The organism is Streptomyces sp. NPDC086077, from assembly GCF_040686175.1.
Classification (GTDB): Bacteria; Actinomycetota; Actinomycetes; order Streptomycetales; family Streptomycetaceae; genus Streptomyces.
The window spans coordinates 1-52,413 of sequence record NZ_JBFBJT010000014.1; the positions used below are offsets into that span (position 1 = coordinate 1).

Below are 52,413 nucleotides of genomic sequence, written 5' to 3' on the forward strand. Positions count from 1 at the left end.
TATATCTACACGGCTTATAAAACCTTCTTACCAACCACGTGTCTTTTCCGAGCGGCGGGGGCCCGCGCGCCCCCCGCCCCCCCCGCCGCCGAGGGCCGCACCCATCGCGGCGCCCTCGGCGACGAAACGCCCGCGGAGATCCCTCAACCGGCCGTCGGCGTCGCGCTGTAGGCCGCTCATCGCGGCCTCGGTGCGTGCGACGCCCTGCTCGGCCCCGGACGCGTCGAGGTCGATATAGCCCACCAGTTCGCCGATGGTGAGGGCCATGGGTCACCCCCTCATCGGCGCCCCGCGGGCGCGCGCTATGTAGTTGTCGTGGTGCTGCTCACCTGCCGGTGAGTCGTGCGATCTCGTCGGGGTCCGTCACGACGCGCGGCGTCGACTGCCACGCGCGGGCGAACCGGGACTCGGCGGGCAGGCCGCCCAGGCACACCAGGAACTCGCGCACGCTCATGCGCGCGAGGTCGGCGGGCGCGAGCTTGTACTCGCGCCGTAGGTCGGCCTCGACGGCGCCCCAGTGGCGGACTACCGCCGACCAGAGTTGGACCGCTTCCCCTTGTTCTTCGGGCGGTTCTTCGGCCTCGCCGTCGTGGCCGGCCGCCTCGCTTTTCCCGCCTTGATGGCCTCGCGGCGGTCGTACTCGGCGGCGGCCTGCTCCATGGACATGGCGCCGGGCTCGGCGACGTTGGCGGTCGCCCACATCAGGACGATGCCGAGCTGTCGGTCGTCCATGCCGTTGTCCGCCCAGTGGTCGACGGCGTCGGGGCCGAACAGGGCGGCGAGCAGGCGGCTTACGTCCTCGGGGCTGGCGCTGTTCATGACGCGGTGGAGCTGGAGCACGTACAGCGCGGGCAGGGACGGGGGCAGGGTGTAGGTACGGCCGAACAGGCGCAGCGGGACGCCACGGCGCGGCTTGGCCTGCTCGGCGAAGAACTGGTCAAAGTCGGCGACCTCGGCGAGCGGGTCGTCGAGGTCCTGGTCGTCGTCGAGGTCCTGGTCGTGCTGCTCGATCACGGGTTACGCCTCCGGGGTCGTCGTGACGGCTTCGGTCGTCGGGGCGCCGCAGCGGGTGAAGGAACACGCCCACGACGTCTTGGCGTTGTGCTCGCCGCCCTGCTCGCCCGGGGTGACGGTGCAGTCCCACACCGTCCACTGGGTCTGTGTCTTGTGCCGGTAGCGCATCCGGCCGCGCGACTCGCTGCCGAGTTGCCACGCCCACGTGTTGTCGACGTAGTCCTGTCCGGGGTCGCGGACGCCGGCGGTCTGTGCGTACTGGCCGGACACTTCGAGGGTGGCGCCCCTCTGCATCACGTCCTGTTCGTACAGACCTTCCGAGTCGTTGGTCGTGGTGTCGGCCGTCTCCTCGTTTTCCGAGGGGTTGTACGTCCAACTGTTGATGTTGGACAGACGGAGCCATGCCGGGGTGGTGGGGGTCGTGTCCTCGACCTCGAAAATCCACCCGCGGGCGTCAATGGGCCGGCCCATGCCGGGGCCTCCTATTCGCTGCGGTGGGTGCTGGGGGACGACACGTCGAGGTCGAAATTCACGACGTGCTCGTGACGGCCGGATGAGTCGGCGCCCATCGGGCCGGGGGTGCCGCGGGCGGCGGCGAGGATGAGCCACGTACCGTCGGGCAACTCGACGGCGGCGAGGCCGTGCAAGGCGCGGTAGATCGCCCACGCGCGGTCGCGCGAGGTACGCGGGTCCGGGCCCCCGCGTACGCGCACCTGTAGCCGTACGGTGTCGTAGGCGTTGCGCGCGTCGGGGGCGCCGGCGTCGTACAGCGACAGGCATACGGCGCCGTCGGGCGTCGACGGCATGCGCTCGACGAACAGGTCGCCGCCCTTGCCCGTGGGGTCGTAGGCGACCAGGCCGAGGCCGTCGAGGTGCCGGGCTATGCCGTCGGTCGGGTCGAGGTCAGCCACGGAGCGACCTCCGCACCTGCGCCGCGATGATCTCGGCGACGGTCGCGGCCTCTTCCGTCAGGGGCTTTTCGAGGTACTTCGCCGAGCGTCCGGCGTCGTGCTGGTAGCCCAGTTCCTCGTGTTGCCGGACGGCGTACGGGGTGTCGTAGGACACGGCGGCAGTCAGGGACGACTCGTCGACCGTTGCGACGCCGGACCGTTCGAGGGTGGCCTCTTCAATGGGGACGATCCGCCGGGACTCGGTGAGCACGTGCTCGGCGGCGAGCCGTAGGCCGCGGACGGCCCCCGACCGTGTGCCGCGGAGTGCTGCGCCCCCGTTCCAACGGAGTCGGGTCCGCTGCGTCACTCGCACATCACCTCCGTACAGTCCGGGGTCGGCAGTCCCGGCGCGGTGTGCTGGGCGACGCTGAGGGCCTTGGTGATCCGGCCCGACGGGAGGGTGATACGGGACTCGGCCGGGCAGTCGAGGCCGGGCTCGGTGATGATCTGCGCGGTCGAGGTGACCTCGACGCCCTCGCGGTTGCGGGTGAGCTTGGTCGCCTCGGCGACCAGGGCCCGCACCTCGACGGGCGGGCGGTAGGTCGCGCCGTACGCACTGTCGCCGTCGTACGGCTCGACGGTGACGCGGTGGCGCAGTAGCCACCCGGGGACTCTCACCAGATCACCCCCGGGAACAGGCCGGCCAACATCAGGGCGCGGTGCGCGCGGGGGGCGAGGTCGAGGCCGCCGGGTGCCTGCGGAGCGTCGCGGCGGTCGCCGAGCGACACGGGGCCGATAGAGACGCTGCCCCATCGGCCGGACGCCCCGGTGCCGTCATCTCCGTTGGCGAGCTGGTACTCGACCTGTGCGCACGTCGCGTCGGCGAGGGCCTGCACGACGTGCGGTTCGGTCGGCATACCGGCGTCGTTCGTGGCGTAGTACGCGCACAACAGGGCGGCGTCGACGTCGCCGGACGCACGGGCGAGCAGGCGCTCGGCGTCGGCCGGGGCCGGTTGTCCGGTCCACGCGGCCAACTGCTCGGGGGTCGCGTAGACACGCACGGGCCTACTCCTTCGGCGGCTCGGTCTTCGCCGCGGGCTTCCGCTTGGGCGCGGTGCCCTCGACGCGGTAGCCGTGCCGCGTCGCGTAGGCGATCACGGCCGGGTCGTCCGTCTCGGCCTTGCCGTCGACGAACTGGAGGCCGGCCACGCCGCGACCGTTGAACTTCTCCACAGGGGTGTGAATCGTTGCCATGAGGTGTCACCGGACCTTGACGTTGCGGAAGACGGACGCGGACTTGGTGGCCTTCAGGGCGACGGCCACGGGGCCGAGTTCGACCTCGCCCGTCTTGACGGCGCCCGAAGAGTTGAAATCCGGGAGCCACTGGCGCACGACGGTGCCGCCCATGCACGCGACGCCGTGGAAACCGTCGAGGCCGACCCGGTACGCGTAGAGGTCGGTAAGGCCGGTCACGCCGGTCTGCGCTCCGACGTCACGGGTCTCGACCGGGATGATCGGCGAGTTCGACCCCGCCTTGTCGCCCGGGTCGGCGAACACAATGTCGCCGTACTGCTCGCGGACGATCGGGCGGCCACCCGGGCCGAGCAGGCCGTCGACCGGGTTACGGGTGTACATGCCGGCGCGGCGCGCGGCGGCGCGGACGCGGGCGAGCGCGGCCTTGTTGCCGAGGATGATCGTCGGCGTGCCGTCGAGCAGGCTCAGCCACTCGTCGAGCACGTCGAGGGCCTTGTGTTCGGCGCGCGGCGTGCCGTCGAAGTCGGACCAGTCGGTGACCTCGGTAGCGCGGAACTCGGTCGCGGTGCCGGTCAGGGCCTTGTCGAGGCCGTCGAACCCGTTCGCGTCGACGGCGGTGTCGCCGTTGACGACCATGTCCTGAAACGTGGTGCGGGTTGCCTTGATCTTCTGCGACATGTTGAGCGACACGGCCCCGGACGCGGCCGGGCCGAGGTTGGCGACGACGCGGTCGACGCGGAAGCTACCGCCCATGACGGCGAGGTCGACCGTGTAGCGCTCGGTCGTGACCTCGGCGGCGGTGTACTCGGAGTTGATCGCACGGGTCGACGCGGTCGGCTGGGTGATCAGGCGGCGGTACCCATAGGTGAGGGTGTCGCCGCCGTCGGCGGGGTTCACGACGTCGGCGAAGGTGAGGCTGTCGAGGATCGCGGATTCCTTGCGGAACTCGTCGATCACGGCGACGTCGAGGTCGTCCTGAGTGTTGTTCTTCGCCTCGGCGAGAGTGACGGGCATGGGGTGCTCCTAGGTTCAGGCGCCCAGACGGGCGGCGATGGCGTCGTGCAGCGATCCGGGCTTGCGCTCGGGCGCGGTGGCGGTGCCGAAGTCGGCGCCCCCGCGGGCGGGGCCGACGGGGGCGGCGAGGTGGGGCTGTGCCTGTACGGCGGCCTTGATCGCCTCCGTGACGGCGTTCTGGTCGGCGAGGTCGACCGCGGCGAGCGCGGTCATGGCGGACTGGCTGTCGAGCAGGGCCGCAGCGTTGGCGCCGGCGGTCGGCGCGATGCGCAGTACGGCGGCCTGCACGGCGGCGGTCTTGGCCTGCTGCTGCGCCTGGGTGAGCTGCTGCTGTGCCCACTTGGGGAGCTTGGACAGGTCGCCCTCGGCGGCCTGCTCGCTCGCGGCCGGGGCCTGCTGCTGCGGCTGCTGGGGGGCCTGCTGCTGGGCGTCCTTGATGAGCTTCTGGGCCCACTCGGGGAGCGCGGCGACGTCGCCCTCGGCGGCGGCCTGCTGGCCGGCCGGGGTCGTGTTCGGCGGGGCCTGGTTGCCGGTGCCGGCGGCGCCCTGGTCGCCGCCCTGCTCGCCGTCCTGGGCGCCCGTGCCGCCGTCTCCGGAACCGTTGCCGTTACCGGCCCCGGTACCGCCGTCGCCGCCCTGTCCGCCGTCCGCGTAGACGATCGGCGACCAGGGCGACAGGGCGTAGGGGTGGGCCCACCCGGCGGCGTAGTCGGCGCTGCGGCGGCGGGCGAGGTGACGCGTGTTCATGCGGTGCACTCCTGTGCGGTCGGGCCCGCCGGGCGGGCGCGTGCGGGCATGCAAAAGGGGGGCCCGCCGTGGTGGCGGACCCCCCTTCGGGGTCGTGTGCTGGGGTGGTGGTGCTACTCGACGGCCTGGTCGTCGACGTCGGCCGGGGCGGGGCGGGTCTCGGTGTGTCCCTTGATCCACGCGGTCCGCAGTAGGGACGACGCGGGGTACGGGCACGCGGTCACGGGTTCGTCGTTGCGGCCGGCGCGGCGGCCCGCGACGACGGCCCGGATGATGTCGCCTCGCGCTCCCATGCCCTCACCTCTTGTTCTGCTCGGTCTGCTCGTTCTTGCGGGCGTTGGCGGCCCATCGCTGGGCCTTGCCGGTCACCTGCTGCACGAACTCGGCTTGCGTCAGTCGGGGGTTGTCCCGCCACCAGTCTTTCAACTCGTCGGACGCGTACGCGTACGCGATACGGGCGGGCCCCCGGAATAGCTGCATGGGGTCCATGCCCTTGGCGATGCCGCGCTTGTTGAACAGGTAGCCGAGTTCGTGCTCGGCCTTCAACGACTGCCGCTCGACATACTCGTCGTACATCTCGCGGGCCTCGCGGCGGGTGATGGTGTGCCGCTCGTCCTCGGGCGCCTCGCCGTCGCCGTACTTCGCTGCGGCAATGGCGAGCACTTCGGCCCACCACTCCTCGTCGCGCTCGTCGTCGGCGGCCTCGGCGGTGTTGTCGTCGGCGAGGGCGCCCCACGTGACGGGGTCGGGCGCGTTGCCCATGGCGTCGGCGAGGGCGTCGCGGTCGGCGAGCAGGTCGGCCACGGGGTCGCCTGTGTCGGCCGGCGCGGGGAGCGGCGGCGCGTTGGCGAGGTCGTCGCGGCGGTCGAACTCGTCGGCGATCCGCAGTAGCTCGCCCTCGTTGGCGTACTGCATCACCCACGCGAGGGCGTCGTCGTCGAGGGCGGACAGGTCGTCGAGCAGGCGGCCGGCGGGGAACATCGCGGCGAGCATGTCGCGGCGGTGCGCCTCGGCGGCGAGCTGGTCGACGTCGTCGGTCCCGTGCTCGATGGCGTACCGGACGCGGGCGGCGAGGTCGTCGTCGGACAGGCCGACCAGATCCGGGCGCACGCCCGGGAGTCGGGCGGCGCGGTCGCGGCGGTCCATCTCGGCGGCGATCCGCAGCGCGTCGGCGTCGTCGACGTGGCCGACCAGGCGGCCGAGTTCGGCGTCGCTGAACGGCGTCAGGTCGGCGGCGAGGGTGCCGCCCGGGGCGGCGCGGTCGAGCAGGGCGGCGAGGTCGCGGCGGTCGGCCTCGGCCTCGATCCTGCGGCGGGCGCGGTCGTCGAGCAGGTTCGAGCGCATGGCGGCGGCGAGGTCGTCGTCGCTCATGGCGCGCACGCTGGCGTCGTCGCCCGACCACACGCGGGCGGCCTCGACCTGCTCGGGCGTGGCCTCGCGGCGCGGCTCGGGGAGGTTCCCGGCGCCTACCTGCTCGCGGGTGCGGTTACGGCGTAGGTCGGGGTGCGCGGCGAGGTGGTCGCGCATCGCGGTTTGCCACTGGCGCACCTTGGCGCGGGCGGCGCGCTTCCCCTCGGGGGTGACGCTCGCGGCCTCCCGACGCTTCCACTTGCGTATGGTCCGCTCGATCTCGCGCTGACGCTGTCCGGCCTCGTACCCCTCGGGGTCGCTCGTGGCCTGCTCGACGCGGGTCAAGCCGGGCGAGTACATGCTCACGCTGTGCCGGCAATTCGGGTGCTGGAATCCGGCGGCCCTCGCTTCGTCGAGCGATCCGGCGACACGGACGGGCACCATGCGGCCGTCCTCGGTGGCGTGCTCGGCCTCGACCGTGCGCGCGCCCGCGGGCCCGCTGATCGTCAACACGCGCCCTTCCCACGGCCGGCACAGGGGGCACTCGCGCGGGGCGTCGCTGACGACGACCAGCTCGACCCCGGCGTCGGCGAGGGTGCGCATGTGCGCCTCGGTCGCGGCCCGCGCGGTCGCCGTCCTCACGGCCATCTCGGCGTAAGAGCTGAGCTGCCAACGGCGGCCGGCGCGGTCGACGAACGCCCGTATGCCACGGTCGGCAAACGCCCGCATGGCGTCCTGTGTGGCCTGTCGGCGGGTGCCGATACCGAGCAGGGGCGTAGCGGCGACGGCGGCGACGACGGCGCGGAATCCGTCGACGACGGCCCGCAGGATCGACCGATGGGTCGCGGTGACGACGTCGACGGCCTCTTGCGCGAGGCGGTCGACGGCCTGGGCGTTCGGGGTGCGCTCGTCGACCAGGGCGCGCGCGTCGTCGGACAGGGCGCCCAGTTCGGCGACCGCGGCGCGGTGACCGACGTTGTACGCCTCGGCGACCGCGTCGAACACTTCGAGTTGCGTCGCCTTGCCCAGTTCGTCGACGACGCCCTGTGCGGCCCGCCGCAACGTCTGTACGGCGGCGAGCTTGGCCTCGACCCACCCGGGCGCGTCGAGGCCGGCGGCGAGCTGGCGCGCGATGATGCCCAACAGGCGCTCCTCGGCGCCCGCGTACAGATCGCGCGTCCGCTCGGCCAACGGCTCGACCATGCCCGGGTGAATCGGCACGCCGGATCACCCCCGATCGTCACGCGGCGAACGGGTACGTATCCCCCGGGTCCGGCGCCGCGGTGCCGGTCTCCCGGAGGATCGCGGCGGCCTCGGCGGCGACGGCCTGGTCGTCCCAATCCGGGTGAAGGATCTTCACCCGCGTTGCCGTGCTGACGGCCTGGGCGCGGTTCAGGAGTTCGAGGGTCTGCGCGGTGTCCATCGGCGACTCGGCGACGCCGTCGGGGAACTCGACGCGGGGGCGCTCCGCAACGATGCCGCTCCGGAAGTGCACGGCGTCGAGGGCGAGCAGGGCGAACAGGGCGTCGCTCATACCCTGCTTCCAGTGGCCGGCCTTCTTGCGCCGGGTGATCGCCGATTTGTCGTCGTCGCTGTCGACCTCGGTCGCCGTCCGGGCGGCGCCTCCGCCCTGGTCGAGGCCGAACGCGCGGGCGGCGTATCCGGCGGACTGGGCGGCCTGCCTCATCAGGGCCTCGGCGGTGCGCTGGTGCTCGTCGACCCTGATCGCGAACTGAGACAGGGTTATCCCGCCGTTCTCGGTCGGCGGCATGTTGAGCTGTGCGTATACCTCGGCGTCCTCGTCGAACGACGCGCCCTTGCCGGGCCCGTTGCTGCGTAGGTACCCGTCGGGGACGATCAGACGCGCGCGGGCGAGGCGAATGTCGCGCATCCATGACGTCCACACCTCGTCGAGGCCGTCGAGCTGGTCATAGATCGGCGCGGCGTAGTCGCTGCGCCCGATCGGCGACCCCCGGTGCAACCTGTTGGGGGTCATGTTCGGGATGTACGCGGCGGTGAGCTGGGCGATACCGGTCGGCGTCGACTCGCCGTCGCGCTCGATGCTGCCGACCAGGCCGACCGTGTCGGGGTGCTCGGTGAGCGGCACGCGGCGCCCGATGTTGTCGCCGCTGCCCTGGTACAGGGCGTGCACGATGCGGCCGGGCTCGTGCCGCTCGACGTGTCGCCACACCTGCTGTGTGGTGCTGCCGGGGAGTTCCCGCCAGAAGTTGACGGCGGCGAGCATCCCCCAACGGAACTCGGGCACGGCGTTGTCGGGCTGTACGGCGGTGAGTAGCGGCCGGTCGACCAATGCGCGGTCCCACGTCGTCCGGAGGTAGATCCCGGACAGGGCGGCGCACTGCTCGGCGGCAGACAAGAGCATCTGCTGAACGTGTCCGTCGGCGAGCAACTGGTCGAGGCGGGCCTGTGTCCGGGCGTCCTCGACGACGACGGCCGGCATGTCCGCGAACAGCATGTCGGCGGACGTCTGCGCGATGTCGCCGGCGAACGGGACGTGCAAGCGGGTGTCGCGGCCGGGGCGGTGCGCGGTGCTGCGCCTACTCCACAGGCGGCGGCGCGGTGTCTTCGGCTCGCGTCCGTAGATCCGGGCGAGCCTCTGCCGGTCACCGGAGTACCACGCGTCGTCGACGGCTATGCGGTCGTAGTACGCGGCCCACTCCGGGGGTGGCCACGCTGCGCCGTTCTCGGGCAGTGCCATACGGGCTCACCTCCTGGTCGTGGTGGTGGTCGGGCGGGCGGTGAGCAGGTGGCGCCATTCGTGCGAGGTCGAGTGGACGGCGTACCGGATCGCGTCGCATGAGTGGTCGTCGACCTTCAAGGGGGCGTCCTCGCCCCTCTCGGTGGCCTTGGGGTCCCACGAATAGCCGGGCAACTCGGAGAGCAGGCCGTCGCACGACCGGTGCACGAACAGGCGGTCGGCGGCGAGCAGGCTCGCCACGGACCGGATGCCGTCGGCGACGGTGTTGTCGGCGCGGGCGACGCCCGGGTGTCCGTCCTGCCAAAGCTGGGTTGAGAACGACTTCGCCGACGGGTCAACGAACGTCCACTCGGGGGCGACGTCGAGGTCGTCGAGCCACGCCCGGACGGCGGCGCTGTACTGGGCGTCGGTCATGGCGCGGTGGGTGGCGCGGGCGTCGTAACGCCACTCGGCGCACGCGTACAGCCTGTCGTCGACGCCGAGGCCGAGCAGGACGGCCGAGAAAGCGTTCGTCGTGCCGTAGTCCACCCCAAGCCAATGCATGCGCATCGGGGGCAACTCGTCGACGACGTGCCGGTCCTCGTCCCACTCGCTGTAAATGGCGCCCTCGGCGACCACCCACGCGCCCTCGATCATGCGTTTACGCCACAGGCCGGTGTACTCGGCGGCGAGCGACGCGACGTACTCGGCGGACAGGGACGGGTTATCGGCGAGGCGGAAGTGCCACGCCCGCATGTCCAGCTCGCCGAGGCGGTCGAGGTACTGGACTTTGAGCCAGTGCCTTGGACTGTCGGGGTTGGTCGTGGCGTACAGGCGCGCGCCCGGGGTGCTCAACCGGGCGAGTAGCTGGGTCCAAAACGCCTCGGGCAACAGGGTTGCTTCGTCGACGTAGGCGAGCTGCGCGGTAAGGCCACGTAGGCGGCCCTCGGCGCGCGCGTCGGCGGCGCCGATCAGGTGGACCGTACGGCCGAGGATCGTCGCCGTGGTGGCGCCCCTGGTGTGCACGACGTGCCGGGCCAACGGGCCGAACAGGGCGGCGTCTTGCAGGGGTTCGAGGACGTTTCTTTCGATCGTTTGCAGGCTGCGCCCGACCACGATGATCAGGCCGGACGGCCCGGCGGTGGCGACGGCGATCACGAACGCGAGCAGGCTCGCAATGGTCTTGCCGGACCGGACCGACCCGTGCCAAAGGTTGATACGGGCGGTCGCCTGTCCGATCGACAGGAGTTGCTTACGGGACAGGGGCAGACGGTCGAGGTCGAGCAACGCGGCTCACCCCCCGGCGTCGCCCCCGTCGTCGTGGGCCTGGTCGTCGTTGGCGGCCTGCGTCAGGGCCTCGCCGAGTGCGCCGAGCATGGAGCGCACCTGTCCGGCGTCCTCGCCGCCCTCGGCCGGGGCGAGGCGTAGCGAGGTGCCGACGGCGGTCTGTACCGACGCGATGATCGCTCGTTGGTCGCCGAACCGGGGTTGCGGTAGGGGGGTCTCGTGCCACTCGCCCTCGCGGCCGGCGAACTCGCCGTGCACGGTGGGCGCCCAGAGCTGCGCCCGTAGCCGTTCGGCGTCGCCCTGTAGGTCGAGGGCGAGGGCGGCGCGGCGCGCGGCGAGGTCGGCGGTACGGACACGGGTTGCGGCCTCGACCTGCTCGGCACGGTCGAACGACAGGGGCGGGTCGAACGCGGCGGCGATCTTCGACACGGTCGAGGGCGACCGGTTGATCTGCCGGGCGATCTGGTTGCGGGACTTGCCCGCGGCGTGCAGCTCGCGCACCTTGCGGCGGTCGGCGTCCGTGATGGGGCGTGCCATCGGCGGTCACCTCCTGGCGCTGCTCCTCGGCGCGTGCCGGGCATGAGAAACGCCCCGCGGCGGGGTCGCCTGCGGGGCGTTGGTCGGTGGGGTGTTTCCGGGCACGCCGGAGACGGCCCCCACATTAGGTCACGATCGGATAACGGCGCAAGCGGGCCCGCGTCGCGCGCGCACGGGCGGGCCCGCGTCCGGTCGACGGCGTCCGACGGCCGGGGTGCCGCGTGCTACGGGCGGTGGACGGGCACGCCCTCGACGGGCCCACGGCGGCGCAGGGTGAAGCGGCGGCGCGGCGCGGGTGCCGACGGGGGCGCGGCGGGCGCGGCCGGGCGTGCGACAGGGGGCGTCGGCGGCTGCTGACGGGCGTCATACGCGCTGGTAGGGGCCGGTGCGGGCGTCGGACGGGGCGGCCTCATGGCGGGGTCCTGCTGGAGCTGGTAGGCGAGCAGAACGGGCGCGGTGCCGACGGGCACGACGCCCTCGGCCCACGCGGTCCGGTGAATGTCGGCGGCCTGTCGGACGGCCTGTCGGATGGCGTCGGACATGTTGACGCCCGTACGCATGACGACGGCGAGGTCGGCGGCGAGCTGGTCGTCGACGCGGATCGACGGCCGGGTGCCGGCCTTCGGCGGGGTGGGCTGCTGGGTACGCTTCTCGGTAGCCATCGTGTGGGGTCGCTCCTGTTCGGTGGTAGGGCCCGCCCAACGGTTTGTGAGGAACCGGGCGGGCCCGCTGCGTGTGCGGGTCTACTGGGGGTCGCGCTCGGCCGTGTGGACGGCGTCGGCGTCGGCGCCGGCCTGGTCGCCCTCCCACAGGAAGACGCGGGCGCGCTGGTCGGGGGCGCCGGTCTCGGCGAGCAGGCGCTCGGCGAGCTGGGGCAGATCGGCCGGGGTCGACTCGTCGTCGCCGACCTCGCGCGAGGTCCAGCCGTACCGGCCGTCGTCGGCGTCGAGCGTGTCGATACGCCACGTGTACCGGGTGAGCGGACCTGCGGCGCGGCGCTCCTTCTCCCGCCGGATGAACTGAGCGACGCGGCTCGCGGTGTATCCGGTCTTCCGGGCGATCTCGTCGGGGCTCATGCCCTGCTCGCGGTGCTTGTAGGCGATCCGCGGCATGGCGTCGGCGAGGGCGGCGGCCACGCCTCGGATGATCCGGACGTCGTACAGGTCGAACTCGTCGGCGAGGTCGTCGAGCAGGCGGTCGAGGTCGCCCGCTTTGGCGCGGTGCCGCCTGCTGGCGTTGCGGTGGGCGCGGGCGACGCTGACCAGATTGGAGCGGCTGAGTGCGTCGTCCCATCCGTCGTCGTCCGGGTCGCCCCCGGCCGCGGCGACCTCGGCGCGACGCTCCTCCTCGAACTCCTCGAACAACGCGAACATCTGGGCTGTCATGCGGCCCATCGCGGTATCGGTCGGCACGCCCCGCCGGTTCAGCTCGCCGACGATCCGGTCGACCGTGCCGGCCTTGGCGGCGCGGCCCCGAACAATCCGGGTGATCTCGCCGGACGTCCACCCCTTGGCGGCGGCCATGCCCTCGGCGGCGGCCTGCTGGCCGGCCGGGGTCGTGGGGAACTTGGATGCGTCGGCGCGCTGGTACTCGGCGACCGTGGGCTCGTCGGCCTGGTCGTCGTCGTGGGGCGGCTGCACGTTGCTCATCTCGGGCTCTCCTGCTGGTCGGGTACGGGGCCCGCCCTCGGTCGAGGGCGGGCCGGTCGGGTGGCTAGTCGGTGGCTCGGCTGTCGAACAGGGCGCCCTGTTCCGCGGCCTGGTCGACGACGAACAGGGCGTCGTCGGCCTGGTGCTCGCCGATCCATGCGCCCCGCCACGTGCCCTCGGTGGCCTCGGCCTCGGTGACCAGGGCGGCGGCCGTGCGCCACTCGTCGGTGATCAGGTCGTCGGGGTCGAGGGCGACGAACTCGGGGCAGATCGTCGGCGCGGTGCGGGGCGCGGCCGGGGCGAGGTTCAGGCCGGCGAAGTGGTGGGGGGTGTCGAGGGCGCGGTCGCACGCGTCGCCGTGCAGCGTGCAGCGCACGGGCTCGGCGGCGAGGTGGGCGTCGTACAGGGCGACGGCCTCGGCGACGGTCTCGACGGCGGCCTCGACCTGCTCGGCGTGCTCGACGGCGTCGGCGGCGTGGGCGGTGCGGGTGAACTGCTCGTCGGCCTCGGTCTCGACGGCGTCGAGGCGGGCCTCGGCGCGGGCGTTGATGCGGGCGGCGTAGGCCGTCATCAGGGCGGCCTCGGCCTTGCGGTCGAGGGCGACCACCCATCCGCCGCGGGCCTCGGCCTCGCGGTGAGCGGTGGCGCGGTGCTCCGTGATGCCGGCGGCCTGCTCCAGTGCCTCGAAACGGCGGCCGTGCGGCTCGCGGGCGGCCTTACCGGCGCGGGTGACGCATCGGACGCCCGCGGCGACGTGGCACGTCGGGCACGCGACGGTGACGGCGAGGTCTTCGACGGTGGGGTTCGCCTCGGGGGCGTCGGCGGCGGCGGCCTCGGCGAGGGCCTGCTCGGCGTCGGCCTGGTCCTCGACGCGGGCGAGGGGGGCGCCGATCGCGTACGCGGCGTCGACGGCGGTACGGACCGACGGGCCGGTGTTCGCCTCGACCTCGCGGGGGTCGCCCTCGGCGCGGTGGAACTCGCCGTGCGCGGCGGTGACGGCGACGGGGTGCGACTTCCACAGGAACGCGACGGCGGCCTCGGCCTCGACGACCAGGACGTCGCCGTTCCGAACGGTGTCGCTGCTCATCGCGGCGTCGTACGCCTCGCGGGTCGAGGCGTAGCGGGTGGTGACGACCTGCGGGGCGCGGCCGGCGCGGTCGAGCCACACGCGGGCGGCGCGCTGCTGAGCCTCGGTGGTGTAGGCGCTGCCGAGCAGGTACTCGGCGTTGCGGCTGATGACGTGCAGAACGGCGACGGTCTTCGGGTGGATCACCAGGGTCCGGCCCGCACCTCGGCGAGCGGCGTCGAGGGCGTCGCGGGTGTCGAGGTCGAGCGGCGACTCGGCGGTGAGGTAGTCGGCGAGGGCGCCGGGGATGACAACGCCACCGGAGCGCGGGGCGGCGGGCGCGGTCTGCTCGACCTGCTCGGGCTCGGCCGGGTACGCCTCGGCGAGGGCCTGGTCGAGGGTGAGCCGGCCGGCGTCGGCCGGGCGAACCGTGCCGTACTGCGCCCGCAGGAACGCCCACGCCTTCGGGGTCAGGAAGTAGCCGGACTCTCCGCGGGCGTCGACGCCGAGGGCGACCAGGCCGCGGCGAACGAGGGCGCCGTGCGTGCCTCCGCCTCGGCCGTTGTTCCGCCGGGCGGTGCTGCCCTGGGGGTTGTTGGCGTAGACGTGCAGCGCGTCGAGCATCCGCGAGGACAGGTCGTTGGCCATGCGCAGTGCGGTGTAGACGTTCACAGTGTCGCTCCTGTGTGTCGGTGGGGTGCCGGGTGAGGTCCGGCGTTCCTTCCGGGGTGAGGGCCCGTCAGGAATCCCTACAGTAGCGGCTACAGCAACGATTGCAGCAATGGTTACAGGGGGCGTTACGTAATCGTGACCGAAGCGGGTGCGGCGACGCCCCCGGGTGGCGCTCCCGGGGGCGTGCGGCCTGCTGCGCCCCTATGCGGCCGGGGCGGTACGCCTCGACTCCAGCGCGGTCAACAGGCCGACCAGGGCGGGCCCACGCCACGCCCGGCGCCCCCGCTCGGTGTCGACGGGGGCCGGGCACGACGGCCCGGTCGAGCAGGTCGCGACGGCGGCCCGGGGGTCGCCCCCGCCGTTGTGTACGACGATCCGGCCGGCCTTGCAGAACGGGCACGCGTCGTCGAGCGTGATCGTCCTCGCCTCGCGGCCGAGGGCGCCCTCGACGTGACGGCGCGCGGTGCGGGCGACCTCGGCGATCTGGTCGACCAGGGTCGCCGGCGTACGGGCGAACAGGGCGCGGTCGGTGGGGTCGTCGTCGAGGGCGCGACCCTCCAGCCATACGGCGGCCCAGTGCAGGCCGAACACGCGCGACCCCGTCGAGGCGAGCGTCGCCGGGCCCGCGTCGCGGTAGGTGGGGACGTGCCACAAGCGCGGATCGCTCGGGTCGCTGCCGAGCGTCCATCGGCCGTGCGGGTCGCGCGCGGGGAGCTGCACGCGCTCGGCGACCGCGTCGCACATCTCGAACACGTCCGCCTCGACCGCGAGGGCGGCGTCGAGGGCCCGCAGGTTGGCGGGCGCGGGGTGCTCGCGGATGGTGAGCGGCAACCGTCCGACGGCGGCCTCGGCGAGGGCCTGGTCGTCGCCGTCGCGGTCGTCGGCGGCGAGCTGGTCGAGGAATCCGCGGCGCTCGTACGGCATCCAGTCGGCACGGCGCGGCGGTTCGCCGATCGCGGCGAGCAGGTCGCCCCACTGCTCGCGGACGGCGGCGAGGTCGGCGGCCACCTGGGCGCGGTTGAGGTAGTCGACGGCGTCGGGGCGTATGCCGGGGGCGGGGGTGGTCATGGGTGCTGCTCCTGGTGCTCAGTGTTGACGGCGGCGGGGCGGCGGCCCGTAGGGGCTCTGCCATGCGGGGCGGTCGCGGCGGGCGGGGCGGCCCTGGTCGTCGACGACGCCGGCCTCGCGTAGGTGCTCGGCGAGCTGGGCGAACTGCTCGGCGAGGGCGCGAACGGCGGGGGCGACGGCCTCGGCCCACGCCCTGAGCGCGGCGCGCACCTGCTCGACGGCGGCGCGCACCTGCTCGGGGTCGACGGCCGGGGCCGGCTGCTGCCTGGTCACGTCCGGCTCGCCTGGTCGAGGGCGTCGCGGACGGCGGCGGCGAGGTCGTGCCGCCCGTGCTGGTACGCGAGGTCGTTCGGGAGTCCGAGGCGCGGCCGGGGCTCGTCGGGGAGTGCGGCCCGGACGTCGGCGAGCTGCTGCTCGTACCGGACGCGTAGGGCCTCCACTTCGGCGCGGTGCCGCTTGCGCTCGGCGAACGCCTCGCGCGCGGCCTGGTTGATGCCGTCGTGCATGGCCTCGACGTCGCGGCCGAGGCGGTCGCGCTCGGCCTTGACGGTGGCGAGCTGCTGCTCGACGTCCCGCAGCGTGGCGAGGTCCGCGACCATGGCGGCGCGGTCCGCCTTGCGGTCGCGGCGGGCGGCGAGCCATGCGAGGCGGTACCGGGCGGCCCGGCGCTGCTGCTCGCGTGCCTCGCGGGATGCCTCGACGACGTTCCGGCGCGAGGCGGCGAGGGCGACGTCGTGCTCGCGCTGCTGCTCGGCGAGGCGTGCCGCGGGCGAGTCGGCGGCGGCGAGGAACTGGGCGCGTATCGCGGTGTCGGGGTCGAGGGCGCGGCGGTCGTTGTCGAGGGCCTGCTCGATGCGGTCGGCGTATATCGCTGCTGCGCCCTGGGGCGAGCCGGCGCGCATCCGTTGGGCGAGGACGCGCACGCGGGAGACGGCGGCGAGGGCGGCGCCCTGGGCGTCCTTCCATCGGCGGGCGCGGTCGACGGCCGTGCGGTGCTCGACGGGGTCGGCGTCGACGGCGGCCCATACGGCGTCGGCCGGTACGGCGTCGTGTCGGCCGACCAGGGCGAGGACGCGGTCGACGGCGGCGCGCTGCTCGGCGGCGACGCGCTGGGCTTCCTTGGCGCGCTCCTCGGCCTGGTCGCGGTCGCGCTCGGCCTCGACGATGGCGGCCTCTGCGGCGGCGCGCTGGGCGCGGGCGCGTTCGAGGGCCTGGGTGGTGCCGGCCATGGCGCGGCGGTTCTCGTCGGCGAGGCGTATCTCTTCGCGGGTGTGCTCGGCCAGTAGGCCGCCCTCGGCCGGGGACAGGGCGCCACGCTGCGCACGGGCGAGCAGGATGTCGACGACGGCCCGCCGGTCGGTGCGGTCGCGGTTACGGCCCTCTGGGGGGCGGTGGTAGGGGCGGCGGGTCATGGGCGCGGCTGCTCCTGGTCGTCGTGCTGGGTGTGGTGGGCGCGGCCGGGCTCGCCGGACAGGGCCCACACGATGAGGCGGGCCGAGGCGGCGAGCAGGACGACGGCAACGGCGGCGTTCGCCGCGACGGCGGCGGCCTCGGTCACGGCGTGGCCTGCTCGCGCTCGGCGGCCTCGGCGAGGGCCTGGTCGTCGGCGAGGCCGTCGGCGTACGCGGTGACGATCTTCCGGGCGCCCTCGTAGCCGGTGAGCAGGCCGCGGGACGACCGGGTGAGTCCGAACCGGGTACGGGTGGTGCGGTAGTGCGCTTCGAGCAGGGCGGCGACCTGTCGGGCGTGCGCTTCGAGCAGGACGCGGGCGGCGGCGAGGGCCTGCTCGGGCGTGCGCGTCGCGGTGGTGTCGAGCAGGACGTCGCGGAGCGTGGCGAGGGCGGGGTCGCGCTCCTCGGCGTTGAAGTCGAGGGCGGCGCGCACGTCGGCGACGGTGAGCGCGTCGGCCTGGTGCTCGTCGTCGTCCGGAGCCATGGCGGCGGCCACGTGGGCGAGCAGGGCGTCGAGGCCGGACGGGCGCGGTGTGGTGGGCGCGTCGTGCACGGGGCACGGGCGGCCGGTGGCGACGGCGGTGTCGCAGCGTCCGGCCGGGCCGTCGAGGGCGGCGGCGAGCTGTCGCAGGATGCCGGCGGCGACGGGGCGGGGGAGGTTGCACGACACCTCGGCCGGTCCCTCGTTCGGGACGGCGACGATCAGGCGGTGCGTGTCGAGCGAGGCGACGGCGACGGCGTCGGGGATGCGGGTCATGGTGGGGTCGCTCCTGGTGTCAGTGGTGGGAGGTATACGCGTGCGCGCCCGCGCATGAGCGGGCCCGCGTCCGGTCGCGGCGGGGGCCCTAGAAGGGGGGTTCGTCGCTGTAGCCACGCTGCGGCTGCTGCTGCGCCCACGGGTCGCCCTGGGGCGCTCCGTAGCCCTGCTGGGGGGCCTGCTGGCCGTAGCTCTGGGCGCGCTGCTGCTGGCCGTTGGCCTTGGTGACCTGGGCGGTCGCGTTCTTGAGCGCGGGGCCGACTTCCTCGGCCTTGACCTCGTATGAGGACTTGCGTTCGCCGTCCTTCTCGTACTGGCGCTGTGCGAGGTATCCGACGACGATCACGCGGTCGCCGCGGTGCAGGGACTCGACGACGTGCTCGGCCTGCTGGCGCCACACGGACACGCCGAGAAAGAGCGTGTCGCCGTCCTTCCATTCATTGGTGGTGCGGTCGAACGTGCGGGGGGTCGAGGCGATCCGGAAGTTCGCGACGGCGGCGCCTCCGGGGGTGAATCGCAACTCGGGGTCGGCAACGATGTTCCCGACGACGGTGATCGGGGTCTCTCCAGCCATTACGCGGCGGTCCTCTCGGGGGTGGTGCGGGTGGGGATCGGTGCGACGGTGGCGAGCTGGGGCTCGCGGGTGCGGCGGGCGCGGTCGCGGGCGCACGTGCGGCACTTGCGCATCCCGTTGGGGTGCGACGGGGGGTAGCTCACGTGGACGTTGGCGGGGTCGGTGAGGTCGTGGCCGTTCTTGCACGTGGTGCGGCGGGCGTTGACGGCCGACGGGCCGGTCGAGCGGAGCACGTTGGTTCGGTGGTCGACGGGGTCGAGGTGGTCGTCGGCGACACATCGGCGGACGCTGCACGTGTGGTCGAGTTCGAGGCCGGCGGGTATGGGCCCGCGCTTCTGCTCGTACGACCAGCGGTGGGCGGGGACGACTCGGCCGTCGACCCAGAAACGGCCGTAACCGTCGCGGTCGAGGCTGCCCTCGGGCCACAACAGGCACGGCGTGTCGGGGGTGTTGGGGCCGGCAGGGATGGGCCCGGGGGTCGTCTTGGCGGCGAACCGTTCGGCCGGCGTGCTGCGTGCCATGCGTGACGTACCTCCGGGGGATGTGCGGCGGGTCTACGGGATGTGCTTGCACGGATGGATCAATCCATCCATGGATGGAAGATACAGCACGGGGGCGACCCTTGTTCGATCGGTTTCGCCCCCGGGTGCTGAGGGGTCAGGCTGCGTGCTGGTCGAGCGGGGCGATCGTCCACCCGTGGTCGCGTAGCTCGGCGACGATGCGCTCGACGGCGTCCTCGGCCTGGTCGTGCTCGCGCTGGGCATCCTCGACGGCGGCCCGGACGACGGCGAGGGCGGCGTCGGGAATCATCGCTGCGCCCCGGTGATGTGCCGGGCGCGCTGCCGGTGTTCGGGCCGGACGATCGCCGGGGGCGACATGAGCGTGCGGGCGTCGCGGGTGGCCTCGGCGGCGAGTCGGCGGCGGCGCGCGTCGGCCTCGGCGCGTTCGCGCTCGGCCTGCTCGGCGAGCTGCTGCTCGACCTCGGCGCGGGCCTCCATGCGGGCGAGCCACGTCCGGTGACGGTCGTCGGCGTCGGGCCGGTAGTCGTCGGGGGTCCGCGGGTGGCCGGCGGCGGCGAGCTGCTGCTCGGCGGCGGTCTCGGCGAGCAGGGCGGCGCCGTTCTGCTCGTCGACGGTGCGCCACCTGTCCCACCCGGCGTGTTCCTGGAAGATCACGTATGCGCCCTTGGCGAGCAGGCCGCGGAATGCCTTCCGGGCCCGCTTCTTGTCCGACGTCCGGATCACGACCGGGTCGTCGGGGCGGTGGTCCCACGACGCCTCGACGCGCCACTGAGTGACGTTCTTCGTCCGGTCGCGGGGGACGGCCCGGCGGCGGTGGGTGCGCTGCTGCTTCGGCGTGGGGCTCATGCTGCGGTCTCCTGCTCCTGGCGGCGGGCGTGGTGGGCCTGGGCGTCCTCGACGCGGGACGGGTGGGGGTCGCGGCGGGCGCGGGCCCGCTGCTGCGGGTCCTTGCCGGGGCGGATGTTGCGGGTACGGCACGGCTGGCCGGCGGTCGCCCCGCACCACGTGCACTCGACGTCGAGGGCGTCGGGGAGGTTGGCGGCGGCGAGGCGTTCACGCTGGGCGCGGTGCGGCCGGTACGTGGCGAGCTGCTGGGCGACGGTTCGGGGCACGTACGAACCGAGGGCGGCGAGGCGGCGGGCGGCCTCGGCGTCGCGCTCGGCCCGTATCGGGCTCGGGCGGCCCTCGATGGCGTGCTGAGGCGCCGGGGGGAGCGCACCGACGGCGACGGCCTGTCGGGTGCTGCGGAGTGCGGCGCGGTAGGCGGTGACGTTGTCGGGGTCGACGGCCGGGGCGGGGTCCCAGTGCCGGCCGACGACGTCGGCGCGGTAGGTCTCCCACGGGGCGCCCACGTCCGACGGCTTGATCGGGTATGGCGAGGTAGCGATGTGCCGGGCGGCCACCCGCGAGGCGTCCCACGACCGCTCGGGGCCGTCGGGGTGCTGGGCGGTCGCCGGGACGTGTTCGAGCAGGGTCGCCCACTGCTCCAGCCGTTCGCCGGCGGCGGACTTCGACTGAGGGGCCCGGGTGGGGTCGAGGCGGTCGACGTAGGCGAGCAGGGCGGCAATCTCGCGACGGTTCATGGGGGTCACTGCTCCTCGGCGAGTAGGTCGGCGTACCAGTCGGCGGCCTGGGCGGCGCGGCCGGGGCGGTCGGCGGCGGCGGACGGGAAGGGAACGACGTTCGAGCGGGCGGGCGCGGCCGGGGCGGCGGCCGGGACGGTGCCGGGCTCGGGGGCGGGCGGTAGCGACTGCCACGCCCGCAGGAAGTACCGGGCGTGCGACACGCCTCGGCGGTTACGGGCGGCGGCCTGCACGGCGGCGGTGGCGAGCATGTCGAGGCCGGACCGCTTCACCAGGGCGTCGACCATGAACCACTCGGCCGGGGCGAGGTTCCACGCGACCAGGACGCCCGCGGCGGTGATCTGGTCGACCAGGGGGCGCGCGAACTCGGGGATCACGGCGACCTCGCCGCGGGCGCGCTCCCTCCCTCCTTCACTCAATCCCTCTATGGGTGGGTGATGGGGGCCGGAATCCGGCCCCCAAAGGGGCCGAGATTCGGCCCGGTAAGGGGTCTCCGGGGTCTCCGCGGGGGGACCGGACTCCGGCCCGGTAGAGGGGCCGAGATTCGGCCCGGTAGCCGGTAGGGGGCCGGATTCCGGCCCGGGGGTCTTCTCGGCTATGGGGCCGGATTCCGGCCCGGTAGCGCGGTACGTGCGGGCGTAGTTGACGGCCCCGGGGATCTTGTAGCGGGTCGCGCGGCTGCCCTTGGCGGGCTCGTCCTCGACCAGTTCGCCACTGGCGAGGGCGGCGTCGACGGCGGCCCGCGCGGTCGAGCGGGACACGTTCAGCCGGCGCATCATCTCGGCCGTGCCCATGCGGGCGGTGGCCTCGGGGCCGGTGACGGCGTCGGCGACGGCGAGCAGGACCAGGCGGGCGTTCCCGCGCGACTTCGCGCGGGTCCACACCCAATCCATGGCGTCGAGGGTCACGGGGTGTCGCTCCTGTCGTGCTGGGGCGCCCGGGGCGAGGGTTCGGGGGCACCTCGCCCCGGGGCCGTTCAGGGGGTGGGACGGCGGCGGTGGGTGCGGGCCGGCTGGTGCTCGTCGCACTTCCAGCCGCACGGGTACGGGCGGGCCGGGCGGGCGCCACACTGCGGGTTGCCGTACTCGCACCGCGGCGGGCCGTCCTCGCGGGGCGCGGCGCTCATGCCGCCGTCCCGTAGCGCTCGGCGAGGATCTGCTCGGCGGCCTGCTCGCCGAGAAACTGCGTGTAGGCCGGCGGTATGGCCTCGGTGAGTTCGTGCCGGACGTCGGTCCACGTGATCCGCATAGCGGCCTGCATCTCGGCGACGGTGGCCTTACCGCCCCCGTTTCCGTACGCGGCGACGTACTCGCCGTCGTAGTGCTTGCCGTGGCGCCACCCGCGCACGCGCCCGCGGTGCGGGGTGTGCGGGAGCGCGAGGGGGAACCATCCCTCGGCCTCGAACTTGCGGTGCCGCAGGATCGGCAGACCGAACATCGTGCCGCACAGGACGACGTCGGGGCGCGCGTCCGGGTTCTCGATCAGGAACGGCCGGCCGGCGGCGAGCATCGCCTCGCGGCCGGGACCGATCAGGTTCGGGTACTGGTCGCGTAGGTGCCGGTTCGTGCCCTTGGTGATCGCGGCGCCGTACTGGCACGGCCACGACGCGTGTATGAGGTCGTACTCGTGGCCGTGTGCCCGGATGTACTCGACCGCGTCGCCGCGGATGAACGCGAACGGGTAGTTCGGCTGGTCGTCCCGGTCGACGCCGACGACGTCCCACCCGGCGAGGTACCAACCCATGCCGGCACCCCCCGCGCAGCAACACGCGTCGAGGACGGTAAGGCCGTTCCACGGGCGGGCGGGGAGCGGGAATCCGGTACGGCTCGACGCCTGGGAGTGGTCCAACTGGCCGGGCACGTGGGCGGTGCCCGGCCGGTCGAGGACGGCGGACGTCACTTCTCGCCCCCGGTGGTGATCGCGGCGAACTGTCGGGCGAGGGTGCCGGTACGCCACGCCTCGGCCGTCGCGTCCTTGCCACCCGCGCGCCACGTCAGAGAGTGGGTGCGGGCGCTGGTCGGCTTGATCAGGACGCCGGGCACCTCGACCAGCTCGCCCGTGTCCGGGTCGGGCCACAGGGCGGGGCGGGTGCCCTTCCCGTCGAGGGACAGGTCGAGGGCGGCCATTTCGGCGACCAGCTCGGCGGCCCGCCACTCCTTGACGGTGCGCACGACGCGGGTTTCGGTGAACTCCTGGCGCTGCTCGGGCCACCGACGGGCGACCCATCGGGCGAACGCCTCGGGGTCGGTAACGACGGGGCCGACGGTGCCCTTACGGAGTGAGATCGTGGCGACGGTCTGGCCGGTGGGGAGTTCCGCGGCGACGCGGTCGACGCCGTCGCGCTTGGCGGCGCGGTCGAGGGCCGTTTGCATGCGGGCCCGTACGTTCTTCTTGGCGGCGGCCACCCGGGCGGCGAGCAGGTCGAGGGCGGCCTCTTCGACGGCGAGGTCGCGCAGCGACTCGACGGGCTGCTCGGCGGCGGCCTGGTCGACGTCCTGGTCGTGGGTCTCGGTCGTGGTGCTCATGCTGCGGCGGTCTCCTCGGCGGCGTCGATCAGGTCGTCGCGCATCTCGCGCAACTGGGCGAGGGTGGCGTCGGTCGGCTTGCAGCCGAACCGGGAGGCGAACAGGGCCTCGACCTCGGCGAGGTCGGTGACGCCGGCGCCCCGGGCGGCCTCGAACACCTCGGCGACGGCCATCACGTGTTCCTCTGCCTGCTGCGGCGTCTCCTGCTGCGGGGGCGAGCTGGTGCCCGCGGCCGGGGCCGGCTCGGCCTTCTTCCGGGGCGCGGCCTTCTTCCGGGCCTTGGCGCCCGGCTTGGTGGCGCCGATCTCGGCGAGCTGGGCGAGGTAGGGCGCCGGGGCGCCCTCGGCCTTGGCGGCGTCGTACAGCTTGCGGACGGCGGCGGCGGTCTTGGCGGCCTTGGCCTTGGCGACGTAGTCGACGGACGGCCCGCCCTGCTGCTGCTCCTGCTGCTGCCGGGGCGCCTGCTCCCACGGGCCCGGCTCGGCGCGGTTGCTGCGGCGCGGCTGCTGCTCGGCCTCGGCCGGTCCCTGCTCGGCGGCCGGGGCCTGGTCGACGCCCTCGGGCGCCGGCTCGGGCTTCACCGGCTCGTCCTCGGCGGCGGCGGCCTCGGGGTCCTTCGGCGCGGTGTGCACGGCCGACCACTGCACGACCGGGCGACGCGATCCGTCGTTGTAGAGGCTGAGGCCGAACTGATCGCCGAGGTTGGTCGCGCACCGCTTCAACGCCTGTGACAGGGCCGTTTTCATCGCCATGTCGTGGGCGTCGCCGAGGGCCTTCTGATTCGGGGCGTCGCCGGATGCGGCGTCGTCCCACGACGACAGGGTGCGCCCGTCGGGGGTGCGCACCGTGAGGCGCACCTGTGCGCGGTAGACGACGGTCCAGCGGCCGGGGCTCACCTCGACCTGTGCGACGCATGCGAGTTCGAGGGTTTCGTCGCTCCACCCGCCGAAACCGAACACGCGGTTCAGCCATCGGCGCACGTCCCACGCCTCGACGTGCGACTGTCCGCGGTGGTTCTGCACGCGCGACGGGTTGATCGGGGCGAGCAGGGTCGTTACCTGCTCGGGCGCGAGGTCCCGGGGCCCGGCCGTGCGCGGCTGCTCGACGGGCGCCGTAAGGGCGGTGGGGAGGGTGGTCACGGTCACGGGCGCGCGGTTCCTTCCGGGGTGGTGCTGCGGTGGCGTATGTGGGCGGCGAGGCGGGTGATACGGCCCGCGAGGGTGATCGCCGAGTCGGGGTCGAGCAGGTCGTCGAGGGCGCCGGCGAGCGGCACCTCGTCGACCAGGGCCTCGCGGCTCCCGTCGGCGGTGGCGGCCCGCATGGCGCGGTCGTACTCGGGCACGTCGTGCCCGTAGATCGCGTGGTCGAGGGCGCGCACGTTCTCGCCGTGCTCGGTGAGCAGGGCGCCGAGCGTGTCGGGGTCCTCGACGAACGCGAGGGCGAGGTCGTCGAGCAGGGACTCGGCGCGGGCGGCGATCGGCAGGCGGACGGCGCGGCCGTCGGCGGAGAGCTGGGGGCGGATCACTGGGCGGCCCCCTCGACGGCGTCGAGGCCGAGGGCGGCCGGCGCGGTCGGCTCGTCGACGGCGAGGACGCCGGTTGCGGCGTCATACGTGCGGGCGCGGTCCCAATCGGCCTCGGGGAATGCGCGACTGAGCAGGCCGTAAGCGGCGCTGCGCTGCTCGCGCGTCGTCGGGAGGGTGCCCGACGCGGAGTAGAGGACGACGGCCCGGGTCGCGCGGCCGTGGTGTGTGGTCGGCGTGGTGTGCACGCGAATAGTGCCGGGGGCGATCTGGTCGAGCTGTCGCGCGACGACGCGGACGAAGCGGGTCCGCGCACGGGCGCGCTGGGCGCCCTTGATGGCGAGGACGGCGCGAGGGCGGCGGGTAATCTGGGGGGTGTTCACGATCGGTACCTCTTGGGGTTCGGTCGGGCGAGGGCCGTCCGGGTCGCATCCGGGCGGCCCTCGGCGTTTTCAGGCGGCGGCGCGGTGCTCGACGGCGGGCGCCTGCTGGCGCTGCTGGCGTTCGAGGCGGCGCAAGATGAGTTCGACCTCGGGGGCGAGGCGGCCGGCGGCGCGGTCGCGGTCGCGGCGGTGCCGGGCGGCGTCGAGCACCCGCCGGGCGTTCGCGATGGCCTGTTCGCGGGGGATGATCTCGCCGTTCATGCGGCGGCCCGCTTGACCAGTTGACCAGCGGTTACGCCGTAGTGCTCCTCAACTGCCGCGGCGAGGGCGGCACTTGGGGCGGTGTGTCCGTTCCACAGACGCCATGCGGTATTACGTGCAACCTTCAACCGTCTTGCCGTGTCTGAAGGATTGCGGTCACCTGCTGCTCGTGCGGCGGTGACCAGGGCGGCGCGGTCGTACATACGAGCATCATCCTTCCGTGGATGGTTTGATCTATCCACGGATGGAACGTTAGCACGATGGACGGGCGTTCGGTCGGCATATGCATGCGGAGAGGGATCTTCCAAAGTTTGTTGACAGACGGCATATGCCCGACAACAATCGGTCACCTGTTCGAATGCATCGCCGCACGTCAGGGGGGTGAACCGTGGCATACGGGCATGTTCCGGTCAGGTTCAAGCGATCATGTAGTCGCCACCATTCACGCGCGGTATGTTCCATCCATGGATCGAACGAACCCCCCAAGGAAGAGGGCGACGCCCGAAGAGTTCGCCGACTGGCTGAGAGATCAACTCGAACGCCGCGGCTATGACCTGCGACCTAGGGGCGGCGGGCAAACGCGCTTCGCGGCTGACTCGGGTATCGCACAGTCGTCCATCAGCCGCATGCTTCGCGGCCAGGGCGCCCCAGAAACGCGCGTCCTCGAAACGCTCGCCGAAACCCTCGACCTCCCGCTCGCCGAGGTCCTGGTCGCCGCCGGAATCCTCACCCGCGACGTGTTGCACGCCATCCGGCAGCAGGGCCCGCGACCCGACCCTCTGACCCCCGAGGCAGCAGCCGAGGAACTGGGAATCACCGACCCCCAGAAAGTCGAGCTGTTCGTCTCCATGACCGAAACCCTGCGCAAGCAGCGAGCCGAGAACGGCGAGGACCACATCGCCGAGAACTGACGCACGGAGGCACAGCAGTGACGCACCGGTACATGCCCGTTTTCGCTATCACCCTGCTCATGGTGGGACTGTCCTGCGGCGTCATTGGACTTCTCGGCAACAACGACGACCTTTGGCGGGCAGGGCTGTTCATGGTCCTGACCGCCGTACCCCTGCTCATCATCCGTGCCGTGCACAACTCCCAGCGCGTCAGTGAAGACCAGCTCACCGCCGCCGATCAGGCCGGCTACATGCGCGCCCTCGACCACGTTGCGCGCGGCCTGCTCGACGCACCCGCACCGCGCCGCGGTGGCCACCGGGACCGCGCCGAGCGGGTCGCGGGCAACGTGATCACACTGCGCCCGCACCAGTCCACGGCACCTGAACGGAAGGCCCAGTGACACAGACACTCGAAACGTTCCGCGGCTTGCCGCCCGACCCCGCCGAGGAAAAGTGGCTCGCCTACCTGCGCGTCTCTACCTGGCGTGAGGACAAGATCAGTCTCGACCTACAGCGCACCGCTATTCAGGCGTGGGAGAAGAGGGGACCGCGCCGAGTCATCGAGTACGTCGAAGACCCGGACGTGACCGGCCGCAACTTCAAGCGCAAGATCATGGGGTGCATCCGTCGAGTCGAAGCCGGCGAGGTCCGCGGCATCGTCGTCTGGAAGTTCTCACGCTTCGGCCGCAACGACACCGGCATCGCGATCAACCTCGCACGCGTCGAGAGGGCCGGCGGGGACCTCATCTCGGCCACGGAAGATGTTGACGCCCGAACCGCTGTGGGGCGCTTCAACCGGCGCATCCTGTTCGACCTCGCGGCTTTCGAAAGCGACCGCGCCGGCGAGCAGTGGAAGGAAACCCACCAGTGGCGCCGGGCTCACGGACTGCCCGCGACAGGCGGCCGGCGCCTCGGCTACATATGGCACCCTCGCCGCATCCCTCACCCCACCATCCTGGGGGAGTGGGCAACTCAACGCGAGTGGTACGAAGTCGATGAAAGCGCGCGTGCGCACATAGAGACACTGTGGGCACGCAAACTCGGCGACGGCCAGCCCCAACCAGACGGGTATGGCACTCTCGCCGGATGGCTTAACGGCCTCGGATACCGCACCGGAGACGGGAACCCGTGGCGAGCCGACAGTCTGCGGAACTACATGCTGGCCGGCTTTCCCGCCGGCCTGCTCCGCATCCATCACCCCGACTGCCGGTGCGACTACACGGCCAACGGCGGAACCTGCACCCGTTGGATACACATAGACGGAGCGCACGAAGCCATCATCACCCCAGAGACATGGGAGAGGTACGAAGCGCACGTAGCCGAGCGGCGCCGGATGACGCCCCGCGTCCGCAACCCTACGTACGCCCTTACCGGGCTCGCTCGCTGCGGCGGATGCCGCCAAGGCGCGGCGGCGACCTCGGCCCGTCGCGCAACAGGGCAGATACTCGGTTACGCCCTCGCGTGCGGGCAGAGCCGGAACGGCTTGTGCGATAACCCGGTCTGGATTCAGCGGCTCATCGTCGAGGACGAGGTGAAAATGTGGCTCGCGCGCGAGGCGGCCCCAGAGGTCGACGACGCCGCGCCCGTCGCGCCACCCGCGCCGCCGACTGACGATTCGCCGGCTCGACAGGCGCGCGAGCGGGCGCGGCTGGAGGCGGAACACACGCGTCTCACGAACGCGTTGACGAACCTCGCTGTCGACCGCGCCAAGAATCCGGAGTCGTACCCCGATGGCGTGTTCGAGCGGGCGCGCGAAGTGCTGGTGCAGCAGAAGGCAGCCGCCGCGGAAGCGCTCGAAGCCCTCGCCGCGGTCGAGGCCGCGCCCGTCAAGGCGGATCTTGTTCCGCTTGCCGTTGGCTTGCTCGCTGAATGGGACACCTTCCAGCCGGCAGAGAAGAACGGCATTCTTCGCTCCCTGGTTCGGCGAGTGGTCATCACGCGCGGCGCCAAGGGGACACGGGGGAAGAGGGGCAGCGGCATGACCACCATCGAGATTCACCCTGTGTGGGAGCCGGACCCCTGGGCGGACGACACCCCCTAACGCTCCGCACTCACTAGACGTAGCCACTTGTTTTACACGTCTCGTTCCTCGACGAGACACCGGAGTTCAGCGGCCAGGCACTCGACGCCCTGCGACAGCCCCTGGAGGCGGGGCACGTCGTGGTCGCCCGCAGCGCGGGGGTGGTCCGGTTCCCCGCCAGGTTCCTCATGGTGCTCGCCGCCAACCCGTGCCCGTGCGGGCGCTTCTCCCGGCGGGACGACCTGTGCGTGTGCCCGCCCTCCGCGATCCGCCGCTACCCGGCCCGGCTCTCGGGTCCGCTGCTGGACCGGGTCGACCTCCGCGTGGAGGTCGACCGCGTCACGCGGGCCGAGCTCACCGATCGCGGGGCTCGCGGCGAACCCTCCGTGGCTGTCGCGGACCGGGTGCGCGCCGCCCGGGAACGGGCGGCCGCCCGCCTCGCGGGCACTCCCTGGCGGACGAACGGCGAGGTGCCCGGCAGGGAGCTGCGCAGCCGCTGGTACGCCGAGATCGGCGCGATGGACGAGGCCGAGCGCAATCTGGAGCGTGGCGTGCTCACGGCCCGCGGACTCGACCGGGTCCTGCGCGTCGCCTGGACCGTGGCGGACCTCGTGGGGCACGACCGGCCTGGCGCGACGGACGTGGCCCTGGCACTGCAACTGCGCACCGGCGTGCCGCGCGGCGCCCCGATGGCCATCGGGGCGCTGACGTGACCGGCGTCGGCGATCCGGACGACGAGCTGCTGGGGCGGATCTTCCTCACCCGGGTGCTGGAGCCCGGCGACGAGGTGGCCGGACGGTGGGTGCGCGAGCTGGGGGTCGGCGAGGTGGTGCGGCGCCTACGCGGTGAGGGGGCGCCCCTGGCGGGGGTGAGCGAGAAGCGGTGGGCCGGGATGCGGGCGCGAGCCCGGCTGGTCGAACCGGAGCGGGACCTTGAGGCGGCCGGGGCGGCAGGGGTGCGGTTCGTGCGTCCGGGGACGGCGGAGTGGCCCGGGCAGCTCGACGACCTCCGGGACGGCCGGCCACTGGGGCTCTGGGTGCGAGGACCGGCCGGCCTGCGGATGTGGGCGCTTCGGTCCGTCGCCGTCGTGGGTGCCCGCGCCTGCACCGAATACGGTGCCCACATGGCCGTCACCCTCGCCGCCGGCCTCGCCGAGCGCGGCTGGGTGGTCGTCTCCGGCGGCGCCTACGGTGTCGACGGCGCCGCCCACCGGGGTGCCCTCGGCGCCGGCGGAGCCACGGTCGCCGTGCTGGCCTGCGGTGTCGACCGGCCCTATCCCCGCGGGCACACGCGGCTGATCGGCAGAATCGCCGAGCAGGGGCTGGTGCTGGGCGAGCTGCCGCCGGGGGACCATCCGACGCCCAGCCGGTTCATCGTGCGCAACCGCGTGATCGCCGCGCTGACCCGGGGGACCGTGGTCGTCGAGGCCGCGCTCCGCAGCGGTTCGCTGGTCACGGCGCGGGCGGCGCAGCGGCTGGGGCGGCACACCATGGGCGTCCCCGGGCCGGCCACCAGTGCGCAGTCGGCGGGGGTGCACGAACTGCTGCGCGGAGAGGCGACGCTGGTCACCGACGCCGCCGAGGTGGTCGAGCTGGTCGGCGACATGGGTGAGCTGGCGCCCGACAGGCGCGGGCCGGTACTGCCGCGCGACCTGCTGCCGGCCGGTGTTCGGCATGTCCTGGCCGCAGTGCCCGGGCACGGGGATGCCACCGTCGCGGACATCGCCAGGGGAGTGCCGACGACCGAGGACGACGCGATCGCGAGGCTGTACGAACTCCGGGCACTTGGTTACGTCGAACGACACGGCGATGGCTGGAAGTTGACACGCCAGGCGATGATCTCCCTTCGCGGTGGACGGGACGTATGTTGACCGAGCGTGTTCGGCCGTCCGGGGGAATCCCGATGTCCTTGCGAAATCCGGCAGTTGGGCTGGTCATGGCGGTCACGGAGAGCGACCGCCATGCCCCGGTGGAGCGCCCCGTGGAACGTTTCTGCGCACGGCGCCGCCCCCGTCCTTCGCACACCGCGACTCTTCAGTCACGCTACGCTCACGTGGATCCAGACACAGTCCGGCAACTCGACACCAGAGCGACAGCTCACCCACGTACCACCCTTCACGGCAGAACGGCACAAGGCGACGAATGCCCCAGCACACCTCCGGGTCCGACCGGGCGGCGATCCCCCCAGCCGCCCGCGATGGTGGCAGCGATCGGCCGCCCGCTCCCTCGACGCTCGACGAGCTCTGGCGGTCGTACAAGGAGACGGGGGACGAGCGGCTGCGGGAGCAGCTGATTCTGCACTACTCGCCGCTGGTGAAATACGTGGCGGGACGGGTGAGCGTGGGGCTGCCGCCCAACGTCGAGCAGGCGGACTTCGTCTCGTCCGGGGTGTTCGGGCTGATCGACGCGATCGAGAAGTTCGACATCGACCGCGAGATCAAGTTCGAGACGTACGCGATCACGCGGATCCGGGGCGCGATGATCGACGAGCTGCGGGCGCTGGACTGGATCCCGCGCTCGGTGCGGCAGAAGGCGCGGAACGTGGAGCGGGCGTACGCGACGCTGGAGGCGCGGCTGAGACGGACGCCGAGCGAGGGGGAGGTGGCCGCCGAGCTGGGCATCCCGGTGGATGACCTGCACGCGGTTTTCAGCCAGTTGTCGCTCGCCAACGTCGTCGCGCTGGAGGAGCTGCTGCATGTCGGGGGCGAGGGCGGCGACCGGCTGAGCCTCATGGACACGCTGGAGGACACCGCCGCGGACAATCCGGTGGAGGTGGCCGAGGACAGGGAGCTGCGGCGGTTTCTGGCGCGGGCGATCAACACCCTGCCCGACCGGGAGAAGACAGTGGTCACGCTGTACTACTACGAGGGGCTCACGCTCGCCGAGATCGGCAATGTGCTCGGGGTGACCGAGAGCCGGGTGAGCCAGATCCACACCAAGTCCGTCCTCCAGCTGCGCGCGAAACTGGCGGGCTTCGGCCGCTGACCTGGCCTTGTACCGGCGGGGTCGTGTGCTGCACTCCCGCCCGGGGTGGTGCGTCCGTAAAGTGGACGACGTGCCAAGGATTCGAGCGGCCTCCGTGGCCGAGCACCGGTCGATGCAGCGAGCCGCCTTGCTGGACGCGGCCCGTTCCCTGCTGTCCGAGGGCGGGACGGAGGCGCTGACCTTCCCGGCCCTCGCCGAGCGGACGGGCCTCGCGCGGTCCTCCGTGTACGAGTACTTCCGCTCCCGGGCCGCCGTGGTCGAGGAGTTGTGCGAGGTCGACTTCCCGGTCTGGGCGGCGGAGGTCGAGGCGGCGATGGCCGCGGTGGACGGCGCCGAGGCCAAGATCGAGGCGTATGTGCGGGCGCAGCTCGCGCTGGTGGAGGACCGGCGGCACCGGGCCGTTGTGGCGATCTCCGCGAGCGAGCTGGACGCCGGGGCCCGCGAGAAGATCCGTGCGGCGCACGGCGGGCTCGTGGCGATGATCGTGGACGCGTTGCGGGACATGGGGCACGAGGAGCCCCGCCTGGCGGCGATGCTGGTGCAGGGGGTCGTGGACTCGGCCGTGCGGCGGATCGAGCTGGGCGTGGAGGAGCCGTCGGTGGTGGCCGAGGCCACGGTGTCGATGGTGCTTCGGGGCGTGCGCGGCTGAGGGTCGTCTGCGCTGCCAGCGGTCGGGTCTGTGGCCGGCTGGCCTGCGCCCGGTGCCGGTCAGCAGGTCCGGCTATGGCGGGAGTGGCACCCCCAGCACCGGCAACAGGCGCGACGGCCCCCTCCGCAGCAGCCACGGTGGCAGCAGCGACAGTGGGTCCAAGTAGGTCTCGCCTCTTCGCAGGCCCCAGTGGAGGCACGGCGTGGCGCAGTGGGCACCGGAGGCCTCCGCCGTGCCGATCACCTCTCCGGCGGCCACCTCCTCGCCCTTGCGTACCGAGGCGTGGACCGGCTGGTAGGTCGTTCGCAGGGGTGGGTCGCCGGTTCCTGTGAGTTCCAGTGAGACCACCCCCTTTCCGGCCACCCTGCCCGCGTAGGAGACCCGGCCCGACGCGACGGCTCGAACCGGTGTTCCCGGCGGGGCCGGGAGATCCACCCCGCGGTGACCGCTGCTGTAGCGGGTCGCCGGGGGCTCCCAGCCGCGGAGGACCGGCGGGCGGACCCCCACCGGCCACGCGCGGCCGATCACCGGAACCGAGGCGCCCTGGCCCGGAACCCAGGTGCCCGCTATAGGGACCGGGGCCTCGGGACTTGCCGGGGCCGCCGCCGGCTGTGGGTCGGCCGCGTCGGCCGGGGCCGCTGCCGTCAGGGCCAGCAACAGGACGCACGTCGCGCGTGCGCTTCGCTTCGCTCGCATGGAGCGAACCGTGCCGTATCGGCCACCGTCCGGGCCCCGGCCTGTGGAGTACCGCCGGGTTGTGGACAGCCGCGTCACCCGGGGGGTCGGCGGTCCCGTACACTTCTGGTGGCGATCCGGGTCACCGGGTCGACTTCGCACGCCCCGATATCAGGGCCGGAAACGGTCCGTATCAGCGCCCCTCGGTCCTTCGTGGCACGGCGCATGTGGGCGTCAGGCGCGGGAGCCGTCCGGCCCCCGCGGCATAACCGAGAAACACGAGGAGAACGGCCATGGCCGTCGTCACGATGCGGGAGCTGCTGGAAAGCGGCGTCCACTTCGGTCACCAGACCCGTCGTTGGAACCCGAAGATGAAGCGCTTCATCTTCACGGAGCGCAACGGCATCTACATCATCGACCTGCTCCAGTCGCTGTCGTACATCGACCGCGCCTACGAGTTCGTCAAGGAGACCGTCGCCCACGGCGGCACGGTCATGTTCGTCGGCACGAAGAAGCAGGCGCAGGAGGCCATCGCCGAGCAGGCCACCCGCGTCGGCATGCCCTACGTCAACCAGCGCTGGCTGGGCGGCATGCTCACCAACTTCTCGACCGTCTACAAGCGTCTGCAGCGCCTCAAGGAGCTCGAGCAGATCGACTTCGAGGACGTCGCCGCTTCCGGTCTGACCAAGAAGGAGCTTCTCGTGCTCTCGCGCGAGAAGGCCAAGCTGGAGAAGACCCTCGGTGGTATCCGCGAGATGCAGAAGGTGCCCAGCGCCGTCTGGATCGTGGACACCAAGAAGGAGCACATCGCGGTCGGCGAGGCCCGGAAGCTGAACATCCCGGTCGTCGCCATCCTCGACACCAACTGTGACCCGGACGAGGTCGACTACAAGATCCCGGGCAACGACGACGCGATCCGCTCCGTCACCCTGCTCACCCGCGTGATCGCCGACGCCGTCGCCGAGGGCCTGATCGCCCGCTCCGGTGGTGCCGGTGAGGGCAAGGGCGAGAAGGCCGCGGGCGAGCCGCTCGCCGAGTGGGAGCGCGACCTGCTCGAGGGTGAGAAGAAGGCCGACTCCGAGGAAGAGGCCCCGGCTGCCGAGGCCGCCCCCGAGGCGCCGGCCGCTGAGGCCGCCCCCGAGACCGCGGCCCCCGAGGCTCCGGCCGCCGAGGCTGCCCCCGAGGCGCCGGCCGCGGACGCCGAGCAGGCCTGACCCGTCGGTGTGACGGCGGGAGCGGTGACACGCAGTCCGCTCCCGCCGTTCACCCGTAGGTCACGGGTACGTCCAGAGTCTCGATCTACATGTAGACCGGAGAACCGCAGACGTTCGAACCCGTAGATCTTCGATCTTCCAGACTTCGAGAAAGATTCACAGACTCATGGCGAACTACACCGCCGCCGACGTCAAGAAGCTCCGCGAGCTCACCGGCGCCGGCATGATGGACTGCAAGAAGGCGCTGGACGAGGCCGACGGCAGCGTCGAGAAGGCTGTCGAGGCGCTGCGCATCAAGGGCCAGAAGGGCGTCGCCAAGCGTGAGGGCCGCTCCGCCGAGAACGGCGCCGTGGTCTCCATCATCGCCGACGACAACTCCTCCGGCGTCCTGGTCGAGCTGAAGTGCGAGACGGACTTCGTCGCCAAGGGCGACAAGTTCCAGGCCGCCGCCCGCGCCATCGCCGAGCACGTCGCCAAGACCTCCCCGGCCGACCTGGAGGCCCTGCTCGCCTCCGAGATCGAGGCCGGCAAGACCGTCCAGGCGTACGTGGACGAGGCCAACGCCAACCTCGGCGAGAAGATCGTCCTGGACCGCTTCGCGCAGTTCTCCGACGGCTTCGTGACCGCGTACATGCACCGCACGATGCCCGACCTGCCGCCGCAGATCGGTGTCCTCGTCGAGCTCGACAAGCCGAACGCCGAGGTCGCCAAGGGCGTCGCGCAGCACATCGCCGCCTTCGCGCCGAAGTACCTCTCCAAGGAGGACGTCCCGGCCGAGGTCGTCGAGACCGAGCGTCGGATCGCCGAGGAGACCACCCGCGCCGAGGGCAAGCCCGAGGCCGCGATCGCCAAGATCGTCGAGGGTCGTGTGAACGGCTTCTTCAAGGACGCCACGCTGCTCGGCCAGCCGTACGCGCTCGACAACAAGAAGTCGGTCCAGAAGGTCCTGGACGAGGCCGGTGTCACCCTGAAGCGCTTCACGCGCATCAAGGTCGGCATCTGAGTCCGTACCGCGATCGACGCGCGGCCCGGGGCGGAATGCCACTAGGGTCGACCGCAGTCGTCCACGTCGCTCGCGTGGGCCGGCGCGCCAGCGCCCGCGACGGACGACAGCAGATCTGACGAGGAGGCCATTGCCGTGTAGGGGAGAGAAACCCACCACCGGCAATGGCCTTCTTCGTATGTGCAACCGTAAAAGAGGCGAGAACCCCATGACCACCAAGGCCCAGAAGAGCGACGACGGCAAAGTACGCGGCCGGTTTCTGCTGAAGCTGTCCGGAGAGGCCTTCTCCGGCGGCGGGGGCCTGGGCGTCGACCCGGACGTGGTGCACGCCATGGCGCGCGAGATCGCGGCCGTGGTCCGTGACGGCGCGCAGATCGCGATCGTGATCGGCGGCGGCAACTTCTTCCGCGGCGCCGAACTCCAGCAGCGCGGCATGGACCGCGCCCGCTCGGACTACATGGGCATGCTCGGCACCGTGATGAACTGCCTCGCGCTCCAGGACTTCCTGGAGAAGGAGGGCATCCAGTGTCGGGTGCAGACCGCCATCACCATGGGGCAGGTCGCCGAGCCGTACATCCCGCTGCGGGCCGTACGGCACCTGGAGAAGGGCCGCGTGGTCATCTTCGGCGCCGGTATGGGCATGCCGTACTTCTCCACCGACACCACCGCCGCCCAGCGTGCCCTGGAGATCGACGCCGAGGCCCTGCTGATGGGCAAGAACGGTGTGGACGGGGTCTACGACTCCGACCCGAAGACCAACCCGGACGCGGTCAAGTTCGACTCGCTCGGCTACGGCGAGGTCATCACCCGCGACCTCAAGGTGGCCGACGCCACCGCCATCACGCTGTGCCGCGACAACAAGCTGCCGATCGTGGTCTTCGAGCTGCTGACGGAGGGCAATATCGCCCGCGCCGTCAAGGGTGAGAAGATCGGCACGCTGGTGGGTGACCAGGGCAGCCGGGGCTGACCCGGTTTCAGCCACGCCGTCCGCCGGAACGCCACCTGTCCGGGGGACGGACGGGACGGACCCAGGCCGGGGGATGGACAATGTTCTACGGGTCGGGAACCGTGCAGGAAGAAGACGCGACGCAGCCGGCCGCCGCCGCCAAGGAACCGCAGCCGGGCCTACTCAAGACACGCAGGAGCAAGTGGTGATCGAAGAGAGCCTCCTCGAAGCCGAGGAGAAGATGGAGAAGGCCGTCGTGGTCGCCAAGGAGGACTTCGCCGCGATTCGCACGGGCCGTGCGCACCCGGCGATGTTCAACAAGATCGTGGCCGACTACTACGGCGCGCCGACGCCGATCAACCAGCTGGCTTCGTTCTCCGTGCCGGAGCCGAGGATGGCGGTCGTCACCCCGTTCGACAAGAGCGCGCTGCGCAACATCGAGCAGGCGATCCGGGACTCCGACCTGGGCGTCAACCCGAGCAACGACGGCAACATCATCCGGGTGGTGTTCCCCGAGCTGACCGAGGAGCGCCGGCGCGAGTACATCAAGGTCGCCAAGGGCAAGGGCGAGGACGCCAAGGTGTCCATCCGCTCCGTCCGCCGCAAGACCAAGGACGCCATCGACAAGCTCGTCAAGGACGGCGAGGTCGGCGAGGACGAGGGCCGCCGCGCCGAGAAGGAGCTCGACGACACCACGGCGAAATACGTCGCCCAGGTGGACGAGCTGCTCAAGCACAAGGAAGCCGAGCTGCTCGAGGTCTGATGAACGACTCTCCCTGGGGGGCACCGCCCCACGCCGGGTACTGGGGGCCGTCCGACCGGGGGCCTGTCCAGGGGGCCGCCCCGGCGGGTCCCACGTACGATGCGCTTGACGCGCAGCAGACTCGCCCCATGCCCATCGTGCCCGACGTATCCGCACATGGCGGAGACCAGGATGACGACCGGGGGGCCGCTCGGCTGGGCGGCCCCTTGTTCCGCGACGAGAGCCCGTCGGCGCCGCCCTACGGCACGGTGCCGCAGAATCCGGAGCCCATGCACGACGTCCCTCAGCCGGCACCCGCACCGCAGAAGAAGAGTGCGGGCCGTGACTTGGGTGCGGCGATAGGTGTCGGGGCGGGACTCGGTGCGGTGATCGTCGCCTCCCTGTTCATCGTCAAGGCGGTGTTCGTCGGGGTCGTCGCGGTGGCAGTGGTGGTGGGCCTGTGGGAGCTGACCAAGCGGCTGGACGAGCGCAAGGGCATCCACGCGCCGCTGGTGCCGCTCGCGGTCGGCGGTGCCGGAATGGTCGTCGCCGGGTACGTGCGGGGCGCCGAGGGCGCATGGGTGGCGATGGCGCTCACCGCACTCGCGGTACTGGTCTGGCGGATGACGGAACCGCCGGAGGGCTATCTCAAGGACGTCACGGCCGGGGTCTTCGCCGCCTTCTACGTGCCGTTCCTCGCGACGTTCGTCGCGATGATGCTGACCGCGCACGACGGGCCGCAACGGGTCTTCATGTTCCTGCTGCTCACCGTGGTCAGCGACACCGGCGCCTACGCGGTGGGCTGGCGCTTCGGGCGGCACAAGCTCGCCCCGCGCATCAGCCCCGGCAAGACCCGTGAGGGCCTGGTCGGGGCGGTCAGCTTCGCGATGGCCGCCGGTGCACTGTGCATGCAGTACCTGATCGACGACGGCACGTGGTGGCAGGGCCTGCTCCTGGGTCTCGCGGTCGCCGCGAGCGCCACGCTCGGCGACCTCGGCGAGTCGATGATCAAGCGTGACCTCGGCATCAAGGACATGGGCACGCTGCTGCCGGGGCATGGCGGGATCATGGACCGGCTGGACTCGTTGCTGCCCACGGCACCGGTGGTGTGGCTGCTGCTGGTGCTGTTCGTGGGTTCCGGCTGAGCCGTCGTCCGCATCGGAGCCCCTGCCCCATGACGGGCGGGGGCTCTTGTCGTTCCCGCCGGCCCGCCTCTCCCGCGCCGGGTCCTGATCTCTCCGACCTGCGGTGCGGGTTCAGCCCTGCGAGGCTAAGTGACGGGAGGTGCGGATGGACGAGCAGGGGCGCGTCGACCTCGCACTCCCGCCCGAGGTCCCCTACCGCTTCGCCGCGCTGCCGCAGTACGAGACCGAGCGCATCCTCGAAGAGCACCTTGCCCGGTACGGAACACGGATCGTTTCCTCGTCGGCTGCGACTGCGCCCACAGCACCGTGCGCAAGACGCTCGGGCTCGGGTTCGGCGGCGGCGCGTTCCCGGAGGAGTACATGCTCGCGGACGTGGAGGTGGACTGGGACCTGCCCCAGGGCTACGGCGTACGCTCCGTGCACCACACCGACGGCGCCCTCGACGACCTCCTCGTCTGCATCCCGCTCCCCGGCCGCTCCCGCTACCGCATGTCCATGCTGGTCCCGCCGGAACTCGCCACGGAAGCGCAGCCGGTCCGGCCCGTGCCCGGGGCCGACGACGTCACACACGGACTCGAAGGCGGCCGCCGCCCGACGCTCGCACAGATCCAGGCAGTGCTCGACCGGCTCGCACCCCGGCCGACCACCGCCTCCGCCCTGCGGTGGTCCTCGATCTTCCGCATCAGCCACCGCCTGGTGGACCGCTACGGCGACGGCCGGGTGTTCCTCGCGGGCGACGCCGCGCACATCCACCCGCCCACCGGCGCGCAGGGCATGAACACCGGCATCCAGGACGCGGTCAACCTCGCGTGGAAACTGGCCCTCACTGTGCGGGGCGTGGCGCAACCGCGGTTGCTCGACAGCTACGACGCCGAACGGCGGCCGGTCGGGGAGGAGGTGGTGGGCCGGACGGTGCGGCATGCCAGGCAGGGCATCCAGGCCGATCCCGACGACCCCGACACGATCATGATGCGCGAGGCGCAACCTCTCGTCGCCTACCCGGCCAACCCCGTCGTGGGCGCCCGCCACTCGGGCAATGCAGCCCCCGACGCCGGGGACCGCGCCCCGACTGCGGCGGCCTCACCGACAGCATCGCCGCCTATCCGATGCGCCTGTATGACGTACTCCGCGACCGGGGTCATGTCCTGCTGCTCTACGCGGACGGACAGGCGGACACCTTCCCGGACCTGGCCGCCGAGGCGCGCACGGCGAGTCACTATCACGTGGAGGTGTACGCGTTGCTCGCCGCCGGGACGGATGCCGGCGGGGCCGGGCTGCCCGTCCTGTGGGACAGCCGGGGCGAGTCCGCCGCGGCTACGAGGTGGGTGAGGGTCCAACGGCCCTGCTCATCCGCCCCGACGGCTACATCGGCGCACGCGTCACCCCGCCGTCCGTGACAGCCCTGACCCATCACCTCACGCAGGTCTTCGCTCCCTGATCGACGACTGGGGCGCCAAGACCGGCCGACGACCAACGTCGTGGAACCGCTTCACCGTTCGAGACATCACACGTCCTGCTGAAAAGCCGACGACACAGCGATCACCGCGTACGGACAGCCCCCCCTTGATCAAGCTGGTGTCTTCTGCGAAGGAGACGCCACCGTGCGAATTTCTGACATTCAGCGCTGTGAGGTCCGGCCCGGACAGCTCGTCGAGTGGACGTTCAGCAAGGCGACCGTCGCGGCCGCGGCAGCGCTGCCGTCGGATCCGCGGCCGCCGGCATACATCCAGGAGTCGCACATCAGAACCGCGCGATCGGTGCGCGAGGACGGACTGTTCGTACCGACATGGCTCGGCACGGCCTTCGACCTGCCGGGCCGCGCCGACCTCGACGCGCTGGAACGGGCGTTGCACGGCTGGACGGTGCGTCACGAGACGCTGCGCAGCGGCTTCCGATGGGCCTGCGACGACATGCAGCGGTTCACGCTCCCCGAGAACGAGGTGTCGCTGCGACGCGAGGTCGTCGGCGACTTCGCCGACGCGGAGGCGCTGATCGACTACCTGCAGAACCGATTCGATGTGGCGGCGGACGCCCTCGGATGGCCGAACTTCATCTACGCGGCGGTCGTCCGCGACGAATCCACCAGCGTGTACATGGCTTTCGACCACACCAACGTCGACGCCTACTCCCTCCAGCGCATCCCCGACGAGATCCACGAGTTGTACGTCGCGGACGTCATGGGACGACCCGACATCGGCACCACCGCGGGAAGTTACGTCGACTTCTGCCGGCAGGAGCGGGCGAGTGCGGACGGGATCGACGACACACACACGATCGTCGCGCGCTGGCGGGAGTTCATCGGGCGATGCGACGGAAGGCTGCCGGAGTTCCCCGTGGACCTCGGTCTGCGGCCCGGTGACGTGCTTCCCACCCAGAAGCTCATGTGCGAGCCGCTGGTCGACGCGGACGCCGCAGCCGCGTTCGAGACGTACTGCCGACCCTACGGCGGCAGCCTGGTGGGCATCCTGGCCGCCACCAGCCTGATCGTCCACGAACTCGGTGGGCAGCCGGTCTACCGCACGGTCGTGCCGTTCCACACCCGGCTGAAGTCCGCGTGGTCTGACTCCGTGGGCTGGTACGTCGGTGGCGCCCCCATCGAGGTGCCCGCGGCGCGGGACTTCGACGGGGCGCTGGAAACGGTCCGCGCCGAGTTGCGGGCCAACCGGTCGCTGGCGCGCATTCCCCTGGCCCGCGTACTGCGGCTGCTCGGCACCGACTTCCGGCCGACGTCGCCAGACATGTATTCCATCGTCTCGTATGTCGATGCCCGCCTCATTCCCGGCTCGGCCCGCTGGACCGAGAGAAAAGCCTACGGACTGATCCGGGTTTCCTACGGGGACCAGGTGTGCGCCTGGGTCAACAGGCTGCACGAGGGCCTGTGGTTCGCCTGCCGCTACCCGGACACCGACGTCGCCTACAAGAACGTGCGGCGATACGTCGAGAGCCTGCGGGACCTGATCGTCTCCGTGCCCGCACGTGAACTCACTGGAGTTGAGGGGTCGGCCCTCTCCTGACGCAACTGCGCTTCCCTGTCCCCGCGTTGGTGCGGGCGTCGAGGTCGCACCTGACGCCCGTACGCCACACGTGACGGCACCCACCCAACTGCAATTCAGCTTTTTATAAGGCCAATTCGCCCATGCGGTGTTGTTGTGACCCAATGCCCCACGGAAGGAATGTCCGGTGTGGAAAGCCGCGTGTGGTTACTGATAGCGTTTGTGCAGTCACGTTAGGCAATCAGCCTCGATGTACGAGCGAAAAGCCGAGGGTTCCATGCGCAAGCTTCAGCAGGTCGTGATCGCAGCAGTGGCGGCGGCGGGCGGCCTGTCCGCCGTCGGCGCCGGCACCGCTGTCGCCGACACCACCGACAGTGGGCAGAAGGTGTACGACCTCTACCGCCCCTACCAGGAGTGCAGCCCGCAGACGGTGTCCGAGAACGATGTCCCGATCGGTGTGCTCGGCATCGCCGGCACCATGGACACGACCTGCGGCCAGTTCAACAACGACTTCACCGGCTGACGTCCGCGGCGTCATCGCGCCCGGCGCGCCCGTTGTCCGAGCGGATCGGGCATCCCAACGAAGGAAAGCGCATCGCATGTCCAGCAGCAAGAAGATCGCGGCTGTCCTGGTGCTCGCCGGCGGCCTCGTGGTGACCTGCACCGGTGTCACCAATGCGTCTGAAGTGAGGGGCCCCGGTTCCTGCAACCGTGACCTCCTGGGCAACATCAGTTGCAGTCAGCACATCGAGGGCGTGATCCCCGAAGACGGTGTCATCCCGCACCACGAGACCTGCACCCCGGTGCAGCCCTTGACGTTGCCCGCGGCCTGGGGTAACGGGACGACGCAGATCGGGCCGAAGGTGACCTGCTCGCCCACGACCACGGGAGCGCCCGACGAGGCCGACGCCTCGCTGGAGACGGCCGGCCTGCTGAGTTGAGTCCGGGCGACCCTGATCCTTCCCGCCGGTGCGACGCCCCCCCCCCGCGACGCAGTGAACATGCGACACGACACCCGAGGTGTAGATCCTGAGATGTGACGAAACGTGTGTATATCCTCACACTGAGTAGTCAAGCCAGGCGTCGTGCCTGGACAAGAAAGGGTCATACCATGCGTAAGTTTCAGCGTGCTGCGGTCGTAGCTGTGGCGGTCGCGGGGCTGTCCGCCTTCGGTGCCGGGGTCAGCTTCGCCGGCGATGGCGAGAACGCGGTTCCCGTCTCCGCCGTTGCCAACTCGTCGGCCACCGCCCTGGCTGTCGGGGGCGGTTACTACGCTCAGCCGCAGGCCGAGAAGAAGGCCGGGCCGGAGCAGCACCAGGCCGGGCCGGAGCAGCACCAGGCCGCGCCCGAGCAGCACCAGGCCGAGCCGGAGCAGGACTACGGCCAGCACGGCGAAGGCGAGTAAAGAGCGTACCGAGGGCTCGTCTTCTCAGTACTGCCACACACGCATCGATCTTCTGCGGAAGCCGATGCACATCGCACCACCGCGACGGCCTCGTCCGGTGACAACTCGGCCCGCTCCACCGTGCGCCGAGTGACACCCCTGGCGAAGGCAGCCCGGACGCACGGCTGTTCATCAGGGTATGCGTCCGGGCTGCGGCAATTCCGCCGTCTGGTACATCTGACAGCGCGGCCAGACGCAAAATGATCATTTCCCTTCTCGGCCCGGGCGCGACCGGTCAATTGGCCCCAGCGCCCGGGCCTGCGTCGTAAAGGAATGCAGCACATGTTCACTCCGCGGAAGCTCGCCGCCATCTCGGCGATCGTCGGAAGCCTCGCCGCGATCTCTGTCGGCGCCGGACACGCACACGCAGACGGACGCTCAGGTGACTGCGACAGCGCCGCACCGGGTGACGCCGTTTGCATTCGCAAGAGCGAGACCCACGTCAAGAAGGACGGGGAGCACATCATCAGGCAGGAGCAGCAGTGCACGACGGTCGACCGGCCGAACGTGGTGTTCCGGGAGTACCAACTGCTGGGCGACAAGCCCGAGACGGCCGGAGCCGGCGCGGTTGTGGACTGCTCCAACACGGCGAAGATTCCCGAGGGGTCGAGGCCGCATTTCGATTTCTGAGAGACGTTGGCCAAATGCCGGACCGGGATCATCCCGGCCCGGCATTTTCTTGTGCACCGAGCCTGTCGGCGGACAGAGAAAAGCCCGTTGCCCCGACCGCCGGCCGGGGCAACGGGACAGGATTCGCCCTACTGGCCGACCTCGTTGTTGCAGCCCATCGTCGAACCCAGGGAATTCTGCTGCGCGCCCGAGTTGCCTTCGCCGTTGAGGAGGTTGCCGCCCACGCCGTTGCCGACGCCGACCTGGCCGAGGATGTCGACGTTGGCGTCGTGCGACCCGCAGGTGGTGCTCTGAACAATGCTGTAGCCGCCGTTGCCGTTGCTGCTGCCGTAGCCGCCCTGGTCGGCGTGGGCAGTTCCGGCGGCGAGGAGTCCCGCGCTCCCGAACGCGGCGACGAGGAAGGCTGCGGTGCTGAGCTTGTGCATGGCATCTCCAAGGGAGTGAGAGAGCGAACGATCAGCGTTCGAGGTGAAGGCTGACGAGAAATACCCGAAGACCTGCGGTGGCGCTTGGGCCGCGGGAGATGCCGTTTTTCCCGCAGGCCTGCCGACGCACATGGTCCCGGCGCCCTGCCCTGTGGCCGGGTGCCGGGACCATCAACTGACTGACGACCTGGCGTCGGTCGAAACCTCAGAAGGCGCTGTTGTTGCAGCCCATCGTCGAACCGATGTGGGTGGACTGGGCGCCCGGGTTGCCCTCGCCGTTGAGCGCGTTGCCCAGCAGGCCGTTGAGCAGGCCGACCTGGCCGAGGACGTCAAGGTTCAGGTCGTGCGACTTGCACTGCGAGCTCTGCGTGATGTTGAACTTGTCGCCGTCGCCGCCCTTGCCCTGGTCGGCGTGGGCCGTGCCGCCCACGAGTCCGATGCTGCCGATTGCAGCGACCAGCACGGCAACGTTGCGAAGCTTGCGCATGTCATCTCCGGTGAAGTGAGGGGGTGCGATCTGTGGAAGATCGACTTTCTACAGTTACGGGAGATTAATGCGAAATACGGCAAAGCGGGGCGACGACGCGCCGATCTCGTGATCCTGCGGTAATAGCACCCGAAAGCCGTATCGCACACCGAAGCTCAGGCGTCGCAATCCCAGTGGCCGCGGTCGACGCCTGGCCGTTCAATGGCGTTAGTTCGCCCGCGCATTGGCGAACGAGTTCGCCTGGCTGTTGGCCTGGGTGCACTCGACGCCCCGGGTCTGGGACGCGGCGAGCAGGGCGACCGGGACATTCGCGGAGAGCAGGTTCTGCGGGCTGCATTCCTGGGAGGGGCGGAACAGGTTGGCCTGGCTCACCGGGGCGGCCTGTCCGGTCTGCCGGACCGGCGGGGCCTGCGGAGAGAGCTGGGGGCTGATCTGCGGGTTCAGCTGAGGGTTGACCTGCGGGCTGACCTGGGTGCCCCGCGGCGGAGCCGCCTGCTGCGGAGCCGGCGAGCCGTAGGTCTGCGCGGACGCCTGCGCGGAGGTGGCCGAGGCGGCCTGGGCGTCCGGCTGCGAGACGGGAGGCAACGCCCCGTCGTAGGTGACGGGAGTGGCGGCGGAGCTTGGGCCGGCACCGACGGCGGACAGACCGCCGGCTGCTGCGACGATGAGCGCGACTTGCTGAAGCTTGCGCATGGAATCCTCGGCCCTTCATTGACCTGTGCACGGAACCTGGTGAAATGCTGATGAGGCGGAGCGGTCGTCGCAGTTCTGCCGCCCTCTGCGGCGTGCGACGGACCATCGTTCTCGCCCCGTGGGGAACGAAGTTGGCGCGGACCCAGATACGGGCGCCGGATCGTGGTCACCCGTTTGACGCAAGGGGTGCCGACGCGCGCCTCAACTGCCTTGCCGGTAACGGCAAATGGGTGACGGACCTTCCTCTGCCGTGACCGTGGCGAAGAAGACCTCGTTCCACGGGGGAGGGCAGCAACCGTGAACCTGAAGACGCGTGAGGGAATTCGCTGCTGGCTCCGATGCGAAGTCCGCGTGCTCCTCAAGATTGACCGCTGCTGAAGTCGTAGTGCGCGTCGCGTGCCTACCTGCACGAGTGACCGCGCGCTGAATGCAATGGATTACCGTTACAGGTATCGAAGGGCCGAGGGTTTAATGCGCAAGCTTCACAAGGCCGCGCTCGTGGTAGCAGCGGCCAGCGGTCTGACCGGCATCGGCGCCGACGCCAGCCATGCCGATAGTCCCGGGGGATACGGCAGTGGCGCTCCGATGTCGGCTCCCGATCACCCTGCGGCCGCCCCGCAGGCCCCGCAGCAGGCAGGTCCTGCCGCCGCGGCCGCGTCGCAAGGAACGGCACAGGCCGCCGCCTCGCCCTACCAACAGCAGGCCGCTCCGGCGCCGTACCCCCAGCAGGCCGCTCCGGCGCCGTATCCCCAGCAGCCGGTCCAGGCGGCCCCGCCGGCGCCACAGCAGAGCGGCTACGCCTACTCCGCTGCCTCGTCGCAGGGAACGGCGCAGGCCGCCACGTCGCCGCCGCCCCAGCAGGCTGCTCCGGCGCCGTACCCGCAGCAGGCTGCTCCGGCGCCGTACCCGCAGCAGGCCGCTCCGGCGCCGTACCCGCAGCAGCCGGTCCAGGCTGCCCCGCCGCAGCAGCCGCAGGTCATGCCCCAGGTCGTACCGCAGGTCATGCCCCAGGTCGCCCCGCAGGTCGCCGTCCCCCAGGCCTTCGCTCCGGAGCCCCCCATGCAGGTCGCCCCGCAGCTGAACCCGCAGATCAACCCGCAGGTGAACCCGATCGTCAACCCGCTCGTCGCGCCGCCGACCGCACCGGAGTTGTCGCCGGTCGGCCTCGGGCAGATCGCGGCACCGCCCATCGGTCAACTGGGACTTCCGCGACTCGGCTGACGGCCGCTCGCACCCGCCCGCCATACCAACTCCTCCTGTCGCACCCCCATCCGCTCGACCAACGGAGTAGCAATGCGCAAGTTTCAGAAGGTCGTTCTCGTAGGCGCCATCCTCGGAAGCGTCGGCTCCCTCGGTGGCACCACCGCCGTCGCCGATGACCTGGGCAACGACCTCGAGCTCACGCAGGGCATCGAGTGCCGCTCGCACGACATGAACATCGAGCTGATCGGCAGCGTCGGTGCCCTCACCGGCCTGGCAGGCAACCTGCTGAACGGCGAAGGGAACCCGGGGGCGCAGCAGAGCCACCTCGGTTCGGACATGGGCTGCAACAGCCAGGCACTCTGACCGACCCGCACATATCAAGTCGACGCCAGCGGCCGCCGGAAGGCGGCCGCTGACGCGTATCACCGCCGATGCCTTCAACTGGTCCATCGGCGTGGGTCACCGGCTTGCTTCGTACGCACCTTGGGCCCCGGGAGAAGGTGTCACTGACTTCTCCCGGGGCCCTGTCTCTTCCAAGGAACGCATCCATCCAACGAGGCTGCACCCAGCTCGGTCACGCCTGGCGGTCCGCAGCGGCAGGCGTCGGCGGCAAAGCGGAAGCCGCCGTCCTGACGCTTGTGCGGCGACAGTGACGGCGGCTTGACCCGGCAGAACTGATCGGGGTCCGAGATCAGCCCGTAGTTCTGCTTCGGCGACCGGGATCGGCCGCGCCATGTCGGCCATCAGGACGTCCCCTTCTCAGGGCACTCTCCGTGCGGCCGTGCGGCGGCCGGGTCAGCGGGCCTGGCCCGGACGGAAGCGACGGAACAGGATCGTGCCCGTGACGAGGAGCGCGGCGGTGCCGGCGACAGCCGGAGCCGCGAGGTCCGCTCCGGTGTGGGCCAGCTGGGGCGCCTCGACCTGCGGGCCCGGCTGAGCCGGGACGAGAGCTGGGGACCTCGGGGTCACGGGCTTCGCCGGGGTGCTCGGGGCCGGGGCGCTCGGGGCCGGGATGTTCGGGGTCGAGGTCTTCGGGGGCTGGCTGGGCTCGCCAGGGCCGTTGACCGACGAGTTGCCGAAGACCGGATTGCCCAGGCCCACCACGTTGACACTGTTCCCGGAGACGTTCACCGGCAGGTCGATCGGGAGCTGGATGCCGTTGCCCGAGAGGAGGCCGGGCGAATCCGTGGCGAGCCCCTGTGCCGACGCCCCGCCGGACACGCCGGATGCGGCGGAGTCGGTGCTCTCCTCCGAAGTGGTGCTGTCCTCCGAGGCGGTGCTGTCCTGCGAACCGGCGGCCTTCGCCGCGCCCTTGTTCGCGCAGGAGTTACCCGCGGCCGGGTTGAGCAGGCCCACGACGTTCACCGTGTTGCCGCAGATGCTCACCGGCACGTTCACCGGGATCTGGATGGCGTTGCCCGAGGCCACCCCGGGCGAGCCGGCCGCCACTCCCTCGGCGCTGCTTCCGTCGGCCGCGAAGGCGGCGGACATGGGAAGCGCCATGGCCATCGCGCCGGACGCGGCGGCGACGGCGAACACACTGTTTCGGGTAACCCGTTTCATAGGTTAATTACCTTCCTGACACCATCGCGGGTACTCACCCGCACTCATAAAACGCCCGTTCGCGATCAGAGTTATGGGTGTGGTCTTCGAGGCCACCCTCGGGCACTAGCCCTCGGACCGCGTGACCAATGCCGAGTGGGCCGACCAGGGTCTCGGAAGGCGAAATACGGTCCCCGTTCAATCGGATAAGCGCACTTGACGTGGAATGCTTATGTGAGCCCGTAACGGAATGGAGGTCAGTCGCCCATGATCTCGTCGATCAGGCCGCGGATGCGCTTTTCTATCTCGTCGCGGATCGGGCGAACAGCTTCTACCCCCTGCCCGGCCGGGTCCGGGAGCTCCCAGTCGAGGTAGCGCTTTCCGGGGAAGAACGGGCAGGTGTCGCCACAGCCCATCGTGATGACGACGTCGGACGCCTGTACCGCATCCACGGTGAGCACCTTGGGGACCTCGGCCGAGATGTCGATACCCACCTCGGCCAGGGCTTCGACGACAGCGGGATTCACGGTGTCGGCGGGGGCCGAGCCGGCGGAACGCACCTGGACGCGCTCGCCCGCGAGGTGGGTCAGGAAGGCGGCGGCCATCTGGGAGCGCCCGGCGTTGTGGACGCAGACGAACAGGACGGACGGTCGCTCGGCGGAAGTGGTCATTGCGGTTGTCTTTCTGGCTGTGGCACGTCAGGAGGTGGCGGGAGCGGCGAGTTCGGGTTCGCCTGGGACGGGGACGGTTCCCGTCTGTGCGGGTGCGGGTGCGGGTGCGGGCGTGGGTGTGGGTGTGGGTGTGGGCTGGGCGAATACGGCGGCCACGAGGGCCAGGCCGAGCGCGGCGCCGGCGAACTGCGCCGCGATGAACGGCAGGACGGAGGCCGGCGCGATGCCCGCGAACGTGTCGGTGAAGGCACGGCCGATGGTGACGGCCGGGTTGGCGAACGACGTGGAGGAAGTGAACCAGTACGCCGCTCCGATGTAGGACGCCACCGCCACTGGCGCGTAACGGGCCCGCCCGGTCCGGACGAGCCCGAGGATCAGGAAGACAAGGCCGGCAGTGGCGACGATCTCGCCGAGCAACAGGTGACCGGCGGAGCGGTCATGGGTCGACCACTGCATCAAGGGTTCGGCGAACATCGCGTCGGCCAGGACGGCACCGCCGATCGCCCCGGCCGTCTGCGCGGGGAGGTACGCGGCCACATCCCGGAGGGTGAGCCCGCCGGGGGTGCGGCGGCCGGCGAACCAGGCCGCGAGCGTGACGACGGGGTTGAACTGCGCGCCGGAGACCGGCCCGAGCAGCGCCACAAGTACGCCCAGGCCGAACACGGTGGCCAGGGAGTTGGCCAGCAACTGCACTCCGACGTCCTCGGTCAGTTCGGTGGCCTGGATGCCGGAGCCGACCACCACCACGACCAGGGCGGCCGACCCGACGGCCTCGGCGAGGGTCCGGCGCCCGAGCGGTGCGCTCATGCTGTCGCCTCGGACTCGTGCGTGGTGGTGAGGAACGTCGAGAGCCGGTCCAGGGTGTCGGGCAGCGCCCAGTAGTAGACCCACGTGCCCCGGCGCTCGCAGTCGATCAGCCCCGCCTGTCGGAGCAACTTGAGGTGATGCGAGATCGTCGGCTGGGACAGGTCGAAGGCCGGGGTCAGTTCGCATACGCAGACTTCGCCGCCGGCCCGTGAAGCGATCAGCGAGAGCAGGCGCAGCCGCACCGGGTCGCCGAGCGCCTTGAAGACCTTCGCCAGATCGGTCGCCTGTTCCTCGTCCAACGGCGTGGTCAGCAGCGCCGGGCAGCAGCTGGTGGATCGATCGTCCTGCCCGACCACCACGAGTTCTTGCTTCGACATTCTTCTATATTGACGAACGTCTATCCTGGGCGCAAGCTCTGTATCGACAGGGATCGATACAAGCGGATGGGGGCAATGTCATGTCTCGTGCTCAGCTCGCTCTGCGCGTCGGCGACCTCGAAGCGTCGATCGCCTTCTACTCGAAGCTCTTCGGCGTCGAACCGGCCAAGCGTCGCGAGCGCTACGCCAATTTCGTCATCGCTGAGCCCCCGCTCAAGCTCGTGTTGATCGAGGGTGAGGCGGGCGAGGAAACCCGCTTGGATCACCTCGGCGTCGAAGTCGAGTCCACCGCGCAGGTCGGCGCCGCCACCACCCGGCTGAGGGACGCCGGCCTGGCCACCTCCGAGGAGAGCGACACCACCTGCTGCTACGCCCTCCAGGACAAGGTGTGGGTCCACGGCCCCGGCCGCGAGCCCTGGGAGGTGTACGTCGTCAAGGCCGACGCCGACGCCCTCGGCAAGGACACCGAAACCGAAGACGAGGTGGCCGCCGCGACGGGATGCAGGTGCGGCCGACCGGACGGCCCGACGCCCTTGTGAGACACGGACACCGACGAGGCGTGCGGCCACTGGTGTGTCAGGTCCTCGACTCCGGGCCCCAGCGCTCAGGTCCCACTCCTCGCCAATCGATCCACGGCGCCTCCGCGAGCTCCGCCGGGTCGATCTCCAGCCCGGCTCGACGGAGGAATTCCGCGACGTCGGCCAGGTTGTGGGCCAGCCCGAGGATCTCGCCGTCCACACGCACGCGCCGACCGCCCGTGGGTGACGGCGGATGCACGGTCACGCGAATCGACCCGGACATGTCTTCAGGATCGTCCGGGCCATGCGGCCCCGCATGCCGGCGGGTCACCGGCTCGGCCGCTCGCCCGGGCCCCTGCCCGACTGTCCCAGGTCGCGCAGCTCCCACCATGCTGCGGGCCTTGGCCGCCGCTGCTGCCAGTGGGGATGGAAGAACACCTGGGTCGACAGCCGGTACAGGCGCCGCCGCAGCTCGGCGCGGCCGGGCCGTTCGGCGAGCTGCCGGTAGGTGGCGCTCCATTCCTGCTGCGCCTGGGCGAGGTCGGCGGGGAAGGTTCGCATGGCTGAATTCAAGCATGTGTTCGAATTTCGAGTCCACCGAGGAGTCCGCGTCGACGGCGTGGAGGGCAGGCCCCAGGGCCTCAGAAGGGCTCATGGGAGGATTCGGGCAGCACTCGCTCAGGGTGTCTTCGGGGCGGACTGCCTCGCGCTCTTGTTCCTGTTGGTCTCCGTGGCGCTCCGCGCCGCGCCGGCGGGCGCGCTCTTCCGTCTCGGGGCCTTCTCTGTGCCCGAGTCCGTGCGGGGCGGTGCTTTCCGCGTCGTCGCGGTCGGCCACTTGAACTCGATCTCGAGCTCGATCTCCCCGCTGCCGATCTCCACCTCGATCTCGCTGCGCAGGTCGTCGGGGATTCGCAGGCTCAGCGTCCCGGGGCTGAGTTCCAGTTCGGCGTCCCCGCCTTCCCTCAGCGCCTCTGCGAGCGCCGTGAGCTGGTCGGCGGCCTCTTGGCGTGACAGCGAGCGCTTCTGCTCAAACTTGAGATCCTTCATCGGTGACCTCCGATTTGGAGCGATAAGCCAGACAGAACCCATTTTGTCGCGATACGCAGGAGTGGCCCACCCGGGTGCGGATGTCCTCTCCTCCTCCCTCCTCGTGGCGATCGGCCTTGATGCTTGCCGTCCTCTTCGGCTTCCGCCATCAAGGCACCTCTCTCCGAGGTCCGTCCCATGGCTTCCGTTCGGCTGGATGGTTCGGTTTCGTCTTCTCAGCGCAGTTGCTGGGCCAGTCCGACGATGATGCCCGCCGGGCCGCGGAGGTAGCAGAGCAGATAGCTGTCCTCGAACCGGGCGATCCGGCCGACGAGTTCGGCGCCGTGAGGGCGCAGGCGGGCAACAGTGTCCTCGATGTCGTCGACGGCGAACATGACGCGGTGCGTGCCCAGAATGTTGTGCGGCCGGTTGCGCGGCCCGGCGCTGATCACCGCGGGGCTGTGGTACTTCGCCAGCTCGAGCCGGCTGTGACCGTCCGGGGTCCGGACCATCGCGATGTCGCAGCGGACGCCGTCGAGTCCGGTGCACTGGTCGGCGACGAGACCCTCGACCTCCGCCCTGCCCTCCAGCTCCATACCGAGTTCCACGAAGAACGCGATGGCGGCCTCCATGTCCTCGACGACGATGCCGACGTTGTCCATCCGCTGAATCGCCATGCTGGTCTCTCCTTCTTCCTGGTGCGGCCGGTGGTGGCCGCTGATGTCCCTGGGACGGGGCCGGTGGGACGTTCTCACGTTGGTTGCTGCGCTCTACGAGGTACAGATCAAGCATGAGAACGAGCGGTGACGGCTACTAGCGACATTCGTAGACAGCGGCAGCCGCAGGTCACCCATGTGGATCTGCGACACTGGTGGAGCCATGCCTAAGCCCGGAGAACTCACATTCGTCGCCCCGCGCGGAGCCAAGAAGCCGCCGCTGCATCTTGCCGATCTCACGCCTGCCGAGCGCAAGGAAGCCGTTGCCGAGATCGGTGAGAAGCCGTTTCGCGCCAAGCAGCTCTCGCAGCACTACTTCGCGCGGTACGCGCACGACCCAGAGCAGTGGACCGACATCCCCGCCGGGTCGCGCGGCAAGCTGCGGGAGGCGTTGCTTCCGGAGCTCATGACCGTCGTGCGGCATCTGTCGACGGACGAGGGCACCACCCGTAAGACGCTGTGGCGGCTGTTCGACGGGACGCTCGTCGAGTCGGTGCTGATGCGGTACCCGGACCGGGTGACCATGTGCATCAGCTCGCAGGCGGGGTGCGGGATGAACTGCCCGTTCTGCGCCACCGGGCAGGCCGGACTCGACCGCAATCTGTCCACCGCCGAGATCGTCCACCAGATCGTGGACGGCATGCGGGCGCTGCGCGACGGTGAGGTGCCAGGCGGGCCCTCGCGGCTGTCGAACATCGTCTTCATGGGCATGGGCGAGCCCCTGGCCAACTACAAGCGCGTCGTCGGGGCCATCCGCGCGCTGACCGACCCCGAGCCGGACGGGCTCGGGCTGTCGCAGCGTGGGATCACCGTCTCGACGGTCGGCCTGGTGCCGGCGATCCACCGCTTCGCCGACGAGGGCTTCAAGTGCCGGCTGGCCATCTCGCTGCACGCCCCGGACGACGAACTGCGCGACACCCTCGTCCCCGTCAACACCCGCTGGAAGGTGCGCGAGGTGCTCGACGCCGGGTTCGACTACGTCCAGAAGTCCGGGCGGCGGCTGTCCATCGAGTACGCGCTCATCCGGGACATCAACGACCAGGCCTGGCGCGGTGACCGGCTCGGCCGGCTGCTCAAGGGCAAGCCGGTGCACGTCAACCTCATCCCGCTGAACCCGACCCCGGGCTCCAAGTGGACCGCGTCCCGGCCCGAGGACGAGAAGGCGTTCGTCGAGGCCATCGCCGCCCATGGTGTACCGGTGACGATCCGGGACACCCGTGGTCAGGAGATCGACGGGGCGTGTGGTCAGCTCGCCGCCACCGAGCGGTAGTCTGACGCCGTACACATCTTCATATTCCGGCAGGGGAGCGCCACAGCGCTGAGAGTGCGGGACAGTCCGCAGACCCTCTGAACCTCGCCCAGGTCATTCTGGGTAGGGAGATCGGTCGTCACTCAAGCTGTTGCGCCCTGCCCGGGAACCCGTTCCAGGTCCCGGGCAGGGCCGCGTCTCTTCCTGGTCAGCCAGGAGGAAAATCAGTGAGCACCACCAAGAAATTCACCGCCGCCGTCGTCGGGCTCGGCCTGGTCACGCTGTCCGCGTGCGGGTCCTCGGAGTCCGGCGGCGACGGCTCGGACTCCAGGACGGTCACCCTCGTCAGCCACGACTCGTGGGTCGTGTCCAAGAGCGTGATCGCCGCCTTCGAGAAGCAGTCCGGCTACGAGGTCAGGGTCCTCAAGGACGGGGACGCCGGCCAGGCCGTCAACAAGGCCGTCCTGACCAAGGACAACCCGCAGGGCGACGTCCTCTTCGGCGTCGACAACACCCTGCTCTCCCGCGCGCTCGACAACGG

Annotated in this window: 71 protein-coding genes, 2 pseudogenes and 1 riboswitch (1 of these 74 only partly in view); of the genes and pseudogenes, 23 read left to right on the top strand and 50 right to left on the bottom strand. The window is 71.3% G+C overall.

Going from position 1 to position 52,413, the window contains the following annotated elements; all coding sequences use genetic code 11:
- Positions 1–27 precede the first annotated feature (27 nt).
- From AB0O67_RS06490 to AB0O67_RS06675, 38 genes are all read right to left on the bottom strand, one after another.
- A complete protein-coding gene (locus tag AB0O67_RS06490) occupies positions 28–267 on the bottom strand; it encodes a hypothetical protein (protein WP_365446815.1) in 240 nt (79 codons plus the stop codon).
- 58 nt (positions 268–325) lie between these two features.
- Entirely contained in the window at positions 326–454 is a 129-nt protein-coding gene (locus tag AB0O67_RS06495) for a hypothetical protein (RefSeq protein WP_365446817.1), read from the bottom strand.
- Positions 455–525: 71 nt separating this feature from the next.
- Complete coding sequence (locus AB0O67_RS06500; protein WP_365446819.1) at positions 526–1,014, bottom strand: hypothetical protein; 489 nt, start codon at positions 1,012–1,014, stop codon at positions 526–528.
- 3 nt (positions 1,015–1,017) lie between these two features.
- Positions 1,018–1,485 carry a hypothetical protein gene (locus tag AB0O67_RS06505; RefSeq protein ID WP_365446821.1) on the bottom strand — a complete coding sequence of 156 codons (468 nt, stop codon included), beginning with the start codon at positions 1,483–1,485 and terminating at the stop codon, positions 1,018–1,020.
- An 11-nt stretch (positions 1,486–1,496) separates the two neighbouring features.
- Positions 1,497–1,925, bottom strand: a complete 429-nt coding sequence (locus tag AB0O67_RS06510; RefSeq protein WP_365446823.1) for a minor capsid protein — start codon at positions 1,923–1,925, stop codon at positions 1,497–1,499.
- On the bottom strand, positions 1,918–2,271 hold the full coding sequence (locus AB0O67_RS06515) for a hypothetical protein (protein WP_365446825.1): 354 nt from the start codon (positions 2,269–2,271) through the stop codon (positions 1,918–1,920). Before AB0O67_RS06515 ends, AB0O67_RS06510 begins: the two co-directional genes overlap by 8 nt.
- Positions 2,268–2,582 (bottom strand): hypothetical protein, encoded by a 315-nt coding sequence (locus AB0O67_RS06520; protein WP_365446827.1) that lies wholly within the window; start codon positions 2,580–2,582, stop codon positions 2,268–2,270. The genes AB0O67_RS06515 and AB0O67_RS06520 overlap by 4 nt, the downstream gene beginning before the upstream one ends.
- Entirely contained in the window at positions 2,579–2,965 is a 387-nt protein-coding gene (locus tag AB0O67_RS06525) for a hypothetical protein (RefSeq protein ID WP_365446829.1), read from the bottom strand. Before AB0O67_RS06525 ends, AB0O67_RS06520 begins: the two co-directional genes overlap by 4 nt.
- Before the next feature lie 4 nt (positions 2,966–2,969).
- Positions 2,970–3,158 carry a hypothetical protein gene (locus tag AB0O67_RS06530; RefSeq protein ID WP_365446831.1) on the bottom strand — a complete coding sequence of 63 codons (189 nt, stop codon included), beginning with the start codon at positions 3,156–3,158 and terminating at the stop codon, positions 2,970–2,972.
- Positions 3,159–3,164: 6 nt separating this feature from the next.
- The gene (locus tag AB0O67_RS06535) at positions 3,165–4,172 is read right to left on the bottom strand and encodes a major capsid protein (RefSeq protein WP_365446833.1); all 1,008 of its coding nucleotides are present in this window, start codon (positions 4,170–4,172) and stop codon (positions 3,165–3,167) included.
- Between the two features lie 15 nt (positions 4,173–4,187).
- Positions 4,188–4,919, bottom strand: a complete 732-nt coding sequence (locus AB0O67_RS06540; protein WP_365446835.1) for a hypothetical protein — start codon at positions 4,917–4,919, stop codon at positions 4,188–4,190.
- 113 nt (positions 4,920–5,032) lie between these two features.
- Positions 5,033–5,212, bottom strand: a complete 180-nt coding sequence (locus tag AB0O67_RS06545) for an Rmf/CrpP fold protein (RefSeq protein WP_365446837.1) — start codon at positions 5,210–5,212, stop codon at positions 5,033–5,035.
- A 4-nt stretch (positions 5,213–5,216) separates the two neighbouring features.
- Positions 5,217–7,490, bottom strand: a complete 2,274-nt coding sequence (locus tag AB0O67_RS06550; protein ID WP_365446839.1) for a phage minor capsid protein — start codon at positions 7,488–7,490, stop codon at positions 5,217–5,219.
- Positions 7,491–7,509: 19 nt separating this feature from the next.
- Positions 7,510–8,988, bottom strand: a complete 1,479-nt coding sequence (locus AB0O67_RS06555; RefSeq protein WP_365446841.1) for a phage portal protein — start codon at positions 8,986–8,988, stop codon at positions 7,510–7,512.
- A gap of 6 nt (positions 8,989–8,994) precedes the next feature.
- Positions 8,995–10,254 (bottom strand): PBSX family phage terminase large subunit, encoded by a 1,260-nt coding sequence (locus tag AB0O67_RS06560; protein ID WP_365446843.1) that lies wholly within the window; start codon positions 10,252–10,254, stop codon positions 8,995–8,997.
- A gap of 6 nt (positions 10,255–10,260) precedes the next feature.
- The gene (locus AB0O67_RS06565) at positions 10,261–10,791 is read right to left on the bottom strand and encodes a helix-turn-helix domain-containing protein (protein ID WP_365446845.1); all 531 of its coding nucleotides are present in this window, start codon (positions 10,789–10,791) and stop codon (positions 10,261–10,263) included.
- A 224-nt stretch (positions 10,792–11,015) separates the two neighbouring features.
- Positions 11,016–11,453, bottom strand: a complete 438-nt coding sequence (locus tag AB0O67_RS06570) for a ribbon-helix-helix domain-containing protein (RefSeq protein ID WP_365446847.1) — start codon at positions 11,451–11,453, stop codon at positions 11,016–11,018.
- An 81-nt stretch (positions 11,454–11,534) separates the two neighbouring features.
- A complete protein-coding gene (locus tag AB0O67_RS06575) occupies positions 11,535–12,440 on the bottom strand; it encodes a hypothetical protein (protein ID WP_365446849.1) in 906 nt (301 codons plus the stop codon).
- Positions 12,441–12,504: 64 nt separating this feature from the next.
- Complete coding sequence (locus AB0O67_RS06580; RefSeq protein WP_365446851.1) at positions 12,505–14,178, bottom strand: hypothetical protein; 1,674 nt, start codon at positions 14,176–14,178, stop codon at positions 12,505–12,507.
- 201 nt (positions 14,179–14,379) lie between these two features.
- On the bottom strand, positions 14,380–15,246 hold the full coding sequence (locus AB0O67_RS06585) for a hypothetical protein (protein ID WP_365446853.1): 867 nt from the start codon (positions 15,244–15,246) through the stop codon (positions 14,380–14,382).
- 18 nt (positions 15,247–15,264) lie between these two features.
- On the bottom strand, positions 15,265–15,519 hold the full coding sequence (locus AB0O67_RS06590; protein ID WP_365446854.1) for a hypothetical protein: 255 nt from the start codon (positions 15,517–15,519) through the stop codon (positions 15,265–15,267).
- A complete protein-coding gene (locus tag AB0O67_RS06595) occupies positions 15,516–16,658 on the bottom strand; it encodes a hypothetical protein (RefSeq protein ID WP_365446856.1) in 1,143 nt (380 codons plus the stop codon). Before AB0O67_RS06595 ends, AB0O67_RS06590 begins: the two co-directional genes overlap by 4 nt.
- Positions 16,655–16,804: a hypothetical protein gene (locus AB0O67_RS06600; RefSeq protein ID WP_365446858.1), complete on the bottom strand. Its 150-nt coding sequence runs from the start codon at positions 16,802–16,804 to the stop codon at positions 16,655–16,657. The genes AB0O67_RS06595 and AB0O67_RS06600 overlap by 4 nt, the downstream gene beginning before the upstream one ends.
- On the bottom strand, positions 16,801–17,454 hold the full coding sequence (locus AB0O67_RS06605; RefSeq protein ID WP_365446860.1) for a hypothetical protein: 654 nt from the start codon (positions 17,452–17,454) through the stop codon (positions 16,801–16,803). Before AB0O67_RS06605 ends, AB0O67_RS06600 begins: the two co-directional genes overlap by 4 nt.
- 88 nt (positions 17,455–17,542) lie before the next feature.
- Entirely contained in the window at positions 17,543–18,028 is a 486-nt protein-coding gene (locus tag AB0O67_RS06610) for a single-stranded DNA-binding protein (protein ID WP_365446862.1), read from the bottom strand.
- Positions 18,028–18,549 carry an HNH endonuclease signature motif containing protein gene (locus tag AB0O67_RS06615; RefSeq protein WP_365446864.1) on the bottom strand — a complete coding sequence of 174 codons (522 nt, stop codon included), beginning with the start codon at positions 18,547–18,549 and terminating at the stop codon, positions 18,028–18,030. Before AB0O67_RS06615 ends, AB0O67_RS06610 begins: the two co-directional genes overlap by 1 nt.
- A gap of 136 nt (positions 18,550–18,685) precedes the next feature.
- Positions 18,686–18,838: a hypothetical protein gene (locus tag AB0O67_RS06620; protein ID WP_365446866.1), complete on the bottom strand. Its 153-nt coding sequence runs from the start codon at positions 18,836–18,838 to the stop codon at positions 18,686–18,688.
- Positions 18,835–19,395, bottom strand: a complete 561-nt coding sequence (locus AB0O67_RS06625; RefSeq protein ID WP_365446868.1) for a hypothetical protein — start codon at positions 19,393–19,395, stop codon at positions 18,835–18,837. Before AB0O67_RS06625 ends, AB0O67_RS06620 begins: the two co-directional genes overlap by 4 nt.
- A complete protein-coding gene (locus tag AB0O67_RS06630) occupies positions 19,392–20,132 on the bottom strand; it encodes a cell surface glycoprotein (RefSeq protein ID WP_365446870.1) in 741 nt (246 codons plus the stop codon). The genes AB0O67_RS06625 and AB0O67_RS06630 overlap by 4 nt, the downstream gene beginning before the upstream one ends.
- 5 nt (positions 20,133–20,137) lie before the next feature.
- Positions 20,138–21,040: a hypothetical protein gene (locus tag AB0O67_RS06635; RefSeq protein ID WP_365446872.1), complete on the bottom strand. Its 903-nt coding sequence runs from the start codon at positions 21,038–21,040 to the stop codon at positions 20,138–20,140.
- 68 nt (positions 21,041–21,108) lie between these two features.
- Complete coding sequence (locus AB0O67_RS06640; RefSeq protein ID WP_365446874.1) at positions 21,109–21,258, bottom strand: hypothetical protein; 150 nt, start codon at positions 21,256–21,258, stop codon at positions 21,109–21,111.
- The gene (locus AB0O67_RS06645) at positions 21,255–22,031 is read right to left on the bottom strand and encodes a DNA methylase (RefSeq protein ID WP_365446876.1); all 777 of its coding nucleotides are present in this window, start codon (positions 22,029–22,031) and stop codon (positions 21,255–21,257) included. Before AB0O67_RS06645 ends, AB0O67_RS06640 begins: the two co-directional genes overlap by 4 nt.
- Positions 22,028–22,657: a hypothetical protein gene (locus AB0O67_RS06650; RefSeq protein ID WP_365446878.1), complete on the bottom strand. Its 630-nt coding sequence runs from the start codon at positions 22,655–22,657 to the stop codon at positions 22,028–22,030. Before AB0O67_RS06650 ends, AB0O67_RS06645 begins: the two co-directional genes overlap by 4 nt.
- The gene (locus tag AB0O67_RS06655; protein ID WP_365446880.1) at positions 22,654–23,802 is read right to left on the bottom strand and encodes a Rad52/Rad22 family DNA repair protein; all 1,149 of its coding nucleotides are present in this window, start codon (positions 23,800–23,802) and stop codon (positions 22,654–22,656) included. Before AB0O67_RS06655 ends, AB0O67_RS06650 begins: the two co-directional genes overlap by 4 nt.
- Positions 23,799–24,182: a hypothetical protein gene (locus AB0O67_RS06660; protein ID WP_365446882.1), complete on the bottom strand. Its 384-nt coding sequence runs from the start codon at positions 24,180–24,182 to the stop codon at positions 23,799–23,801. Before AB0O67_RS06660 ends, AB0O67_RS06655 begins: the two co-directional genes overlap by 4 nt.
- Entirely contained in the window at positions 24,179–24,562 is a 384-nt protein-coding gene (locus tag AB0O67_RS06665; RefSeq protein WP_365446883.1) for a hypothetical protein, read from the bottom strand. The genes AB0O67_RS06660 and AB0O67_RS06665 overlap by 4 nt, the downstream gene beginning before the upstream one ends.
- A 69-nt stretch (positions 24,563–24,631) precedes the next feature.
- Positions 24,632–24,823 carry a hypothetical protein gene (locus tag AB0O67_RS06670; protein ID WP_365446885.1) on the bottom strand — a complete coding sequence of 64 codons (192 nt, stop codon included), beginning with the start codon at positions 24,821–24,823 and terminating at the stop codon, positions 24,632–24,634.
- Positions 24,820–25,026 carry an XRE family transcriptional regulator gene (locus AB0O67_RS06675; RefSeq protein ID WP_365446887.1) on the bottom strand — a complete coding sequence of 69 codons (207 nt, stop codon included), beginning with the start codon at positions 25,024–25,026 and terminating at the stop codon, positions 24,820–24,822. The genes AB0O67_RS06670 and AB0O67_RS06675 overlap by 4 nt, the downstream gene beginning before the upstream one ends.
- Positions 25,027–25,287: 261 nt before the next feature.
- On the opposite strand from AB0O67_RS06675, the gene AB0O67_RS06680 reads away from it, so the two are divergent.
- The 7 genes and pseudogenes from AB0O67_RS06680 (at position 25,288) to AB0O67_RS06710 (ending at position 31,366) form a co-directional block, all read left to right on the top strand.
- Positions 25,288–25,734 (top strand): helix-turn-helix transcriptional regulator, encoded by a 447-nt coding sequence (locus AB0O67_RS06680; protein ID WP_365446889.1) that lies wholly within the window; start codon positions 25,288–25,290, stop codon positions 25,732–25,734.
- 32 nt (positions 25,735–25,766) lie between these two features.
- Positions 25,767–26,114, top strand: coding sequence for a hypothetical protein (locus AB0O67_RS06685; protein ID WP_365446890.1), 348 nt, complete (start codon positions 25,767–25,769; stop codon positions 26,112–26,114).
- Complete coding sequence (locus AB0O67_RS06690; RefSeq protein ID WP_365446892.1) at positions 26,111–27,754, top strand: recombinase family protein; 1,644 nt, start codon at positions 26,111–26,113, stop codon at positions 27,752–27,754. The genes AB0O67_RS06685 and AB0O67_RS06690 overlap by 4 nt, the downstream gene beginning before the upstream one ends.
- 44 nt (positions 27,755–27,798) lie before the next feature.
- Positions 27,799–28,446 (top strand): annotated as a pseudogene (locus tag AB0O67_RS06695) (ATP-binding protein); the annotation flags it as partial.
- Positions 28,443–29,603, top strand: a complete 1,161-nt coding sequence (gene dprA / locus AB0O67_RS06700) for a DNA-processing protein DprA (RefSeq protein ID WP_365446894.1) — start codon at positions 28,443–28,445, stop codon at positions 29,601–29,603. The pseudogene AB0O67_RS06695 and the gene dprA, both read left to right, overlap by 4 nt.
- 271 nt (positions 29,604–29,874) lie before the next feature.
- The gene (whiG, locus tag AB0O67_RS06705; RefSeq protein ID WP_365446896.1) at positions 29,875–30,717 is read left to right on the top strand and encodes an RNA polymerase sigma factor WhiG; all 843 of its coding nucleotides are present in this window, start codon (positions 29,875–29,877) and stop codon (positions 30,715–30,717) included.
- Between the two features lie 94 nt (positions 30,718–30,811).
- Positions 30,812–31,366, top strand: a complete 555-nt coding sequence (locus AB0O67_RS06710; RefSeq protein ID WP_365446991.1) for a helix-turn-helix domain-containing protein — start codon at positions 30,812–30,814, stop codon at positions 31,364–31,366.
- Between the two features lie 72 nt (positions 31,367–31,438).
- Here the strand turns inward: AB0O67_RS06710 and AB0O67_RS06715 are convergent, their stop codons facing one another.
- The gene (locus AB0O67_RS06715; RefSeq protein ID WP_365446898.1) at positions 31,439–32,062 is read right to left on the bottom strand and encodes a M23 family metallopeptidase; all 624 of its coding nucleotides are present in this window, start codon (positions 32,060–32,062) and stop codon (positions 31,439–31,441) included.
- 272 nt (positions 32,063–32,334) lie between these two features.
- Between AB0O67_RS06715 and rpsB the strand changes: the two genes are divergently transcribed.
- From rpsB to AB0O67_RS06770, 11 genes and pseudogenes are all read left to right on the top strand, one after another.
- Positions 32,335–33,255 (top strand): 30S ribosomal protein S2, encoded by a 921-nt coding sequence (gene rpsB, locus AB0O67_RS06720; RefSeq protein WP_365446900.1) that lies wholly within the window; start codon positions 32,335–32,337, stop codon positions 33,253–33,255.
- A gap of 166 nt (positions 33,256–33,421) precedes the next feature.
- Positions 33,422–34,258: a translation elongation factor Ts gene (gene tsf, locus AB0O67_RS06725; protein WP_365446902.1), complete on the top strand. Its 837-nt coding sequence runs from the start codon at positions 33,422–33,424 to the stop codon at positions 34,256–34,258.
- A 208-nt stretch (positions 34,259–34,466) separates the two neighbouring features.
- Complete coding sequence (gene pyrH / locus AB0O67_RS06730) at positions 34,467–35,225, top strand: UMP kinase (RefSeq protein WP_365446904.1); 759 nt, start codon at positions 34,467–34,469, stop codon at positions 35,223–35,225.
- Between the two features lie 184 nt (positions 35,226–35,409).
- Complete coding sequence (frr, locus tag AB0O67_RS06735; protein ID WP_365446906.1) at positions 35,410–35,967, top strand: ribosome recycling factor; 558 nt, start codon at positions 35,410–35,412, stop codon at positions 35,965–35,967.
- Complete coding sequence (locus AB0O67_RS06740) at positions 35,967–37,091, top strand: phosphatidate cytidylyltransferase (protein WP_365446908.1); 1,125 nt, start codon at positions 35,967–35,969, stop codon at positions 37,089–37,091. Before frr ends, AB0O67_RS06740 begins: the two co-directional genes overlap by 1 nt.
- Before the next feature lie 160 nt (positions 37,092–37,251).
- Positions 37,252–38,529, top strand: a pseudogene (locus AB0O67_RS06745) (FAD-dependent monooxygenase); the annotation flags it as partial.
- Positions 38,530–38,692: 163 nt separating this feature from the next.
- On the top strand, positions 38,693–40,105 hold the full coding sequence (locus AB0O67_RS06750) for a condensation domain-containing protein (protein WP_365446910.1): 1,413 nt from the start codon (positions 38,693–38,695) through the stop codon (positions 40,103–40,105).
- A 229-nt stretch (positions 40,106–40,334) separates the two neighbouring features.
- Positions 40,335–40,607, top strand: coding sequence for a hypothetical protein (locus AB0O67_RS06755; protein WP_365446912.1), 273 nt, complete (start codon positions 40,335–40,337; stop codon positions 40,605–40,607).
- A 76-nt stretch (positions 40,608–40,683) separates the two neighbouring features.
- Positions 40,684–41,025: a hypothetical protein gene (locus AB0O67_RS06760; protein ID WP_365446914.1), complete on the top strand. Its 342-nt coding sequence runs from the start codon at positions 40,684–40,686 to the stop codon at positions 41,023–41,025.
- 170 nt (positions 41,026–41,195) lie between these two features.
- Positions 41,196–41,489 (top strand): hypothetical protein, encoded by a 294-nt coding sequence (locus tag AB0O67_RS06765; protein ID WP_365446915.1) that lies wholly within the window; start codon positions 41,196–41,198, stop codon positions 41,487–41,489.
- A 321-nt stretch (positions 41,490–41,810) separates the two neighbouring features.
- Entirely contained in the window at positions 41,811–42,158 is a 348-nt protein-coding gene (locus AB0O67_RS06770) for a hypothetical protein (protein WP_365446917.1), read from the top strand.
- 128 nt (positions 42,159–42,286) lie between these two features.
- On the opposite strand, the gene AB0O67_RS06775 is transcribed toward AB0O67_RS06770, so the two are convergent.
- The 3 genes from AB0O67_RS06775 to AB0O67_RS06785 form a co-directional block, all read right to left on the bottom strand.
- A complete protein-coding gene (locus tag AB0O67_RS06775; RefSeq protein ID WP_365446919.1) occupies positions 42,287–42,583 on the bottom strand; it encodes a hypothetical protein in 297 nt (98 codons plus the stop codon).
- 205 nt (positions 42,584–42,788) lie between these two features.
- Complete coding sequence (locus AB0O67_RS06780; RefSeq protein ID WP_365446921.1) at positions 42,789–43,070, bottom strand: hypothetical protein; 282 nt, start codon at positions 43,068–43,070, stop codon at positions 42,789–42,791.
- 207 nt (positions 43,071–43,277) lie between these two features.
- Entirely contained in the window at positions 43,278–43,763 is a 486-nt protein-coding gene (locus AB0O67_RS06785) for a hypothetical protein (protein ID WP_365446923.1), read from the bottom strand.
- Between the two features lie 471 nt (positions 43,764–44,234).
- Between AB0O67_RS06785 and AB0O67_RS06790 the strand changes: the two genes are divergently transcribed.
- The gene (locus AB0O67_RS06790) at positions 44,235–44,984 is read left to right on the top strand and encodes a hypothetical protein (protein WP_365446924.1); all 750 of its coding nucleotides are present in this window, start codon (positions 44,235–44,237) and stop codon (positions 44,982–44,984) included.
- Between the two features lie 72 nt (positions 44,985–45,056).
- Entirely contained in the window at positions 45,057–45,329 is a 273-nt protein-coding gene (locus AB0O67_RS06795; protein ID WP_365446926.1) for a hypothetical protein, read from the top strand.
- Positions 45,330–45,761: 432 nt separating this feature from the next.
- On the opposite strand, the gene AB0O67_RS06800 is transcribed toward AB0O67_RS06795, so the two are convergent.
- The 4 genes from AB0O67_RS06800 to AB0O67_RS06815 all read right to left on the bottom strand — a co-directional run bounded on the left by AB0O67_RS06800 (position 45,762) and on the right by AB0O67_RS06815 (position 48,363).
- The gene (locus AB0O67_RS06800) at positions 45,762–46,529 is read right to left on the bottom strand and encodes a chaplin family protein (protein ID WP_365446928.1); all 768 of its coding nucleotides are present in this window, start codon (positions 46,527–46,529) and stop codon (positions 45,762–45,764) included.
- Positions 46,530–46,765: 236 nt separating this feature from the next.
- Positions 46,766–47,179, bottom strand: coding sequence for an arsenate reductase ArsC (locus AB0O67_RS06805; RefSeq protein ID WP_365446930.1), 414 nt, complete (start codon positions 47,177–47,179; stop codon positions 46,766–46,768).
- 27 nt (positions 47,180–47,206) lie between these two features.
- On the bottom strand, positions 47,207–47,986 hold the full coding sequence (locus tag AB0O67_RS06810) for an aquaporin (protein WP_365446931.1): 780 nt from the start codon (positions 47,984–47,986) through the stop codon (positions 47,207–47,209).
- A complete protein-coding gene (locus AB0O67_RS06815) occupies positions 47,983–48,363 on the bottom strand; it encodes a metalloregulator ArsR/SmtB family transcription factor (protein WP_365446933.1) in 381 nt (126 codons plus the stop codon). Before AB0O67_RS06815 ends, AB0O67_RS06810 begins: the two co-directional genes overlap by 4 nt.
- 80 nt (positions 48,364–48,443) lie before the next feature.
- On the opposite strand from AB0O67_RS06815, the gene AB0O67_RS06820 reads away from it, so the two are divergent.
- Positions 48,444–48,902, top strand: a complete 459-nt coding sequence (locus tag AB0O67_RS06820; RefSeq protein WP_365446935.1) for an ArsI/CadI family heavy metal resistance metalloenzyme — start codon at positions 48,444–48,446, stop codon at positions 48,900–48,902.
- A 37-nt stretch (positions 48,903–48,939) separates the two neighbouring features.
- Here the strand turns inward: AB0O67_RS06820 and AB0O67_RS06825 are convergent, their stop codons facing one another.
- The 4 genes from AB0O67_RS06825 to AB0O67_RS06840 all read right to left on the bottom strand — a co-directional run bounded on the left by AB0O67_RS06825 (position 48,940) and on the right by AB0O67_RS06840 (position 50,584).
- The gene (locus AB0O67_RS06825) at positions 48,940–49,164 is read right to left on the bottom strand and encodes a hypothetical protein (protein WP_365446937.1); all 225 of its coding nucleotides are present in this window, start codon (positions 49,162–49,164) and stop codon (positions 48,940–48,942) included.
- A 44-nt stretch (positions 49,165–49,208) separates the two neighbouring features.
- Complete coding sequence (locus AB0O67_RS06830; RefSeq protein WP_365446939.1) at positions 49,209–49,442, bottom strand: hypothetical protein; 234 nt, start codon at positions 49,440–49,442, stop codon at positions 49,209–49,211.
- Between the two features lie 117 nt (positions 49,443–49,559).
- On the bottom strand, positions 49,560–49,928 hold the full coding sequence (locus tag AB0O67_RS06835; protein ID WP_365446941.1) for an amphi-Trp domain-containing protein: 369 nt from the start codon (positions 49,926–49,928) through the stop codon (positions 49,560–49,562).
- Between the two features lie 215 nt (positions 49,929–50,143).
- Complete coding sequence (locus tag AB0O67_RS06840) at positions 50,144–50,584, bottom strand: VOC family protein (protein WP_365446943.1); 441 nt, start codon at positions 50,582–50,584, stop codon at positions 50,144–50,146.
- 202 nt (positions 50,585–50,786) lie between these two features.
- On the opposite strand from AB0O67_RS06840, the gene rlmN reads away from it, so the two are divergent.
- Both rlmN and AB0O67_RS06850 read left to right on the top strand, forming a co-directional pair.
- Positions 50,787–51,893, top strand: a complete 1,107-nt coding sequence (rlmN, locus tag AB0O67_RS06845; RefSeq protein WP_365446945.1) for a 23S rRNA (adenine(2503)-C(2))-methyltransferase RlmN — start codon at positions 50,787–50,789, stop codon at positions 51,891–51,893.
- A gap of 21 nt (positions 51,894–51,914) precedes the next feature.
- Positions 51,915–52,020: riboswitch (TPP riboswitch) on the top strand.
- Between the two features lie 79 nt (positions 52,021–52,099).
- Positions 52,100–52,413, top strand: the 5' portion of a protein-coding gene (locus AB0O67_RS06850; RefSeq protein WP_365446947.1) for a thiamine ABC transporter substrate-binding protein. Its footprint extends 766 nt past the window's final position; 314 of the gene's 1,080 nt are visible here — the first part of the coding sequence; the start codon lies at positions 52,100–52,102; the stop codon falls past the right edge of the window.

Bases quoted from the DNA above. Each gene is read 5' to 3' on its own strand.
- AB0O67_RS06490 (WP_365446815.1), bottom strand. From the start codon at position 267: ATGGCCCTCACCATCGGCGAACTGGTGGGCTATATCGACCTCGACGCG.
- AB0O67_RS06495 (WP_365446817.1), bottom strand. From the start codon at position 454: ATGAGCGTGCGCGAGTTCCTGGTGTGCCTGGGCGGCCTGCCCGCCGAG.
- AB0O67_RS06505 (WP_365446821.1), bottom strand. From the start codon at position 1,485: ATGGGCCGGCCCATTGACGCCCGCGGGTGGATTTTCGAGGTCGAGGAC.
- AB0O67_RS06530 (WP_365446831.1), bottom strand. From the start codon at position 3,158: ATGGCAACGATTCACACCCCTGTGGAGAAGTTCAACGGTCGCGGCGTG.
- AB0O67_RS06535 (WP_365446833.1), bottom strand. From the start codon at position 4,172: ATGCCCGTCACTCTCGCCGAGGCGAAGAACAACACTCAGGACGACCTC.
- AB0O67_RS06540 (WP_365446835.1), bottom strand. From the start codon at position 4,919: ATGAACACGCGTCACCTCGCCCGCCGCCGCAGCGCCGACTACGCCGCC.
- AB0O67_RS06545 (WP_365446837.1), bottom strand. From the start codon at position 5,212: ATGGGAGCGCGAGGCGACATCATCCGGGCCGTCGTCGCGGGCCGCCGC.
- AB0O67_RS06555 (WP_365446841.1), bottom strand. From the start codon at position 8,988: ATGGCACTGCCCGAGAACGGCGCAGCGTGGCCACCCCCGGAGTGGGCC.
- AB0O67_RS06565 (WP_365446845.1), bottom strand. From the start codon at position 10,791: ATGGCACGCCCCATCACGGACGCCGACCGCCGCAAGGTGCGCGAGCTG.
- AB0O67_RS06570 (WP_365446847.1), bottom strand. From the start codon at position 11,453: ATGGCTACCGAGAAGCGTACCCAGCAGCCCACCCCGCCGAAGGCCGGC.
- AB0O67_RS06575 (WP_365446849.1), bottom strand. From the start codon at position 12,440: ATGAGCAACGTGCAGCCGCCCCACGACGACGACCAGGCCGACGAGCCC.
- AB0O67_RS06585 (WP_365446853.1), bottom strand. From the start codon at position 15,246: ATGACCACCCCCGCCCCCGGCATACGCCCCGACGCCGTCGACTACCTC.
- AB0O67_RS06595 (WP_365446856.1), bottom strand. From the start codon at position 16,658: ATGACCCGCCGCCCCTACCACCGCCCCCCAGAGGGCCGTAACCGCGAC.
- AB0O67_RS06605 (WP_365446860.1), bottom strand. From the start codon at position 17,454: ATGACCCGCATCCCCGACGCCGTCGCCGTCGCCTCGCTCGACACGCAC.
- AB0O67_RS06610 (WP_365446862.1), bottom strand. From the start codon at position 18,028: ATGGCTGGAGAGACCCCGATCACCGTCGTCGGGAACATCGTTGCCGAC.
- AB0O67_RS06615 (WP_365446864.1), bottom strand. From the start codon at position 18,549: ATGGCACGCAGCACGCCGGCCGAACGGTTCGCCGCCAAGACGACCCCC.
- AB0O67_RS06620 (WP_365446866.1), bottom strand. From the start codon at position 18,838: ATGATTCCCGACGCCGCCCTCGCCGTCGTCCGGGCCGCCGTCGAGGAT.
- AB0O67_RS06625 (WP_365446868.1), bottom strand. From the start codon at position 19,395: ATGAGCCCCACGCCGAAGCAGCAGCGCACCCACCGCCGCCGGGCCGTC.
- AB0O67_RS06630 (WP_365446870.1), bottom strand. From the start codon at position 20,132: ATGAACCGTCGCGAGATTGCCGCCCTGCTCGCCTACGTCGACCGCCTC.
- AB0O67_RS06640 (WP_365446874.1), bottom strand. From the start codon at position 21,258: ATGAGCGCCGCGCCCCGCGAGGACGGCCCGCCGCGGTGCGAGTACGGC.
- AB0O67_RS06650 (WP_365446878.1), bottom strand. From the start codon at position 22,657: ATGAGCACCACGACCGAGACCCACGACCAGGACGTCGACCAGGCCGCC.
- AB0O67_RS06670 (WP_365446885.1), bottom strand. From the start codon at position 24,823: ATGAACGGCGAGATCATCCCCCGCGAACAGGCCATCGCGAACGCCCGG.
- AB0O67_RS06675 (WP_365446887.1), bottom strand. From the start codon at position 25,026: ATGTACGACCGCGCCGCCCTGGTCACCGCCGCACGAGCAGCAGGTGAC.
- AB0O67_RS06680 (WP_365446889.1), top strand. From the start codon at position 25,288: ATGGATCGAACGAACCCCCCAAGGAAGAGGGCGACGCCCGAAGAGTTC.
- AB0O67_RS06685 (WP_365446890.1), top strand. From the start codon at position 25,767: ATGCCCGTTTTCGCTATCACCCTGCTCATGGTGGGACTGTCCTGCGGC.
- whiG (WP_365446896.1), top strand. From the start codon at position 29,875: ATGCCCCAGCACACCTCCGGGTCCGACCGGGCGGCGATCCCCCCAGCC.
- AB0O67_RS06715 (WP_365446898.1), bottom strand. From the start codon at position 32,062: ATGCGAGCGAAGCGAAGCGCACGCGCGACGTGCGTCCTGTTGCTGGCC.
- rpsB (WP_365446900.1), top strand. From the start codon at position 32,335: ATGGCCGTCGTCACGATGCGGGAGCTGCTGGAAAGCGGCGTCCACTTC.
- tsf (WP_365446902.1), top strand. From the start codon at position 33,422: ATGGCGAACTACACCGCCGCCGACGTCAAGAAGCTCCGCGAGCTCACC.
- pyrH (WP_365446904.1), top strand. From the start codon at position 34,467: ATGACCACCAAGGCCCAGAAGAGCGACGACGGCAAAGTACGCGGCCGG.
- AB0O67_RS06740 (WP_365446908.1), top strand. From the start codon at position 35,967: ATGAACGACTCTCCCTGGGGGGCACCGCCCCACGCCGGGTACTGGGGG.
- AB0O67_RS06755 (WP_365446912.1), top strand. From the start codon at position 40,335: ATGTACGAGCGAAAAGCCGAGGGTTCCATGCGCAAGCTTCAGCAGGTC.
- AB0O67_RS06760 (WP_365446914.1), top strand. From the start codon at position 40,684: ATGTCCAGCAGCAAGAAGATCGCGGCTGTCCTGGTGCTCGCCGGCGGC.
- AB0O67_RS06765 (WP_365446915.1), top strand. From the start codon at position 41,196: ATGCGTAAGTTTCAGCGTGCTGCGGTCGTAGCTGTGGCGGTCGCGGGG.
- AB0O67_RS06770 (WP_365446917.1), top strand. From the start codon at position 41,811: ATGTTCACTCCGCGGAAGCTCGCCGCCATCTCGGCGATCGTCGGAAGC.
- AB0O67_RS06775 (WP_365446919.1), bottom strand. From the start codon at position 42,583: ATGCACAAGCTCAGCACCGCAGCCTTCCTCGTCGCCGCGTTCGGGAGC.
- AB0O67_RS06780 (WP_365446921.1), bottom strand. From the start codon at position 43,070: ATGCGCAAGCTTCGCAACGTTGCCGTGCTGGTCGCTGCAATCGGCAGC.
- AB0O67_RS06785 (WP_365446923.1), bottom strand. From the start codon at position 43,763: ATGCGCAAGCTTCAGCAAGTCGCGCTCATCGTCGCAGCAGCCGGCGGT.
- AB0O67_RS06790 (WP_365446924.1), top strand. From the start codon at position 44,235: ATGCGCAAGCTTCACAAGGCCGCGCTCGTGGTAGCAGCGGCCAGCGGT.
- AB0O67_RS06795 (WP_365446926.1), top strand. From the start codon at position 45,057: ATGCGCAAGTTTCAGAAGGTCGTTCTCGTAGGCGCCATCCTCGGAAGC.
- AB0O67_RS06800 (WP_365446928.1), bottom strand. From the start codon at position 46,529: ATGAAACGGGTTACCCGAAACAGTGTGTTCGCCGTCGCCGCCGCGTCC.
- AB0O67_RS06805 (WP_365446930.1), bottom strand. From the start codon at position 47,179: ATGACCACTTCCGCCGAGCGACCGTCCGTCCTGTTCGTCTGCGTCCAC.
- AB0O67_RS06810 (WP_365446931.1), bottom strand. From the start codon at position 47,986: ATGAGCGCACCGCTCGGGCGCCGGACCCTCGCCGAGGCCGTCGGGTCG.
- AB0O67_RS06815 (WP_365446933.1), bottom strand. From the start codon at position 48,363: ATGTCGAAGCAAGAACTCGTGGTGGTCGGGCAGGACGATCGATCCACC.
- AB0O67_RS06820 (WP_365446935.1), top strand. From the start codon at position 48,444: ATGTCTCGTGCTCAGCTCGCTCTGCGCGTCGGCGACCTCGAAGCGTCG.
- AB0O67_RS06825 (WP_365446937.1), bottom strand. From the start codon at position 49,164: ATGTCCGGGTCGATTCGCGTGACCGTGCATCCGCCGTCACCCACGGGC.
- AB0O67_RS06830 (WP_365446939.1), bottom strand. From the start codon at position 49,442: ATGCGAACCTTCCCCGCCGACCTCGCCCAGGCGCAGCAGGAATGGAGC.
- AB0O67_RS06835 (WP_365446941.1), bottom strand. From the start codon at position 49,928: ATGAAGGATCTCAAGTTTGAGCAGAAGCGCTCGCTGTCACGCCAAGAG.
- AB0O67_RS06840 (WP_365446943.1), bottom strand. From the start codon at position 50,584: ATGGCGATTCAGCGGATGGACAACGTCGGCATCGTCGTCGAGGACATG.
- rlmN (WP_365446945.1), top strand. From the start codon at position 50,787: ATGCCTAAGCCCGGAGAACTCACATTCGTCGCCCCGCGCGGAGCCAAG.